Below are 56,360 nucleotides of genomic sequence, written 5' to 3'. Positions count from 1 at the left end.
CCGGTTCGTTCGCGTGTTAACGCTGGTCGTCCCGGACTTCTGGCCGAGGAACTGAGGCAGGGTGGAGATCAGGCACTGCACGATGCAGCGATCCCTGCCGGCATCGGCCCGAGGTCCCCGACCCAGCCCTCGGGCGTCACGTTGACGTGCTCGCGCAGCGGCCTGACGACCTCTGGTGTACCCGACGACCGTTCGCGGAAGCCGTCCGCACCGATCTTGTCCGCCATGTCGGCCACAACCAAGGCGAGATTCGAGCCAGAACGGCCAGCAGATGTTTCATGATCGACAGGACACGCCCTACACACCAACACCAGCCTCGCGCCCGACTCGGTGAGCTCCCGGGTGAACCTCAGGTCACGGCCGGCGGTCGGGTCGAACCGGTCGGCGAGTTCCGCCAGCACCTCGGACCGGTGCTGCTCATGCTTGGCGGCCGTCTCGTCGGATTGGGCCGATGGTCGCAACGCCCAGCAGAAGCGCCGCGACACCCGCTGCTCGTCGCGTTCGACCGCGTACATCAACGCCGGCCGCCGCCCTCGCCCGTCGCGGGCGTCCATGTCGGCACCCGCCAGCAGGAGCACGTAGCCCACCACACCGAGCGCCTGCCTCGCTGAACCTCAGTCCCGCGGTCCCGGGTCGAGCATCCAGTGCCCCGTCGTGGTCCAGCCGAGCAGCCGTCGGCCGGTGCCGGCCCTGCCGTCCGCGTCGAACTTTCCACCGCTGATCACGTGCGCGAGTCCGGTCACGGCCGGCGCTATCCGGGCCCGCACGTGGTCTGGCTGGGTGGCCAGCCGCTGCTCGGCGTATTCCGGGAAGGCCGTCTGCTCCTCCCAGGTGGACAGCGACAGGAAGAACAGCATTTGCCGCCACGCGTACGCGGTGTTCTTGACGGTGCCCAGCGGCCGGGGGTTGTGGTGGATGCGCGCCGTCAGCCGCAGCACGGTGTCCATGCACTGCTTCGCGAGGTCCGTCGAGGGCAGGTCGATGCCGAGCTCGGCGATCGTGGCCAGGTTGTGCGTGGTCAGGATCTGCGCCTGTTCGACGATGATCCCGTTGGCCGCGACGTTGAACCACGACCGCTTGCCGCGGGCGCCGGCCCGGTCGCGGCACAGCTGATCGAAGGCGTCCGAGGTCCGGGTACGCCGAAGCATCCGCCTGCTGGTGTCGTCGATCGCGGCGATGGCCGGGTAGTCGATGTCGTAGTACCGCGCGTACAGGCTGTCCGCGAGCGGCCGGCCAGCGAGTGTGGCCGCCTGGAGGAACTTCGCCGAGAACGTGCCCATGAAGATGTCGGCCGCGAGTTCCTCGACCCACGGCAGCTGCAGGCTCGCCTGCTTCGACAGCGTCGACAGTTCGCCGACGAGCGGGTTGGGCAGCACCGTGGCCGGGAACCCGCGGACCGCGGCGGTTGCCAGCCGGACCAGAGTGCGACGCGCCTGGTCGCGAGTGTCGCTGGTATCGATCCGCGCGGACGCGACCGCCTGGACCCAGGGCAGCTCGACCAGGCGTACCTGGTGCTCCAGGTTCAGCAGCAACAGCGAGCGGCGATTGCGGAACGCACGGTACGTGGCGTCCATCAAGATGCGCAGCGCCAGGTCCGGGTACGCCGAAGCCGCGGTCGCCGCCGCCAGCCGCGGGGTAAGCCGCGCCAGCTCCTCCGCCGAGGCGATGACGCCGCGGTCGATCAGCTGCTCAGGGGTTCCGGCGGCGGCGCGGGTGACGACGCGGGCGACGGGGCGGGGCGTCGGCCAGCCCGCCACCACACCCGCCGGGTGAGCTTCGTCAGCGTCGACTGGGCGCAGCACGTGGTCGACGTCGCTGATACCGATGTCCTGCGGCAGGCCGGCCAACCGGGCCGCGACCAGCTGCGCGAGCTGATGGTGGCGGGGTCGCGCCGCCTGGCGGGCCTGCTGCCGGCGTATGGCGGTGTGCTCGAGGCCGCCCGGCTGTCCGCGCTTGCGCAGCATCCCAGCGACCACGCTTTGGACCAGGCCACGCTCGCGCGGCGTCAGCTCTGCTCCGGCCACGCGTCGCTCCAGCCCGGTTCGCAGTACGCCGATGCTGCCCTTCTGGTTGCGATGCTTGCTGCAGAGGGTGTGCTCGGCGGTGAGCTGCTGGTAGCGGGCCAGCAGCTGTACGGCTCGCGGCAGCCAGCCGTCCGGCGTCACCGCGCCGATCCGGCCGCCGTTGCGGGTCTCGCACCACAACGTCAGCAACTCGTCGGCGAACGGATTCCACACCGTCAGCGCCTCGCGCATCGTCTCGATCTGCGCATCCGGCTGCCGCTGCTCCAGGATCTGGCGCACATCGCCCGCCGTCTGCCGATACACGACGTCCGGGTCGCCGGCGCGCTGATCGCTCGGAGCCGGGGTGAACCGCAGCCGGTCGGCGAACGGTGCGATCTCCTCCAGCACACCCAGGGCGGCGTCGCGCTCGCCAGCTCGCAGCAGCCACGCCACCACCGGCAGCGCCGTCTCCTCCGCGTACTCCACCCGGTAGCGGCCGCTGTCGAGCAGCTCGCCCAGCTCCACCAATCCCGCGTCGGTCAACCAGGACCAAAACAGCGCCCGGCGGTCGGCCGGCAGGCCCAGCCGCTGCGCCCGGTCGGTCTCGTCCGGGCGCAGCGGACCGCCCGCCGCCGGCTCCCCAGTCGCGAACCCGCCGTGGACCACCTCCGGCGTCACCCACACCGGCAGACCCCTCACCGGGGTACGCGAACCGATGTCCAGCCCTCCCCCGGCCACCCCGTCCACGACCTGCTGCCAGCGGCGTACCCGCAGCTCCGCCCGCTGACGGGTGGCCGCGTCCTCATGCGTCCCGGCGCTCGTCAGGGCACGCGCCAGCTGGCCCAAGGGGAAGCCTGCGCCGATGCGGATGTCGTTGTCGCTCACGCCAGCGTGGCGGGCCCCGCCCCCGCGCCCTCCGGGATGCAAGCCCGGTGCTCTCCTCACTGAGCTACACGCTGATGCCGCGACACTCTACGCAGGTCACCGCCGCATACGCAGCCGAGATCCGAAGCAGCGATGACCGACTGCCGCGATCCAGCCCTCGCCAATGCTGATAGCCGCGGCGGAAGCTGTCGCCCCCGTCTGCGACGATCCGCTGACGATCGTCGCGGAGGTGAGCTGATGGGCGTCGACTACTTCTGGAAACGCGTGCTAGGCGAAACGATCGGCGGCGCTACGCCGAAGGACCTGGCCGACCTCGTGCCCGACTGGTTCGACGGCAACTTCGCCAGGCAGCAAGAGGCCCGGCTTCTGGTCGGCGCCGAAGACACCGGAGCGCTCATCGATGCTCTTCTCGGCATGGGTGCCACCGGCACCGACTGGGAGGCCGCAGCCAGAGCGTTCAGCGGCTCGCCAGCGAACTGGGATGACTACTGGATGGTCGGCACGCTCAACACGGATACGGTCGGTCTGGTGGCCGAGTTCCTGACCGCCGTTCCCGTCGATACGTGGGCCGCCCGGCATCGCACCGATCTCGCCGACTATGCAGGAAAGCTCGGCTACCATCGCCCGTTCGACGACGATTGGGCCGAGCAGGTCGTCAGCGACATCCGCGAGCTCACCGGACTGTTCCAGGCCGCGGCGGCCGCCCGCGAGACCATCATCCTGAAGATCGTGGCGTGACTGCTCCCTGGTGAAGCCGTCGACCTGAGGGTCAGCTGTGACGGCCCACGTTTCTCGGCGACCGGACGGGCTAACCCCCCGGACCCCGTCCTGCCTCTGGTCAGGGTGGAACTGCCGAAACGTGGTGGCGCTACCCAGCGCTGTCCAGCATCCTGGTCGCCGTGCTCCTCGCGCAACGTGTCCGGGTCCGCTGGGGTGCCCACGCCCGCGGGGCGACGCACGCTGTGCGACGTCGGTCGGTCGCGGAGGCGTATGAACTTCCGCCGCTACCGGCGGGCGAGACGCTCGTCGTGCACGATGTTCTGGCTGACGAGGCTGACGGCTACCGGCCTGCGTCGTCCGTCGGTTCGGGTGTTCAGGCGGTGCAGGCGGTCGGGCTACATGTCGACCTCACCGCAGACGGCGTGGTGATTGAGCGTCTCCCCGCCGGGGCCGCGTACCCGGCTTGGCACACGTCCTACCGGATGTTCACGCTCCGACCTGGTCAGTACGGCCGCTACCGGGCCAATTTCCGATTCACCGGTTGCGCCTGCGCCGCCCGCTGGTACTACGAGGCCTGGACGGTGCACGTCGCGTCCGCGTCACCTCGACCGGACCTGTTCCTCAGCGCCGTCGCTGACCGTGACGTTGATCAGCGTGTGCATCTGTACGGCGGTCCGGCCCGCCGAACGGCAAGACAACGGCCAGCATGATGCGGTCACAGCTGATCAGTTGGCCGGACCGCGCAGGTTCTCGCCGTCAGGCGCTCCGATGACAAGCGATCCGCCGGGGCGCAGGACCGAGCAACCAGCAGGCGCGCTCGCCGAGGAGGAGAGCCTGTGGGAGTTGCGCTCCGGCTTGGCGCGTAGCCCTGCCCTGCCCGCCTCCCTTGTTGAACAGCTGACTGCGCTGGGCGACGCCTCGGTGTGGCTTGAGCTGGCCGACCGAGACGATCTCAGCGGAGACCAGATCCGCCTCCTGGCTCGCCGCGGTGACGCCCAGGTGGTGATTCGTCTGCTGTCGCGCGGGCTGTTGCCGCCGGACGAGGTTGACCGCTTCGACCCACCGGTCGTGATCGCTTTGGCGGACATCGCTGCGATCCCCGAGGACTGGGCATGGCGGCTCGCCGCCAGCCCAGACCCGGCCATCCGTGGAGCTCTCGCCGCGACCACGCATCTGCCAGCCGACGTTGTTGCCGCCCTCGCCGACGACCCGGACCTGGAGGTGGTCGCCGAGGCCGCCAGATCGCCGAGGATCAGCGACACCTTGGCGGAGCGGCTCGCAACCCATCCGCATCTGAGCGTGCGCCGAGCACTGGCCTGCAACGAACACGCACCGAGTCACCTCCTCGTCGCGCTGGCCGAACGCCGCACGCCGCCCGCAACACTGTGCCCAGCATGCGACGGCTCCGGCCATTGGCTGGCAGAGCATTGGAGCTGCGACGGCAAGCACCAGGACGCACTGCACGACCTGGACTACGCGCTCACACTCAATCCACGCACGCCCGCCGAGACCGTCAGCCGCTTCACCGCGCATCCGTCGATACACGTGCGCTGGCGGCTTGCCGTCCGAACCGACCTGCCGCAGGACGCCTACTGGGCCCTCGCGCAGGATCCGACTCCCGGCATCCGCAGCGACGTAGCCGCGAACCCGGCCATCGACGAAGCGCTCATCCGGGCCATGGCCGGCGACACCACCTATGACGTACGCCGGCGCCTCGCTCACAACCCAGCCGTGCCCCTCGATGTCCTCGCCGAGCTGGCCGCATCGGCGAAGATCGGCCCCACCCTGCTGCCGCGCATCGCGGCAGCCACACCCGCCGAGATCAGCGAACTCGCTGCTTCGACGGTCCCGGCCGTGCGGATGCTCCTCGCCGCGCGACACGACCTTCCCAGCCAGATCATCGATCAGCTCGCCGACGACCACGACGCCAAAGTGCTCACATCCCTCGCTACGAACCCAGCCTTGAGCGAAGCCCAGCTACGGACGATGGTCGCGGCGCACGGTCCACGGGTCGCCGCGAAAGTCGCCGGCAACCCGTCCTGTCCGCCCGACCTGCTGATACAGCTTGCCCAGCAGACCCCACCGGTGCAGAAGGCGCTCCGCCGCATCGCTGAACACCCGAACGCTCCAGCCGAGGCCCTACTTGCCTGCCTGGCCGACGAGCAGGCACGCCGGATCGCCGCGAGCCACCCCGCACTGCCCGCACAGACGATCATCCAGTTGCTCACCGACGCCAACACCAGCGTTGCCGCTGCTGCAGCAACCAATCCGTCGCTCCCCGAAGCAGTAATGCACGACCTCGCGGCGTCAGATGACGGATCTACTGCACCGTGTTAGGCCTACGCGTCGGCGTACGTGTGCTGCCGTAAGCGCCAGGGCTCACCCGGGTTGGGCCGCCAGGCCCCGGTGCCTGGTGGCATCGCGGCCAGTTCAACGATCGTGCCGTCCGCCGCGACCAGATGCTCCATGCAGACCAGGACGGCGTTGCCGTTCGGATCGTTCACATCGTCGGAAACCAGCCAGTCACCCTCTGCATCATGGACTACTGATCTGGCCGACTCGGTGCCTTCGAGCACGGTGCGCTGGACTATCACCCCGAGGTGCTCCGGGAACCGGTTGCCCGGGTACGGCCAGGCCACGCCACGGACGACTTCATGCGTCATCCGGCCAGCATGCCAGACCGCACCTCCCGCACTCGCCCATCAGGGGATCTTGGAGCCTGATCCGGCTCGTGGAAGACTCTGGGTGTGTCGTGCGGCGTTCCCCGAACCGTCAAGGCGATCGGCACCGCCGAACTCATCCGACTGGACGCCGAGGCGATTGCGTACGGGTTCAACCGCAACCACGGCGCCGGCTGGCTCGCCGATTACGCCGCCCTTGAGGCAGTGCACTACCTACGCCCCGTGTTCGTGCCCCGGGCGGCGGCCTGAGTTTTCCCCGCACTGGCGGTGCATGCTGCTGCTGACGATGCGAGACGGCCAGGAAGTCTTCTCGCTGCTGGATGTCTGGCCCGCCTCGTTCGACCACCTGCCCGAGACCCTGGATACGGCCACCAAGCGCGCGATTGCCCACCGACTGGACTACGGAGAGCTGCCGACCTCCGCGCAATGGACAAACCTCAACACCTGACATGCCCGTACGCAGGCACACCAGCAGATCCGCCGGCCGGGGTCAGTCACGGACCATCGTGAGGCGGGGAGTTCACTCGTCCGCCGGGGCGGGTACGCGCCAGCCAAGTGGTGAGCATCCGGCTGGTGTCCTCGCCGAGTGCCGCCGCCGCTCGTGCCGCCAACGCGACGAGCTCGCCGTGCTGCGCGACGGTGACCGGCAGCTCGGGTGGTGGAGTGCGGCGCCAGGTGGTTCGTGCGGCGTCCCGGGCGAGGCGGGTCACGTCGGCCTTGCCGCGTTCGGCCAGGCGAGGGTCTGGGTCGAGGGTGAGCATCAGGGCGGCGCGCAACTGAACGTCAACGCCGTGGCCACACAGGAGGCGGTAGCCGGCCCGACGCAACTCCACCCGACCTTCCCCGAGCAGCTGCCACGGAAGGCGCGGCGGCAGGGCACCGGTGAAGGGCCGCAGCGCGGTGGTCACCTCCCGGACCACCGCCGGCGACGGATCTCGCAGCAGCGGAAGCACCTCCTGCGCGACTACCGCCTCGAGCAGTCGCAGGCCTCGTACCGCCTGGGCACGGACCCTAGATTGCGGGTGGCTCAGCAGCGGCTGCAGCAGCGGGGCATCCGCTGCCGAGCCGGTCTCGGCAAGCCCAACGATCGCACCCAGCGCCGGCTCTCCGGCGCTGACCGCAGTCCGGTAATGCTCTCGGGCGTCGATGCCGAGCCGGCGGGCCGCGTCCCGGGCCACCGCCCGGACCAGCGGCGCGTCATCATCCAGGTACGCGGCAACGTCGCTGTCCTGACCGACCCGGACCAGGCCGGTCAACGCCACCACCCGCAGCTCAGCACGAACCGACCGGGCCAGGCGACCCAGAACGTCATGCCGGCGGGTCCAGGCCGCCTCACGGCAGGCCGCCTCAGCCGCTCGGACCCGAATGCCCACATCCGAGTCAGTCTCGGCGCAGGTCACGTAGTCGGGCAGACGCAGCCAGCCCTGAGCCAGGACGATGTCGAACACGAACCGCCGCTGCCGGCGGCCAGTCGAACCCAGCAGCCCACGCCACACCTCGGCCGGTGCCGACAGCAACGCCGCCCGTATCTGGGTGACGGCGAAGCCACCTCGCAGCCGCGCGTCGAGGCGCAACGACATCGGCAGCACCGCCGGCAGGTAGCCGCCCGGATCGTCGGCGAGCAACAACGCCAGCCCGGCCCGCGCCCGATCCCGTACCGGCTTGACCCAATCACCGGTACGCAGCACCAGGAACGGCATCACCTCCGGGCACGGCCGACCGACCATCGCCGCGACCGCGCGTTCCCGGATCCGCCCGTCGCCGTGCATGCTCGCCAGCGCCATCGCCACAGGCCCCGACGTCGTGATCGAGAAACGCCCCCCGACCCGCCGCAACGCGGGCTCCTGGTACGGGCCGTACCACGGTCCCTGCCGCGCGTGCCCATCGAGCCGGGCCACCAACCCCGGAACACCAGCCATCATCGCCAACGCCGACCGCGCCACCACCTCCTCGCCGGCAGCGTCGACCTCAAGCAGGACGTCGACCAGACGATTCAGTGCCTCCCACCGGCCCCCGGAAGCGTCATCGACCGCGATCCGCACCGCCCCGAGAGGCGCGCACTCCCCCACCACCGGCGGCTGACCCCGGCTGCCCCGTCTCCCCCAGATCACCCCGCCATCCTGCCCGAGACAACAAGGCAGACCGCATTCGATTTCCTGGTGTTGGCCGCCCTCGCCGAAGCCGTCGCCGTCGTCGCGTAGGGCCGGCCCCCCCGAAGGCCACACCGAACTGATCGCCGCGATCACCGGCGAGCCCACCATGCGCCAGCCATGGCTACGGCCTCTGGTAACCGAACTACGCCGGCCAACCCATCACCCGCCCGGAACTGACCAGTCGAACCAGCGCGCGACCGCCAGCCCGCGCCCACATCGTCGAACCGATGCGACAGGCGGCACGAGCTGCGACCTCACGACGGCGGGTGGACCGGCTACGCCGCCGTTATCAGCGTCAGTGCCGCTGTGACGACGACAGGCAGCCGGCCGTCGTCGGTGGAAATATCGGCGGCGAGCGTATCGACCGGTCGGGCAAACTGGCCGCCGTGCATGCACGTACCGTCGCCGAGCTGTCCGACCTCGTCGCCTCCCGCGCGAGGGTGAAGTTCCTGCACTTCTGGGGCCACAAACCGCAGCCGGACGGCAGCATCGGCGCCGGCTGCCTGAGCCAGTGGTGGCACGCCCCATTCACCGTCGGCGGGCGCGAATTCGCTACCGCCGAGCACTACATGATGTGGTCCAAAGCGACGCTGTTCGGCGACACCGACATCGCCGATCAGATCCTGACCGCATCGCACCCGCACCGGGCCAAGACGCTGGGACGGCAGGTCCGCGGCTTCGATCAGGCCGTGTGGGAGGCTCGGCGGTACGCGATCGTGGTCACCGGCAGCATCGCCAAGTTCGGGCAACATGCCGACCTGCGGTCGTACCTGCTCGGCACCGGCGACCGGATCCTCGTGGAAGCCAGCCCGGTGGACCGGATCTGGGGAATCGGGCTCGCCGCTGACGATCCACAGGCCGGCGATCCGGCACAGTGGCAGGGCCAAAACCTGCTCGGCCTCGCGCTCATGGACGCCCGCGATCAGCTACGCCAGGACAGCCAGTGATCGACACGCCAGCTGTGCGGAATGCCCGTGACAGGGCTCTACTCACGTCGTGGATCGATGGAAAGACGCCGAGGGTCCGACGGCGTGGTCGCAGTGTGGAGGCTGGGCTCGTGACCCACACCAGGTCGTAGGGGCGGGGGCTGCCGATGAGATGGTGCACGGCGGCGAAGATCGCGTCGGGGATGTGGTAGTCGATCACGGCCGGGTGCTGGGGCAGCCGGCGGCACGCAGGGCGACGGCCGGCCGAACGTGCCGGTGGTGAACGGGCAGCTCGGGTGGCACGGGTCGCCGGGGCCTACGGACGCACTCGTTGTTGTGGCCGAACTAGGCGCGCGGGATGGGTGCCGCGGACGGCCTCGTACTCGCGGACCAGGCCGGCGAGCAGGTCGCGGACGGTTGGCGGCCTGCCCGGTGGCCGTGCGGCAATCCGCCACGTACGGCCCCGGCACCCCGGAGGCCAATTCAATTATGTCTCGTACGGGTCCCAGTGAGCGGCGTAGCGCAGCAGCGAGCGGGCCAAATCGGGGTGGGCCGCCGCCCACCGGGTGTCGAAGAGGAACCACTGGTCGAACCCGAAGAAGCCGTCGATGTACCGGGCGACCTGCGCGATGTGCGGATCGAGCCGGATCAGCGACTCGGTGGGCCGCTCCGCAGGCAGCAGTTCCAGCATCTCCCGGTGGACCGCGTCATGCGCGGGCGCTCGGTCGAGGCTGGCGGCTGATGGGGCGTATCCGGGCAGCTGGGCGTAGCGCTCCAGCGCCAGGCCGACGTCGTTCTCTCCGGGGGCGACGAGGGCCCGCAGCAGCCGGGCGTCATGCGGCCAGTGGTGGGCGTCGGGGCCGTCGACGCCGCGCAGGTGGGCGGCGAGGTCCGGCAGGGTCAGGCCGGGAAAAACGATGGCACCGGTTAGATCCAGGTTCCGATAGGTATCGGGCGATTCCCAGCACAAGCGGACCGAGAAGACGGACTCCGGCCCGGGCGGAGCCAGCCGGACGGTACGGACCGGAACGCCATGGCTGAAGACCACGGCGGGCGCGGCCGTGCTGGCCGGCAGGGGCCAAGTTTCGTGCAGCAGAAATGCAAGCCGGTCAGGCGACGCAGCGGCGGCCTCATCGTCGACGAAGTAGTAGGCCAGGTCCACCTCGTCGTCATCGGTACGCACTCTCAGGGCGTGCTCACCGAGCCGAATGAAGCCGCCCTCGTCGTCACCCTCCACCCACAGGTATTCGTTCAGCAACCCGCGCAGTTCGTCAACGGACTCCGGCCGAGGCAGGTTCCGCTTCCGGACCTCCTCGAAGATCGACTCCAAGCCGTACACGTTGCCGCCCAACTCGCTGTCGATCCATACGTCCGGGTTGTCGTGCTCCCAGCCGCGGCGGAACCAGTCGAGCACGGTCGCGTCGGGCACGGTGACCACCCGCTTACTGAACGGAGAATCCTCCCGCCAACGGCACACGAAGTACATGCGGCTGACTCTAGGCAGGCGGTCCGACAGGATGTGCCACGGCGACACGCAACGGCTGGCCCGCAGCACGGCGGGCAGCCGCTTCGCCCGACCGAGCCGGAGCGCAACGGCGCCCGCACTGGCTACCGAGTGCGCCGCACGTCCGCCGGCACCTCCGCAAGGGCTGGTCCGTCACGCGCAAGGCCTCCGTAACTGCCCCCGTGGCGCCGGAGCCATCTCGCTCAACGACCTGGAGTACGACTAGCCAGCCGGCTTCGCCCGATTCGAAATTCAAGCTCGCAGCCCTGGCAGCAGCCCCGGCACGGGCTCGCTGACGATCCCGGGCGTCTTGACCCGAGACCGCCCTCAGCGGAACCACCGGGAGACGGAGCGGACGCCGCCTCGCCGTCCTGTTCGGCGTCGGCGACCGCATCGCGAGGTACTACGCCGGCTGCTGCTCACCGACGGCCCGGCTCCAGATGCCGCCCCTTAAACAGCCGGCACGCCGCAACCAGCAGGAAGTACGTCGCCGACCTGGCAGATCATGGACACTCCTTATCGGCGCTTCCACAGGGTTGCATCCATCACTCATGATGGATGTCGTGCCCAAACGACACCTGACCGCCTGTGCGCTCTTTCTGATGATCGTTGTCTCGCTAATAATGATCTTTAGTGGGAGCCTCAATGGTGCTGCGGCCTGGGCGAACATCATCGCCTTGCCGGTAGCGATCATCGGCGTGATCTTGACGATTCGAAGCGCTGGCGGTTCGGTGCCCTCGCCTGGCGATCGGGATCGGGACATCCCGAGCGGCCCAGCGAAGCCGGGCAGAGATAGTCCAGTCGTCAACCAGGTTGGGTTCAGTGGGGGACGTCAGGCCAATGTCGCGGGCAACTACTTCGAGCGAGGCCGTGATGATCGCGAGGGCAGGTGAGCGTGGTAGACCGGCAAACTGGCTTTGGTGGCGAACGTCAGGCCAACGTCAAGGGGTCCTACTACGAGGGGAACGTCGATAAAAGTACCCACACGCACCACCATCGCCACTATGGAACCAGGACTAATGCCGACCTCAGCGAAGATGAGGCAACAGAGTCTGGCCCGGGAAATGGCGCGGCAGCAGCCGCAGGCGGTGGTGGACTCGGCGTAGTCGTCGTTCTTGCTGTCCTGGGCTACTTCATCTTTGGGGGAGATGAGCCGTTCCCAGCGACATCAGACCCCTGGCCGGCTGAAGTGAAGCAGGAGGCCGTGGTTGCGGCTGTCAATGACTGGCTCGACAAATGTGCGAAGTCAGCCTCTGCAACTCCGGCCAATTGCCCGCAATCCATCGTCGAGACCTCGAACGTCTCCAAAATTCATTGGGCCTTCTACGGCACTCCCCTTGAAGCTGCGGTTATTCGCTACACCGAGGCGGAGAGCCGCTTCGATATGCTGGGGACCGTTGTGGTGTCGGCGGACTACACCGTCTCAAAGGAGCCGCGCCGCGTCGTGACGCCAGCGAAGTACTGGGCCAAGGTGAAGTGGGTCGATGGCAAGCTTGACGTCCAGGAGATCAAGGAGCACTCGGCCATAGGTGACCCCGATGTAACAAAACAGGATCCCAAGTTGCCATGGGAGCCGGTCGCGGCGAAGCTGAACGACGCTTTCACGCGATGCGTGCGCGGCGCCAAGTCGGCCATGCCGGCCGGATGCCCGGAGTGGAGTCCGCCGTCGGGCGCCGAGAAGATCAAGTGGTCCTTCACAGGTGATCCACTTCTGACCGCTCGCGCCACCTTCGATCCGAAGTTCGGGATTTACCGCGTGAAGGGCACCTACGAGTTAGCCGTGCGCTACACATGGCTCGGAACCGCGAAGACCGACACTCGGAATCCCACCTATGAAGCTTGGATCGCTGCAACAGCGGCAGGGCCAGTTGTACTTCAGATCAAGGACACGACCACGGTCTAGGTCTGATCGTAATTTACGCGGTTGGCCGACTATCTCGTCGATGCCTGGCCCGGGCCATGCGACGGCGCGCAAATCCGCGCACTGTCACACCAGCTGATGCTTTATCGCGAGCCAGCCTCGCAGTCGCTCAGCGAGGGCGAGGTCCTCCACCGCTTCCAGATACCAGGCCGCGGCGTTGATCAGATTCTTCGCCTGCCGAGAAGCGCGCAGCTCGTCGATGGTCAGGCTTCGAAGGTCGCGGTCGTGACCGAGCAGCCGGATGATGTCCGGGTCGGTGGGAAGGGCTGCCAGGCACTCGCTGACGACGTCGTCAGCCGTCGGCAGGCCGATCACCCAACCGACTTCCCGCACCATCGACCCCACGAACGCCGCCACTTGAACGGCCGTTTCTGCCGCGCCGAACACGCCACGCGAGACCGCCTGTCGCATCAGCCACAGTCGCCGAGCCGCCCACTCCGCACGTCGATCCGACTGACTGCGGATCCGTACGTCGATCAGCTGATACAGGTGCAGCCACCAGTTAGCGTCGACGGCGCAGGCCTGCAGGCGCTGCAACCATGTCGGCCACATCGCCAGCTCCAAATGCAACAGGTGGGCAAGACCATCGGTGGTTGACCGGCGATCATTCTCATCACCTTCGAGGTTGATGATCCCGCGCCACTCGGGCTGGATCGACCATACATCTCCTGGTTCATGAGGCTCATCAGGCGAGGCCATGGCCAGAACCACTACGCTGATCCCTGTCTCGGCGCACCAGAACCGCCGGTAGTCGGGCAGGTCCGCGTCGGTCGTGATCTCCTCGAAGGAGAGCCCCAGCCCTTCGACGCCCATGCGCAGCCGCTCAAAGGAAACGCGGGACGCGAACTGGTACCGCTCGCCGAGCCGAGCGGGTACGTCGCGCCCGTAGGCAAGCCGGTACACCTCGACTTGGAACCCGGTCAGCGTCCACCTGTCGGCCGCCGTGGACCAGTCCCAGTAGAACTCGACCAGCCCGTAGTCTCGACGTAAGGCATTACCGTCACGATCGTCGACGTAATTCTCGCCGAGTCGCGCAGCGACAGTGCCCAGGTCGTCGCCCGAGCCGATGCCAGCGACCGCGCCGCCTGCCACCACGTCGACGAAAAAGCCCAGGCCAGCCACCGCGCAGGGGATCCCGGAGGTCATGGCTGGTGACTCCACGTCGCCTTGATCAGGCCAGTGACGAAAATCCCGCCGTCGTCAGACAGCGTCACCACATCCAGATACACCCCGAGATTGTCCCGGCGCAGCCGATGTGCCGCGCGGTAGTTGTAGCGCAACCTGTCCCGCCAAATGCTCACGAGCGCTTCGCCGACCGCCGGAGCCTTACCGCGGTTGACGGTGCAGGATGCAATGAGCAAGCAGTCCGAGTCACAGGTCCGGTGGATCACGACACGCTCGAACAGCCCCGCCATGAAGAGGTAGGCATCGAAGTCGATGCTCATCCCATCCAGGTTTACACCGTCACTGGGGCTGCCAGCAGCCATCATCTGCCGCTTGGCCTCGTCGAACAGTTCCTCGCTCACGTCGCCACCTGCTGGCCGTCGCGACGAATGACCTGGCCAAGGAGCTCATGCAGCTCGACTTCGACCAGATCCAGCAGCTCGCCGCCGAACACGCACAGCGACAACTCCCACGGGTGGCCAAAGGTGCCGAACCGGAAGTCCTCCGCGAGATAGATGAAGTAGTCGCCGTCAGGGTACGGCGACAGCGGCCAGCCGGGCTTGCCCGGCGGATCGATGTTCTCGGGCCCGATGAGGCTGGGCCAGACCCGGTAGGAGGGGTGCTGCCAGTCCAGGCACAGGATCGAACCCGTGCCCACCAGCGCCGTGAACCCGGTGTGCACGGCCTCGGTCATGCGGTCCAGCCGGGTGTAGCCAGGATCGTCATCGAGGCCGATCAGACTCCAGGTGACCGATGGAGTCGGTTCGGTGATCGCCGGGAAGCTGCGCATGCTGGGGCGGAAGTCGAACGTTGCGTAGAAGCGATCCCAGGCCGCCACCCTATCGCCGGTCAACTCGCGGTACGCCTTGGTCGCCATCGTTGCTCTCACTCGAATCACGCGCGGTAGTAGTCGGCGTACAAGGCCGCTTGAGTCTCCACCGAGAAATCGGAGAAGCCGCCTGCAGCCTCACTGCGACGGATGTGGTCCAGAGCTCGTGCGGCCTCGTCGAAGCCCTCCCTGAGCAGGTATGCCTTGGTCTCGGTCAGCCCGCCACCGCACAGTAGCTGGACGTCGATCGAACAGGACGCGTCCCAGCTCGACGACTTCGGCCGCCAGATCGTCAGGACGTCGCTCATCACGCCGGCGTTGAACAGCTGGACGCAGCAAAGCTTCATCACCTCCGTGTCGCCGTAGCCCTGGCTCTGCCGCTCGAGCTCGCTTTGGGTCGTGAGCAAGTCGCGGATCTGATCGAGGTGTTCTGCGGCTGAAAACAGGCCGTAGCGGTGCAGGCCCTCATCCTCGTCCACTGATACCGGGTCCGTTCAGCTGCCGGGCCGGAACTCGTGGACGACCTCGACCAGCCCGACGATGTGCTGGTTGAACTCGTTGAGTTCCTCGGCCGGTACCCACAGCTCGAGGATGTCGCGCCCGCCCACTTGCTGAACCGGGTAGCGGGAGGCCAACTCACGGTCGGCCTCGAACCGGGTGACGAAGCCGACCCCGGAGGCGGGCACGTTCCAGTCCCGAGCGATCATGATCGCGTACTGCTCGTTGAGGACGGGGTAGAAGATCGGCTGGTCGGGCAGGCGCGGCGGCCACGCCTTCCACCCGGAGGCGCGCACCAGGTCGAGTTCCTTGGGGCCGGTTGGCCGCCACAAGGTCATCGTGTCGGTCACGCTGTCTCCTTCCCTGGCCGAGGCAGGTTACCGGCAGGCTCCGAGCAGTAGCCAGCGGTTTCTCTCGGATCACGGGCACGCCAGTGAAGCGAGGTCTGCGGCGCCGGCGGTCCGGAGTACGTCGCGTCAGCCTGGCGGCGCGGGCGCACCGGATCGTCGCCGCCCGTACCGGGCTGGGCGCCGCCAACGATCGCGCCGGCGGTGTCGACGTCACAGCTGGCGATGGACTACTCGGCCGGTACGTCAAGCGCTTCCGGGAGGGGCCGTGTAGGTCAGGCACTGTGCCACGTCAACGGGAGGCGTTCCATGCCGTCGGCAGTTCCCCGCCGCACGCGGCGCAGGTGAAGTCGTCGTCCTTGACGATGGTGAGCTGGCAGCAGGCCGAGCAGCGGCGGAACTCGAATGCCGTGGTGAACCCGCCGGGATGCAGCAGACCCGCCCTCTCGCACGCGGCGGCCACGACCGGCCACGAGGACGGCTCTGGGCAATACCCGGTCGACTGGTTGCTCACCTCGGTGACCGTCCAGCCAGTGTCCTGCCGGGCGAAGGTGATCTCGCCGGCGCTGAGCACGGGTCGGCCGCCCGAGCAGGCGACGCGCTCGCTGCACCTGGGCGCGAGTCGCAACCCGCCGGCGACATCGACGACGAACGTGTGCGGCTCGGCGCGCTCGGCCGGGCTCAGTGTGGCCAGCCACTCGGCCAGATCGCCGGCCGAATCGATCCGGCGGCCACCGTCCTCGCCCGACGCGGCGGCAAGCACATCGGCCGGACCGATGTAACGGTACGGGCGCTGGTGACCCATCGCGACCTGTGCCACAGCCACGAGTCTCACCTCTCGGACCGAGCCGTGCCAGCCGTTTCTACAGGTCGCCGGGTGCGCCCGTGGCGGCGAACACCTCGACCGTGTCACGTAGCCGGTCGAGAAAGCCGGTCAGATTCGTTGCCACCACGTCGAATCGCGGGTCATCGCTGCGGTAGACACTGGCAACGGTCTCGCCGGCAGGAAGCCGGTACACCGGCGAGCCGGTCACCGCCTCCACCGCGAACAGGGTGCCGCCGCCGTCACTGGCGAACACGACCACGTCCGCGGTGAAGCGCCCCCGGATAGACGTCACCTCCCTGTGCAGGATCAGGCCGGGATCATGGAGGAAGTAGCCGTTGCCGACGTCCGACAGGCTCACTTCGCGCACCTGCCGATACCACGCGAGCAGATCGTCGGGCGGGCGCATGCCCGCCAGGGAGGCAAGCTCCGCCTCCCCCGCTGGGCCGCCGATCGTGTGCCGGCCCGGCGGATAACCAAACCGGACTTCGAAGCCCGGCAGCAGCCGGTCCAGGCACGCGGTGATGTCCTCGCGCCAGCGCCGGATGTACGCCACTTCCATTGGGCTATCAGATCCGTCCATCATCGGCCGACGCCCCGGCGCCTTCTGCGCTGTCTCTGCCGGCCTCGATCATCCGATGTCCCACCTGGCCAAGTGCACGCCGCAGTGCAGGCACCGGAACAAGTACGCCGTCGGCTCACCGGTCCGGTCCATCCGCCGCAGCATCTGGTCGGCCTGATCTGCCGGCCACCCAAGCCGGTGCAGATCGTCCCGGATCATCGTCAGCGCATCAGGGTGGGTGCGCAGCTCCTCGTATCCCGCGGCGCCGAGAAACGCGGCACCGTCGCCGCAGTGATACAGCCAGCTCGGCTGCTGCCAGGAGTCGAACCCCGGCGTGCGTTGCGTGACCTCCTCGACGACGGCGAACGGAACGCCTGGTGGCACGTCGGTCGCGTCGGTGAACATGCACGGGAAGTCGGCGACGCCCGTCAACGTCCGCGCCGCCTCACCCGAGGCGATGCAGTGCAGGCACAGAACGTCGACCTGGCGGCCGTAGATCGGACCGGCGTACTGCCAGCCGCGCGCAACCCCGCACAGCACGCACACCTCGACCGTGGGGACGGCCGACCCGGTCGCGACCGGATCGGGATGGTAACGGAAGAACCGCGGCTGTGTCACTCGACCACTCCTGTCAGACCCGGGACATGAGGTAACCGCTGGGCGAGTAGTCGATTTTCCAATCGGCGTAGACCCCGAGGGCGCCGTCCGCGGTGCAGCGCAACGCCACCGACACCCACCGCACCTCACCGTCTTCGCGCAGCGCGAACCCCACCGCAACGTCGAACCGCTCACCGCCGCACAGGCAGGCGGCGTCACCGGGATCGGCGTCCTCGGCGACGTCGAGGCCATCGATTCGCCCGTCAGCTGGCGGTGCCGAGCGGCGGTGGCGATCCGCAGCCGGACTATTGGCAGGTGGACCTGACGTTGGTCTTCGACGATGCAGCCGGGCTGGCCGTTCTGGAAAGCGGCCACCAGTCGGACACCGGATTCTTCTTCCGGCCCATCGGCCCGCAGCGTGACGCCGCGGTCGCCGAGGCCGGGCGGTACCCGCAGTTGCACGCCGCCCTGACCGCGAGACCCGCCCACAGCGAGCTGTCCTTCGACCGCGTCTGCTGACCATTCCGACCCGCACTGCCCTCACCCTCATCTTCCTGCGTGCCGAAGTGCGAGCATGCGCGTCGATCGTCCCAGCGGCCCTTGCCGCAGATCCGTTCGGCCTTGTCGACTGAGAATCCGCGCCGCCAGAGGTATAGCCCTGGCACGCCTCAGCGGCCGAGCTGCCGGTTGAGCTCTTCAAGCACATCGATAATCTCCAGTCGGCTGGCGCCGGCCGGCATGACGCGCGTGGTGCCGTAGGCGAGCTCGACCAAAGCCGATCGCACGGCGGCGAGCTCGTCGGCGGTGACGTCCAGTTGATGCCAGGATGCGTTGGTCGCGGGGGCGACCTCTTCCCCCAGCCGCGCGGCAACCGCCCGTGCCGTGTCGGCGTCCGCGCCCGTCCGAGTCTCCCACTCGTCGTCGCCGAGGTCGTCCAGAGCGATGTCGAGGACGCTCGCCAACAAGTGAAGCATCTGGGGATCGCCGGCGAGTCGGACGCCGGTCGGGACGGCCCGGACGACGGTGCGAACAATCGGCACGTCGTCCAGGCCGGCGTGGCGCTCGCCCAGCATGAACTGGACGTTCTGGCGCTGCCAGCCACGGGCCAGTTGCAGCGCGGTCATCCCGTCGATACTGACGGCGTCGATGGCGGCGCCGGCCAGCAGCAGGGCCGCGATGACCCGTTGCTCGTCGCGTTCGACCGCGTGCATCAACGCCGTCCGCCCTCGCCCGTCGCGGGCGTCCACGTCGGCGCCCGCCTGCAGGAGCACGTCCACCGCGCCGTGATCGCCGCGCCGGGCCGCCACGACGATCGCCGGCGTGCCGTCGGAACGCCGTTGGTTGGCGTCCGCACCGCACGTGAGGAGAAGGCGCAGCACCGCTGGTGCGACGGGTTGCATGACTGCGGTGATGAGCGGTGCTTCCTCGCTCGGGCCGGGGGTCGCCCCTGCCTCCATCAGGACCCGTAGTGTCGCAAGAGCTGCCGGAGTCGGGCGGAACGAGGTGTAGGACACGGCCTCGGTCAGCACGCTCGACCTGCTGGCGGGCTCCGCCGCCAGCGCCCCGCGGGCGACGAGGGACTGCACCACCTCCGCATGCGCCTCGAGTACGGCGGCGCGCAGCGGCGAGGCGGTGTAGGGATCGGCGGGGCCGATGCGGGCGCCGGCGTCCACCAGCAGGCTCACGATCCCGAGCCGGCCGCTGCGCGCGGCCTCGGCCAGCACCGACCCTCGGAACCGACCTAGCGTGGCGTTGGGGTCCGCGCCGCCGGCCAGCGCCTGTCCGACGGCCACCTCGTCACCGGCCTGCACCGCCTCGACCAGACGCTGATCGGCTAAATGGTTCATCGATCGTCTCCATCCGTCAGGTCAGTGAATGCTCGCAACTGCAGCCGCGCTGCCACGTTGCCGGTGAACCAGGAGTAGCAGTCGCTGTCCGGGTCGAAGTCAGCGCGAACCATGTCACACCAGTCCTGCCGATCCAGCACCGCGAGGTACTTCCGCACCAGGTGGTCTCGCTGCTCGGTGGTGCATCCGGATCGTTCCGGGGCCTTGTCTGCCAGGTGGTCGGCGATGACAGCCGCGTCGACGTACCTGCTCACGGTCGGCGCCTGCCGACCGAGGTGAGCCACATGCGCGGCAAGCACGGCCGATGCCGGCGGGTAGTGCTGCAGGGTCATGCCCATGCCACCGCAGTCAGCCATGATCTTCAGTAGTCGCCCGGTGTGATCGATCAGGTCATCGTCGACGTCGGTGCCGACGATCGCTTCGTGCAGGTGGGCTGCGGTGGCGACTTGGCCGGCGAAGTAGCCGTTGAGATAGTCGCCGTCGCAGGCATGGCGCAGCAGCCACCGGCGGGAGGCGTAGACACCGCGTCCGCAGAGCGCCTCGATGACATAGACCCGTCCCCAACCGGCAGCCCGCTGAGCCAGCCACAACAACGCTTCTTCGCCGCCGCGGCGGCGTCGCAGCGCCTCGGCCGCCAACGGCCCGAACCGGTCCGACAGCAGGCCGATGGTCTGAATCAGCGGAATGTCTTCCTCCGCCCAATCAGCGGCGAGCAGCGCCAGCCCGACTGTCGCGGAGCATCGATCAGTGCTGTGCCGCACCAACCAGCGGCCGGTCTGCCGCACCCGCTGCCGGTCCGCGCGCAGCGCCGCGGCAGCGATGTGCTCGTTGTGATGGATCGGGACGTCGACGTCATGGAACGCGTCGGCGAGTTCGCTCGGTGGCGCATCGGCCTTGCCGAAGTGCATGTCGAGGATGGCAGCAACGTCAGCGCCCTCGAGCCGCCGGTCCCTCCGGGTCTGCGGTCTATGCCGCCGACGGTGAAGTTCGTCGTCCGGATACGGCTCGCCGTCACGCAAGAGAGGAGAGTCCGGATCTTGCTGATGCAGGCGCAGAGCGTGTTCGAACAGGGAGATCTGGGGTCCGAGCGATCCAGGCTCGGTCGTCACGCTCACCGGCGGACGGAGGACTCGATTCTCTCGATCATGGCCGGGGATGATGCCAGCCCGAACCCGCCAAGGCAAGTAGCGCACGCGGCGTCAAGCACTTCCGACCCTCTGGTTGACGGCCGAGAGAAGTGCGGACATGCCGGCACCGCTGAAGACGGCCACCTGGCAGCACCTTGGCGAGGACGTGAAGAGACGTGCTGGGGCGTCGGGTTGAATGACATGGTGATCACAATGCGGGCGGTCATCGAGGTTCCAGCGTTCGACGCCGGACCGCCGCGACCATGGCCGGTGGCCCCGATGGCGCCCGGCTCGTGGTTGGCGCTCAACGCCGGATGCACCGATGAGCAGGTCGGGCTGTTCGTGGCCGCCCTCGCTGATCGGATCGATGTTCCACCTCCTGGCGGACTGGATGAGGTCGTGGACGCGTTGCTGGCCCAGGAGCTGCTCATCATCGCCGGTGGCCTGCAGGTGTGTGACACCAGCACCGGCATGGCGGTTGCGCCGGGCTGCTGCGCCGGGCTGGAGGACTGGCGGGACTGGACTCAGGCCATCACCGGCGGTTCGCCGTGGCTGGGCCATGACCCGGGCCCGGAGGTCGAGGTGCTCGGCGACGACCTTCGGGTGTGGCAGGACGGCGGCCCGAGCCGGCATCGGGGCCGCTGGGCCGGGCTCCATGTCGACATTCCCCATAGTGCGCTGCCTGAGCTGCTGATGCGTACGCAGCGGGACCTGGTCGGTTTCCTCGCCGCCCTCACCGCGTGGGCCGAGCGGGCCGATTTGGGGCGACGAGGAATCAACTTGGTGGAGGCGATCGACAAGAACTTCACCATCACGGCGCCACTGGACGTGGCGGTCGGCTAGCCCTTGACGTCATCGGCGCCGCGTGGCCGGGTGACCTCGACGATCGTCGCGATTCCGGCGACCGGTCTGCCCTCGTGCATGGTGATGACATCGCCGGGACGCAGCTGCATCCAGGGGCGCCGGGTCCAGGGGCGCGAGTCGGATCCGACCTGTCGTAGCGGGCGCCAGGGCGGGCGCGCTCTCGACCCAGATGAGCGCGATGCGGACGTCCGGCTCGCCGGGTGCCGTGAGCTGGCCAAGATCCCAGAACGGCCGGAGCTTGCCCTCAGATGAGCTGCTCATTTTCCGCAGAACCGGGCTGGCTCCGCTGGCGGCCGGCCCATGGCCATGCGCAGACGGCAACATCCATAGCAACCCGGTCATGTCCGACTAAACGGCATCACGCAACCAGGGACGACCTACCAAGCCATCGACTTCGTGAGCCGTACATGTCGGCGAGCGCGGCTACTATCCGGCGCGTGATCCAGGATCTGGTACAGGCAGCGGCATCCGGCGACTACGACGCGCTGGGCCGGCTCGAGAAGGTCGCCGCGGCTGACCCCGAGGCATTGGCCGGGTACCTACACCAGATGCTGGACCTGGGCCTGCTCTGGCCACCATCGCTCTACCGGGCCGCCGCTGACGACGTGGTGCACCGCGTCATCGACCAAATTGACAGTGGCCAGCAGCCGGCGCACCTCAACCACCTGCTCCTCATCCTGGCGCACACGCGTGATCCGCTCGCCGCGGCCGCGCTGCGACGGTGGCAGCAGACGCCTCCGCCCGGCATGGAGCAGCTACATGTAGGTCCGCTGAAGTACGCGGAGCAAGGCGGCTCGACACTGCTGCCCGACGGCACCCGCCGCGAACTCTGCGCGCCCATCGCATTCCAGCTCGCCATGACGCCCGCCCCGCAAGCAGCGGACGGCCCTGCCTGCCCGTGGTGTGACTCGCCGCTGTGGACAATCATCGATCTCACGACAGACGAGCCCCGGGCCGCCGAAGTGCTCGCCCATACCGGCTGGCAGGGGCGGCTGAGGATCACCACCTGCTTCCTATGCGCCTGCTACACGACCCTGTACAGCAAGGACACCCCCGACGGCGACTCGACCTGGGCACCGCACAACGCGCCGCCAAGCTACCTGCAGCGCTCGACCGAAGACCCGCCGCCCCTGATGGCCACCATCGGCGAGCGGCGTGCCACCCCGTACCAGGCCAGCGCATGGGACAGAGGCGGCTCCACGCTCGGCGGCCACCCGCAGTGGATCCAGGACGCCGAACACGCCGACTGCGCCACCTGCGGACAGCCGATGGACTACATCGGGCTCGTCGGCGGCGCAGACCTCGACGATCTCGGCGAGGGCGCCTACTACCTCCAACTCCACGCGCCATGCGGCCTCGCCGCGGTGTGCTACCAGCAGAGCTGAACCTCGCCGAATCCGCCACCGGCAGGTGTGGAACCCGCGCAACCCACCCATCGCGACAGCACCGACCCGAGGCCGGCATCAGCCGATCACGCGAGGCCGCTGGAATCCCGCCACCGGGCTCCCTCCGCAATCGCGAGAGGGTGCGGTTGCCCGGTCATGGCGGCCAGGGCGGCGGCCACGGCGTACAGGTCAGCCTTGATGTACGTGGTGGTGGCGGGCCCGGTGGAGTCGGTGTGCCCGGCGTAGGCGCGGGCGACGCCGTAGCCGAAGTGGCGCTCGACCCAGGTCAGGGTGGTGTGGCGCAGCCAGTGGGCGGAGACGCCCTGGGCGGCCGCCCACGGCAACTGCTCGCCGATGCGTTTCCACAGGTGGTCGTAGCGGCGGCTGGTGATCGCCCGCCCGTTGCGGTAGCGCAGCAGAAGGTCGGTGGGCAGGACCGCGCCCCGGGTGCGGGCGTGTTCGTCGAGGTGGGCCGCGAGGTCGAGGGTGATCGGTTGCCAGCGCAGGTTGGCACCCTTCTCGATCAGCCGCACGAGCCCGCGGCAGGTGTCCACGTCGGCCAGCCGGAGCCCGAGCGCGCCACCGCGGCGGCAGGCGGTCTCCGTGTGCAGCCGCAGCAGCAGCGCGTCCAGGAGGACGTCGTTGCCGCTGGTGCGGGCAGCACGGTTGATCTCCTCCAGCTCGTCGGGCTCAGGGCGCGGCGGGTGCTCGGGAGTCGGCGGGGCTTGATCACCCGGTGGGCGGGGCTGGCTGCGGCGTCGATGAGCCCGTCGGCGATGGCCCGGTTGTAGATGGCGCGGGCGGCGGCGATGACATGTTCGCCGGCGCGGCGGCCGCTGCGGCTGTTACGCCGCGACCGGGCGGTCGCGGATCTGTCGTTGCATCGCCTCGATGTCGCTGGCGGCGATGGCGTCCAAGGGCGGTCGCCCCAGGCGGCGGCCATGCGGTTCCAGTAGGTCCCGTAGGTGCGGCGGGCACCTGGCCCCGCTGCCGCGACGACGTGAGGCAGGTACTCAGCGAGGGTTGGCAGGCTCGGACCGGGTTCGGCCCGGAGATCGGCGAGGGTGACGCCGAGGTGGGCCAGCAATTGCCGGGCGGCGGCGATGCGGGCGGGATCAGCCGACATGACGGTGCCCGATCACCTGGGCGTGCAGGTCGGCCAGCAGCCGCGCGACGGTACTGGCCGGGTGGATCACCAGCAGGTCATGGGCGACCAGGGCGGCGAGCAGCAGCGGCTGCCCGGGCACGATCGCACACATCTGGCGCGCGCTGGCCGGTAGTGGAAGCTCCCCTCGGCTGCCCACTACGTGCTGCCCCGCCCGCGCCGACGCGATCACCAGCATCTGGTCCTGTGCGTTGATGGCGATGCGGTGGCCCGGGTCCCAGCGCAGCGCGCGCAGCAGGCCGCGTTCGGTCACCCGGCCGGAACGGTCCGGACGAGCCATACCGATCAGGACCTGGTCCGGTGAGGCGTCTGCTGGCTGGCGTGGTGCGGGCAGCGCCGGCATCGGCGCCGGGAGGGGTCGTGGTCTGTCGGAAAGCGGGACCGGAATGAGCGCGCCGATGAGCTGCTCACGGTCACGGCGGCGAGTTAGTGTCATGGCCGGTCCAACCGGCAACACCCCGCCGCGCGCCGGCGCCCACGTACGGCTAGCCGACGCTCACGAATGATGGGTAAGCGCAGGTACGCCGGCGCATCGATGCGAAACCGGGTCCGGTTCCTCTTCGGTGGAACTCCACCAAGATTGGTGTCCGAGGGGCAACACGAACCATTACCCAACGGGTCGCCGCCCTATCAACACAGCTACCCATCGGGCCCGGGACGTACACGCTGCCCTAACAGCAGGCGGTGTAGGCGCGGTCGCGGGCTCCGAGCAGGACGAGCAGGCCGGACACGGCGAGGCCTGCGACTATGTGTCGTGTGGGATCGCGAAGGTCTCGATGTAGTCGAGAGCGGCTTCCAGGGCGTCCCTGAGCGGGGAGATGTCCCGGGCGACTTGTGCGAGGAGCATGCCGCCCTGGAACGCGGCGAGGAGCAGGCTCGCGAGCTGCTCGGGGTCGGCCTCGTTGCTCAGACGGCCCTGCCGCTGCAGGCGGAGGAGCGTGTCGCGGAAGATCTCTCGCCACTGGGCGAACGCATCCGCAAGCTCATCGTGAACGTCGAGGTCGGTCTTGATGATCTCGCTGGCGAGCGACCCGAGGCTGCAGCCTTCGTGGTAGGAGCGTTCATACCCGATATAGAACGCTGCCCACTTCCGAAACCCCTCGAGGCTCTCGAAGCCGTCGAACTGTTCGCTGCGATGGAGCCCGAGGACGCGTTCAGCCTGCCATTCGATCACCGCCAGGACGAGGCTCTCCTTGGTCGGGAAGTAGTGGTTGATCTGCGACCCGCTGACGCCGGCGGCGCGCCGGAGCTTGTCGTTGTTCGTGGCGTGGACGCCCTCGGCGTAGATGAGCGCGGCGGCGTGCTCCAGTATCCGGGCACGCGTCGCCTGCCCCTTCTCGGTGAGCTGGCGAGGCTCTGGCGCTGCCGTCGTGGACTTCACGATTCACATCTTATCAAAAGTGGGCTTGACAGCCCAGTCTTGTGTAGTGTTGCAACTAGGAAGTGGGCTACGCAGCCCAAAACTTGACCCAGGTCGGTTACCGACCACCACCCACATGGACTGGAGTGGATTTCCGATGCCACGCCTGAACGTCCTTCCTGCCGATGAGCCCTCCGCCGACGTGCGGAGCACGCTCGACCAGGTCGGCGCGCAGTTCGGCTTCGTACCGAATATGTTCACCATGCTCGCGTCGAACCCGACGGTCCTCGACCTCGTCATGACGGTGCAGACGAAGGCGAGCAGGCTCCTGGACGCGAGGACGCGCCACACGATCGCGCTGGCCGTGTCCGAAGCCGATGGCCGCGACTACTGCCTGGCACTGCACACGGCCGGGTCCCTGAAGGGCGGCATGTCCGTGGAGGACATCGAGCTGGCGCGGGCGGGAAGCTCGGTCGATCCGAAGCGGGCTGCGGTGGCTCGCTTCGCCCAGCGGGTGATCGAGACGCGCGGACGAGTCAGTGATACCGACCTCGCGGCCGTCCAGGGGGCCGGGTACACCGATCCGGAGATCTTGGCGATCGTCACGCTGGTCGTCCGGGCACTGCTGACCAACTACCTCAACAACGTCAACCTGACCGACGTCGACATCCCGGCCCCCGACCTGGCATGAGCGCTTACCAAACTCGCGAGAACAGCGACCTGACCGGTCGAACCCTCGCCCTGATCAAACGCACCGGAAAGGAACGACATGTCCGGCTCTGAGCTATATGAGAAGTTCATGGCACTGCACACCCGAGAAGGGGGCCTCGTCATGCCGAACGCCTGGGATGGCGTGTCGGCATTGATCCTGGCAGATGCCGGCTTCGAGGCCATCGGAACGTCGTCGGCGGCCCTGGCGGCCGCGCTCGGCCGCATCGACGGACGCCACAGCATCACCCGCGACGAGCATCTCGACCACGCACAGCTGCTCGGCCGGCTCACGGGGTTGCCCGTCAACGGTGACTTCGAGGACGGCTACGGCGTCACCGCCGGGGACGTCGCCGTGACTGTGGACAGTGCCGTCGCGCACGCGCTGGCCGGCATCGGGATCGAGGACACCACCGGGAATCCCGATGACCCGATCCGCGACTTCGACGACGCGGTAGGCCGGGTTCGCAGTGCGGTCGTCGCGGCGAAGCGACGTATCGTCGTCACCGCTCGCACCGACAACTTCATCCAGGGGCGGCCTGACCTCGATGACACCATCCGACGGCTGACGGCCTTCGCCGAGGTCGGCGCCGACGTGCTCTACGCGCCGTTCCCGCCCGACCTCGAGTCCCTGGTCGCGATCGTCACCGCCGTCGCGCCGACACCCGTGAACGTTCTCATCTCACCGGCGGGCCAGGTGCTGACCGTCTCTGAACTGCAGAAGGCCGGGGTCAAGCGCATCAGCCTGGGCCCTGCGCTCTACACGCATGCGATGGGTGCTCTCGAACAGGCGGCCGCGGCGCTCAAGGCCGGCGACATCGCCTCGGCCACGACAGGCATCAGCTTCGACCGGGTGGGCGAACTCCTCGGCCGCAAACCCTAGCCGTATCCGACTTTCACCATCTACAACCCCTCAACTCATCACCACAGAAAGCACGATGACATGGATCTCGACAAGCTCATGAGCAAGCACCTCAGCCGGCATTTCGACGGCAGCACGACGATCCCGGACGAGACTCTTCAGCAGCTGCTGAAGTTCCTGCGCTCGGCTCCCACGTCGACGAACATCCAGCCGAATCACTTCTACGTCGTGTCCACTCAGGAGGGCAAGGAGCGGCTGGCGGCCAACCTCGGCGAGCGGTTCCAGGACAACGCCGAGAAGATCCTCACGCCTCGCACACCATCATCCTCACCACTCGGGCCGATGTGACCGAGCACCACCTCGAAGCGGTGTTCGCCAAGGAGCTGGCCGACGGCCGGTTCGCAGATGAGGCCAAGCAGGAGCGGTGGGAATCGATGACCCGCGACTTCGTGAGCCTGCGCCAATACAGCTACAAGGACACCTACCATTGGATGGAGAAGCAGACCTACATGGTGATGGGTCTGACGATGATGGCAGCCGCCGAGCTCGGCGTCGAGGCCATGCCGCTCGAAGGCTTCGACCCGATCAGCGTGGACAAGGCCTTCAACATCCGCCCGACCGGACACACCACCACCGTGCTGCTCGCGCTCGGCTACCCCGACGAGGCGAAGCAGTACAAGACTCCGGTCTCGCGGTTCGAGCCCGAGCGTCTGTTCACCTTCGCCTGAGCGGCCCGGCCCGGGCGAACCGATCGCTAGAGGAGTTGATCAGCTATGGACGGACAGGAACTCCAGAAGGTCGCGAACGAGTACGCGACAGAGCTGCCGGACGTGACGTTCGAGCAGCGTGTCAGCCCGAATTGGGAGCTGTACAAGGTGGGCGGCAAGGTCTTCATGCTCATGACCGACATGCCGGGACACCCCGTTGTGATCCTGAAGGCCGATCCGGACGAGGCCGTTGGGCTGCGCGAGCAGTACGCAGAGATCACGACCGGCTACCACATGGACAAGAAGCACTGGATCACGGCAGCAGGTGGGCCCAGCCTCGACGAGAACCTGGTAAAGGAACTCGTCACCGACTCCTACCGGCTCGTGGTCGACAAACTCCCGAAATCCAAGCGGCCCGTGGACCCGGGCACGAACCCGGCCGCCTGAAACCCGAAACACGCGCGAACAGAATCAACACAGAAGGACAAATCATGATCGGACTCGGTGTTCGAGCCGCCAACGGCGCTCTGGAGATCCTCGACCTTCCGAACCCCCGTCAGCCTGACGCGGGCGAACTCGTCCTGGCGGTGGTCGCGGCAGGGATCGGGCCGTGGGACGCCCTGCTTCACACCGGCGGATGGGACGTCGGCCTCGTTCCGCCCGCAGCTCTGGGCGTCGAAGCCGTCGGCCGCGTCATCGCGACCGGCCCGGACGAGACCGAATTCCGCACGGGAGACCTCGTGCTGGTCCACGAGGCGCCCCTGCCAGGCGGCAGTGGCACCTGGGCAGAGCGCGTCCTGGTCCGTTCCGCGCACGTCGCACGACTGCCCGAGAACCTGGCTCCGGAGATTGCGGCGGCACTCCCGGTCGCCGGGCTCACCGCCCAGCAGGCCCTCGACGAGCTCCACGTCGACGCCACCACCCGCCTGCTCGTCGTCGGAGCCTCCGGCCCCACCGCGTCACTGGCCGTGCAACTCGCCCACCTCCGGGGCGCCGAGATCGTCGCCGGTGCAGGGCCGGCCCGCGCCGATCAGCTCCGCGCCCTCGGCGCCAGCGAGGTCATCGACACCCACGCTGACGGTTGGGCGCAGAAGAGCGATCGCCGATTCGACGCCGTCCTCATCGCCGCGACAGGCACCGCCGAGGACGCGATCGGACTCCTCACCGACGGAGGCCGCCTCACCTCCATCACCTCGGACGCACCCGACCCGATTCGCGGAATCACCACCTCGAACCTCTACGTGCAGCCCGACGGACGTGCACTCGGCGAACTCGCGGCACTCGCCGCCTCCGGCGAACTGAGACTTGACGTCCAGACGACACCAATCAAGGACGGCGCCGCGATCGCGGACCAGGTCGCGGGCGGCCGCTCTGGTGGGGTCAAGTACGTCCTCGAGTTCTGACGTCCGCGGTGGAAGGACGTTGCAGATTGTCCGAAATGATGGTGTTCGTCCGTCATGTGGGGCCAGCACCTTCGTGACACAACGCGGTGAGAGAACTGCGGTAGCCGCCGAGGGTGAATCTCAACACTCTCGGTGGCTACCGCCCTTCTCCCTGCCCCTAACCATCGACGGCGACCGCATCACCGGGCTACACATGCTGGTCGACCTGGAACGTCTCGACGGAATCGTGCATATAGTCCCGATCGGCGACTCCAAGGCGCCGCAACCGGCGTTGGGCCTGGGCCAGCATCACCGGCGATGGATCGACCCCGCACACCCGCGCGGCCGGATTCGCGCGCGAGGAGCAGCTGGAGCAGCTGGCCCGGACCGAATCCGATCTCGCAGCTACGAGCACCGGGTTTCGGTGTCAGCAGTCCGAGTAGCTCTCGGTGGGCGGCGTCGTCGCGGCCCATCACCCAACCGGCCAGCCGCCCGAGCGATCCGGACGGGATCCGGAACGGGTTCAGCGTGCCGCGTGGAAGGTCGTCGGCCATGAGCTCCACCTTGCCTCAACCTGGGTTGAGGTCAAATGGCCGGATGCTCACAGTCGGTCAAGTCGCCACTCGGCTGGGACTTTGGGTTTCCTCGGTGCACTTCTACGAGCGGCGTGGCCTCCTGCCCCCGGTGCCGAGGTTCGCCGGGCAGCGTCGCTCCTTGTCCGGGGGTCGTTAGCTCGGAGTACCGTCCGTCTGCGCACGTCCTGATGCGCCGCCGTCCGGTGCGATTGCTGTCAGCGTTGCTGTCGACAGCTTTCCCGCCGGCCATGCCGTGGCCCCGGGGGGCTTTGCCAGGTTCTACTTGAAGTAATGCCACCCGCAGCCATCTCTAACTCGGGCTTCTGAGTCGAACCCGACGTCGACACGCTCAGCATCCCGCCAGCCCTCGCGATCGAAACAAGCGACGACCGCCTCGCGCATACGTTTGATCTCTGCCAGCAGTTCCGCGTCGTACTGGCAGTCGGCGCGGTCCTTGCTCGGGAAGTACCAGGCGGGCAACTGGGACGGGGAACCAGCGAGCAAGACCCAGACGACGAGGTGCTTACGGTCGAGGTCGACCGCTCCATACCAGAACACGGAAGAGAAAAGCCCGGTAACGCCACGAGCAAGCTCCCGCCGCGCTCGCTTCACAGCGCGGTCGCACTGCCTCTTCGGCGTAGAGGCGAGGAGAGACACAGCCACATGGTCGCAGAGGTCGAACAACAGCGCAGGGCGGCAACAGCAACTCCCGATGTCCTCGTCAAGAGTAGGTGCGGACAACCTGGCGGCACCGCCGCGGTCGAGTCGATCGGCACACGGTTTAGGAAACCGATGCTCTATCCCCTGAGCTACGAGGGCGCGAGTGCCCAGCCTACCTGCCAGCGGATACCCATGAGAGCCCAGGAGTGCCCTCCCGTGCCCACCGGTGTGGGCTGCCGTTGCGCCGACCGGCGGAGCACACATGGAGCATGCGATCGTCGACCGGCCGGGTTCCGTGCCCATCACAGCCCAGCGCTGCCCAAAACTGCCCGGCAGTACCCACGACTCACCGAGCAGATTCCGAACAGAGCGACAGGGATCAACATGCCCGCGGGCCCGCCGCTAGCGTGCCGTCGCGCAGGCTCCCCAGCTGGCAGCCGGAGTTCCCGCCCTCGTCCACTCGTCGGCCGCCTCGCTGGCGACGCGCCTTTACAAGCGGGCGCCCTCGTAGAGGAGGCCGTTGACAATGAGTTTGCGCAACTCGCCGGCCCGCTATTTTCGGAGCTGCGCCACCGGGACGTCCACCTGCAGGTGCTGCGGTACTGCGAGGAGTAGCTGCTCGCCGGGCACTGTTCCACGGCGAGTTGGCCGTTGAGCAACGCGAGCAGTTCGGAGAAGACCAACGCCGAGTGGGACTTGCCGGCCACGGTTCCGGGTGCGGCGCTGAGCAGCCCGGTGCGCAGCCGGTCGACGAGCACGGCGGGGTCGACCCGGCCCGTGTAGCGGTGACGCTTGCAGAAGCGGGCCATCCTTGCCTCACCGACCGCGGCTGCAGCTTGCGGAGTCGGGTAGTCGTTGATGAACGCCAAGGTGATGGCCCGGTCGATCGAGGAGAACAGCCTGGCCGGCGCGGGATGGTAGGCGTCCAGGATTGCCCGTAGTTGCGACTCGGTGGCCTGCTGGGTCTCCAGCAGCCGATCGCGGTCGCCGGTCAATGCTCGGATCTCGGCCAGCACCGGGGTGGCAACCGGCAACGCCCGCCAGTGGCCATCAACTGCTCATCCGTGACCGCACCCACCGGCCCCGCGGCCGGCTCCTGCCCAGAGGTGGCCTCGGTCGTGATCTGGCGCTTCTCCCTTGATCGGTCGATCAGCCGTTATTTACAGTGTCACGCTATTGCGCATCCTGAATGCTGTGGCCCGTGCCCAGCCAGGCTGGGTAGCGTCCCGACCGCCTGCGTCGGCGTTTCGGTCTGCCTCTGTGTGCCATCCGATGATTGGTTGTTGCGGAGCGCGGTGAGACGATGTATCCCCTCGGCGGAGCCGCCAGTATCTGAGGGAGACGTGTCACCGGTGAAGAGCAGTGATCTTGCAGAGGTTCGGAAGAGGCTGTGGAGAGCGGCTGACGAGTTGAGGGCTAACTCGACGCTGTCGCCGAGCGAAGCTCGGGGACCGATTCTCGGGCTGATCTTCCTCGCCTACGCCGAGCACCGCTTCGAGGCTGTGCGACCTGAGCTGGAGGCCAAGGCGACCCTGCGCCGACCGGTCACACCGGATGACTACCGGGCGAAGTCGGTGTTGTTCGTCTCCGAGGAGGCACGTCTCTCGTTCCTGGTACGCCTCCCCGAGGATGAGGACCTGGGCGAGGCCCTCGACACGGCCATGCGCCAGATGGAGGCCCACAACCCCGAGCTCAACGGTGTGCTCCCGCGCGGCTACCAGCGGCTGCAGAAGTCAACGCTGACTGAGATGCTCCGGCTTTTCGCACCGCTCCCGAGGACCTTGTCCGGCGACGCCTTCGGGCTGATCTACGAGGACTTCCTGTCGAACTTCGCCATGGCTGAGGGTCGGCTGGGTGGCGAGTTCTTCACGCCGTACTCGATCGTTCGACTGATCGTGGAGGTCATCGAACCGTTCCACGGCAAGGTCTACGATCCAGCCTGCGGTTCTGGCGGCATGTTCGTGCAGTGCGCCAAGTTCGTGGAGCGGCATCAGGAATCGGCGACTCGGGAGCTGTCGATCTACGGCCAGGAGCAGAAGGAGGCAACCGTCCCGCTCGCCAAGATGAACCTCGCCCTCCACGGCCTGTCTGGCGACATCCGACTCGCCAACAGCTACTACGAGGACCTCCACCACGCCGTAGACAAGTTTGACTTCGTCATGGCCAACCCGCCGTTCAACGTCAACGGCGTCGACAAGGCGAAGCTCGCCGGCGATCGCCGCTTTCCTTACGGTCCGCCCAAGACCGACAACGGCAACTACCTGTGGATCCAGCAGTTTTACACCGCACTGAACGACAGCGGCCGAGCCGGGTTTGTCATGGCTAACTCAGCCGGCGATGCTGGTCACTCGGAGGGTGAGATCCGACGCCAACTCATCGAGTCAGGCTCGGTTGACGTAATGGTGGCCATCGGGACGAACTTCTTCTACACCGTCACCCTCCCGGTGACGTTGTGGTTCCTAGACAAGGCCAAGGCGGGCACCGAACGCGAAGACACTGTGCTGTTCATCGACGCTCGCCACATCTATCGCCAGATCGATCGCGCCCACCGCGACTTCGTGCCCGAGCAGATTGAACTGCTCGCGAACATCGTCCGCCTCTACCGAGGCGAGGACATCGAGACCATCGACGGTAGCGGCGCCCTCGTCAAGAAACATTTCCCGGACGGTGCCTACGCCGACGTACCTGGCCTCTGCAAGGCCGCGACCAGAGCGGAGATCCAGGCCCAGGGTTGGAGCCTCAATCCCGGCCGCTACACGGGCAACTCCGCCGCCGAGGACGACGACGAGGACTTTACCGAGAAGCTTGAGGAGCTCTTCGAGGAGTTCACGCGGCTCAGCGACGAGGCCGTCGAACTCCGTGCCAAGGTCGACGCTGCCATCACAGGGATCCTCAGCGCATGACCGGTTGGCGGGAGGTGACTCTCCAGGATCTATGTACACGGGTCACGGTCGGCCACGTTGGCAAGATGGCTGACGAGTACGTAGCGGACGGAGTACCGTTCCTTCGCTCCCAAAACGTCAAGCCTTTCGAGATCAGTTCTGAGGGGCTTCTGCACATCTCGCGCACGTTCCATCAGAAGCTCGTTAAGTCGAAGCTCCGTACGGGCGATGTTGTAGTCGTTCGGACGGGCTACCCGGGTACAGCTGCGGTTATCCCAGAACAATTCGACGGCTCCAACTGCGCAGACCTCGTCGTGATCACTCCATCCGCTGACCTCAACCCTCACATGCTGGCGGCGGTGTTCAACTCGACTTGGGGCCGAGCGGCCGTCGGCGGCCAACTCGTCGGCTCGGCCCAGCAACATTTCAACGTGGGCTCTGCCAAGGCGCTTCGCGTGCGCTTGCCCGATAGACCTACACAGGACCGAATCGCTTCGGTGCTTTGCGCCCTGCATGATCTGATTGATAACAATCGACGGCGGGCAGAGGTGTTGGACGAGATAGTACGGGCGATCTACCGGGAGTGGTTCGTCCACTTCCGGTACCCCGGCCACGACGGCGTCACCTTCATCGAGTCCCCCCTCGGTCTCATCCCCGAAGGCTGGAACGTAGGCAGCGTTGGAGACCTGATCCGCCTACAGAGAGGGTTTGACCTTCCTGCGCGTGAACGAGTACCTGGCACCGTTCCGGTGGTCGGTGCATCTGGGTTCCAAGGGCACCACGGCCTGGCGAAGGTTGCGGGCCCGGGTGTCACCACTGGTCGTAGTGGCACCATCGGAGCGGTCACCTACGTGCCTGAAGATTTCTGGCCCTTGAACACGGCGCTGTGGGTCAAAGAATTCCGTGACTCGACGCCTCTCTTCGCCTACATGCTGCTTCAGTCTCTAGACCTCAAGCAGGCAGCCTCAGGTGCCGCGGTCCCTACGCTCAATCGCAACCATGTCCATGCCCTCGCAGCACTCAAGCCACCGGCTGGCCTCATCGACGAATGGGACTCGGCAGCTCGGCCCATGTTCGAACTCGCGACAGCACTTCGACGCAGCAACCGGGCCCTAGTCGCGACTCGCGACTCTCTCGTGCCGAAGTTGCTGACTGGGCGGATCGACATAACGTCGCTGGATCTCGATACGCTGGTCGACATGGCGGTGGCGTGATGCCTAAGGGGTACCGCGATGCCTAAGGGGTACTCGGAGGACGGGCTGGTCGAGCAACCGACGCTGGCATTGCTGGCCGAGCTGGACTGGACGGTCCTCAACGCGTGGAGCGAGACGTTCGGCCCCACGGGGACGCTCGGCCGGGACTCGATGCACGACGTGCTGCTGGTCCACCGGCTCCGTGGCGCCCTCCGCGTGCTGAACCCTGAGGTTCCCGAGCCGGTGCTGGAGGAGGCGCTGGCGGCGCTGGCCCGTGATCGCTCCGTGATGGACCGCGTTCGGGCCAACCGCGAGGTCCACGCGCTACTGAAGGATGGGTACCGGGCCGAGTGGCTTGATGATCGTGGCGAGACCCGATTCGCCACGATCCGCTTCGTCGACTTTGGCGACTCGACCAAGAACGACTGGTTGGCAGCTTCGCAGGTGTGGTTCGCCGGTGACCTGCACCGGCGTCGAACTGATGTGGTGCTGTTCGTCAACGGCATCCCGCTGGTGTTGGCCGAGTTCAAGGAACCGAACCGACCGGCCAAGGCCGCCTTCGACGAGAACATCACCGACTATCGCGACACTATCCCCGCTCTGTTCGTGCCCAATGGATTCGTGCTCTGTTCCAATGGGTCAGAAGCCAAGATTGGGTCCACCTACGCGCCGTGGGAGTTCTTCGGAGACTGGAAGGTCGTTGACGCAGAGGGCACGAGGGGCATTGTGGCTCTCGAAACCGCAGTCCGTGGTACCTGCACCCACAGCCGTCTGCTGGACCTGATCGAGAACTTCGTCGCCTACATCGAGCGGCCAGGCGGCCTGATCAAGGTGGTGGCCCGCAACCACCAGTTCCTTGGGGTCAACGCGGCCGTCGAGAACCTGCGCCGTGTCCGGGCCGCCGGGGAGAAGCGGCTCGGGGTGTTTTGGCACACCCAGGGGTCCGGCAAGAGCCTGTCGATGCTGTGGTTTACCCAGAAGGTGTTGCGCCACATCCAGGGCGCGTGGACGTTCGTGATGGTCACCGACCGAACCGAGCTCGACGTACAGCTCCACGGCGAGTTTGCCGATGCTGGGGCCATCCCTGCCGGAGCCCCAGTCCATGCTTCCTCGGCCGTGCACCTGCGTGAGCTGCTCGCCGCCGATCATCGGTACGTGTTCACGCTGATCCACAAGTTCCGTCTCGACGCCAAAGCCGGCGAGACCACCATGCCGGTCCTGTCGGATCGCTCCGACGTCATCGTGATCACCGACGAGGCCCACCGCAGCCAGTACGACACGCTGGCGTTGAACATGCGCCGAGCGCTGCCGAACGCGGCATTCATGGGGTTCACCGGCACACCGCTAATGGAGGGCGAGGAACTCACGCGCCAGCAGTTCGGCGACTACGTGAGCATCTACAACTTTCGCGACGCCATCGAGGACGGCGCCACGGTCCCCCTCTACTACGAAAACCGCATCCCCGAGCTTCAGATCATCAATGAGGACTTCGCCGACGAGCTCGTCGACCTGTTGGAGGAAGCCGAACTCGACGAAAACGCCGAGGGGCAGCTCGCCCGTAGGTTCGGCCGCGAGTACACCCTGCTCACTCGCCCCGAACGTCTCCGCACCGTCGCCTGGGACCTCGTCCGGCACTTCGTGGGCCGGGGGTTCACCGGCAAGGCCATGTACGTCGGACTCGACAAGGCCGCAGCGGTCCGCATGTACGACTATGTCGAGAAAGCCTGGGCCGAGCACCTGGCTGAGTTGCGGGCGCAGCACGATGCGCTGCCTGAGCTGGAGCGGCCCTGGTTGGCCAGCCGGATCGAGCTGATGGAATCCACCGACATGGCGGTGGTGGTCTCGCAGTCCCAGAACGAGATCGCGCAGCTCGACAAGCTCGGCCTCGACATCAGGCCCCACCGGGCAAGGATGAACAAGGAGAACCTGGCCGAGAAGTTCAAGGCGGCCGACGACCGGTTGCGCCTGGTTTTCGTCTGTGCCATGTGGATGACTGGTTTCGATGCTCCCAGCGTGTCGACCATCTATCTCGATCGCCCGATGCGCAACCACACACTCATGCAGACCATCGCCCGCGCCAACCGGGTGTTTGCCGAGAAGGACAACGGGCTGATCGTCGACTACATCGGCGTCTTCCGGAACCTGGAGAAGGCACTCGCCATCTACGGCGCCGCCAATGAGGAGGACGGAGTCGACCGCCCGATCCGGGACGTCGATGCGCTTGTCGATGCACTCGGCGAAGCCATCGACGCGGTGATCAAGCTGTGCGCGTCCAACGGCGTCGACCTTCCCGCGCTGCGGGACGCCTCGGGTTTCACCCACATCGCGCTGCGTGATGCGGCCGTCGAGGCACTGCTCGTGGACGAGGACACGCGTACGGGGTTCCTCGCCGCCGCCCGGCAGGCCCGCAAGATCTTCAAGGCCCTGCTGCCAGACCCGGCCGCCGCCGTCCATCAGCGCACCGTGGCAGCCATCCGGGTGCTCGCCGAACGCATCGCGGACGTATCCCGGCCGCCGCAGGCCGACCTCGACCAGATCGCCGACGCCGTGGACGCCCTGCTCGACCGTTCCGTGGGGGCAGAGGAGTACGTCATCCGCGCCGCCGCCGAAGGCACCGAACCCGATGCGCTTATCGACCTGTCTCAGATCGACTTCGACGCGCTCGCCGCCAGCTTCGCCGGCCGCAAGCGAGCCGAGACCGATCGCCTCGCAGCGCTGCTCAAGCAGCGGGCTAATGCCGCTGCGACCCGGAATCCAACCCGCTACGACCTGGTCGAGCGCATCGAAGAGCTTATCGCCGAGTACAACGCCGGCAGCCTCAACATCGACGAATACCTGAAGAGGCTGATCGAACTCTCCGAGACCCTCAACGACGAGGAACAACGGGTCGTCGTCGAAGGGCTCAGCGAGGAGGAACTGGCGATCTTCGACCTGCTCACCAAGCCCGAGCCGGTTCTCACCGACGCAGAGCGGGAGAGTGTGAAGGCCGGCGCCAAGCACCTCCTCGCCCACCTGCACGACAAGCTCGTGCTCGACTGGCGCCGAAAGGCGGCAACAACGGCCGAGGTGCGTACCACCATCCTCGACGTGCTCGACGCCGAACTGCCCGCCGACCCGTATCCGCCCGAAGTGTTCGACGCCAAGGTCCAGGCGGTGTTCGATCACATCGCGACCGCGTACGGCGATGACGGCTCCAGCGTCTACGAGGGCCGTCACCGCCAGCCCGTGAACGCTGAGGCGGGAGCGGCCACGCTGCTCAAGGTTCCCACCAGCACGTCCGCGCTGACCGACCAAGTCGTGGAGCGGCTTCGCCACGACCCGCAGTTCGTGTCGCTGCTCGCGGATAAGCTCGGCCTCAGCGGCAAGCCCGAGCTGCGCAGCGTCGAGCAGCTCATCGAGAACGATGAGAGCTACGCCGTCGAGTTCAAGCCCACCGCCCGCTGGGATTTGCGGGAGAACCGGCCCAGCAAGGGAATAGAGGACGACATCGTCAAGACCGTGGCCGGGCTCCTCAACTCCGAAGGTGGAACACTTTTTATCGGTGTCGGGCCGGACGGCGAAGTCGTCGGCCTCGGTCATGACTATGCCCTGGTGCAGCCTCCGAACGGAGACGGCTTCGTCAACTGGCTGACAACCCACCTCATCGACGCCCTCGGCCACACCGCGGTCACCTTCATCCGGACGAGGATTAACCTCTACGCGGGTCAGGGGATTTGCCGGGTCGATGTCGCGGCATCCTCAACCCCCGTTCAGGCGAGGACCAGCAAGGCCGACTACTTCTTCGTCCGGATGAACAACTCCACCCGATCGCTCCTTGGAGCCGAAATCGACACCTACAAGCACACCCGCTGGCCCGCAGCGGCTGGCTCGTCAGTGATGCCAGGCTGACAGTCCGAACCCAAACCGGATGGCCCCTTACGGCAGATGCCGGCTTGGCCACCGCCATCGACTCCCTGTCGGACAAGCGTCGCCCCTGATTGTGCCACCGAGGCCGGAATGCCCGTTCGCAGCCGGAGGTTCGGGCCAGGCAGGCTGTAGTGGTGACTGTTCTACCTGGCCCACCACGGAGCAAGCTCAGCGAGGTGGGCACGTACGGCATCAGTGAAGGCGGTCTCCAGCGGCGCCAGCGACGAAAGGTCGAGGACTGTCGGCGGGATGTTCATAGCCAAATCTTCGGTGATCGGCGTCGCTTGCCATGCTTCGCGCATCGCACCCCCGGCGGCCCTGCGCAGTTCGCGCACGAGGGCGACGTACGCCTCGCCCACGCTGCTGGACTCGGCAGCGGTCCAGGCGGTGAAGTAGCTCAGTTTGCTTTGGATTTCCCGAGCGGTTTCCGACAGCCGGATACGCTCGGCGGCCGCGTCGTCATGGCGGCGCCGGCGGATCGCGTACGGCATCTCCTTGTACGCCGCGTATGCCTGGAACGCGCTTGCGAACAGATCACGTTGCCGGGCGCGTTCTTCCTCGCGGCTTTTGCGCCGCGCGGTCCACACCGTGATGCAGGCGGTCAGGACGGCCGCGAACACCGCTCCGGACAGTACGCCAGCCACCGCCAAGCTTGAGACCGCCTGCGGCTGCGGGGCCCGGGCGGGCGACACTGTGCCGACCGTCGCCACGATGGTCGGGCTGCTCGGCAGCGGGACCGGGGGAGCGGCGCTGGAGACGGCCGGCATGGGGCCGGCCGGTGCCGTCGGCGTTGGCGTAGGGGGCACACGTTCTCCTAACTGTCGTGGGGCGCTTCGTCGCCAACCCACTCGCCGGTGCGCCGCCACCATTCTTCCCGAACCAGATGCGCGACGACATGCCCGAGCAGCGCCGCAGGGCCGTCGCCGCGCAGCCACCGCTGCTCCGGGCCGTCGAACGGCAACCACATGCACAGCTCCCCGCCGTCATAGCGGTGCGGCGACTCACTGGGTCCGTTGACGAAGACCCTGGGGATCTCGGGCGAGCCCGCCGAGAACACGATGGTCGCCTGCCTCGGTTCGACACCCGGCGGGATCACGGTGCACTGCACCGCGTACCCGCCCCGGAACCGCCGCGGTGGGCGGACTGCCCGGACCGGCACGCCGGTGGCGGCGAGCTCGGCGGCGAACCGTAGCCGCGGAGCCGGCCTGGCGAACCAGGCCGGCTCCCGCCAGGGCCTCCGGTTCACCGCGGCGACCGGCCGCCGTACGCGCGGGTCGGGACTACCAGCGCCGCCGGCCCGGCGAGGCCCAGCGCCGTGGTGGGCACCGGTCGGCGCTGACGCAGCAGGTCGGCCGCGGCGGCCAGTCCTGTGTCGTTCGGGTCGTCGATGTACTTCCAGAACACCTTGTGCAGCGCCGCCTGCACCGCCACCTCGTCGGTGTCGTGCGCGAGGGCGTCGGCGACCGCGTCGGCGGCCTTGCGCAGCCGGGTCGCCACCACCGTGCGGTCGAGCAGCAACTTCAACGGGGCGGACACCCCGGCGGGGTCGGGAGTGGCGTACCCGCGGCTGATCCGGATGGCCGTGCGGTCGAGCACCGTGTGCAGGGCGGTCGGCACGCCCATGCCGGTGTCGACGAACTCCCACGCGAGCGCGGACAGGTGGAACGACGACATGCCCGGGTTGCTGTACTGCTTGTTCCAGGCCTTGAGGAGCCGGATCACGATGCGGCGGGTCTTGCGCAGCGAGGCCGGGCCGGCATTGAACAGCTCGACATGACGCTCGGGGTGCGAGGCCTCCCAGCGGTCCTTCTCCAGGTTCGGGATCCACAAGCCGTCACCGTCCCGGCGGGTCAGCGCCACGACCAAGTCGACCGTCGGGTCCTGGCCATCGACCGGGGCGTTGAATGACAGCTTCGGCCCTCGCTTCGAGGTGCCGCAGCGTGCGTGCGGGTACGTCTTGCGGACTTCCGGGCCTAGCAGCGCACACAGCTGCTCTGCCACCTTTGTTGGGGTTTCACCACCGCCCTCCGGACCGAGGTTGGGGTAGCAGCGGCGGTCGAGGACCAGCCCGCCGTCGCCGTCCGTGACCGGGTGGTTCATGGTGTGGTGTGCCAGTGACCCGCTGGCGTAGGTCCGGCGCGAGCCGGGCAGGCCCATGGCGAGGTCGCGGACCAGCTGCAGCCGGGCGCGGGCCTCCTTCAGCGGGACGTCGCTGGCGTCGATCTGGAGACGGACGGTGGACAGGAAATCGGCGGTGTGCCCCATATGGTGGCCCCCATTCCGGCGCTGCGTCGCGGCGCAGTGCGTCGTCGGCAGCACCCCGGCCGGGGTGCTGGAGGACCGTCCGTGGCCCTCATCCACTTCTGACGACGCATCCCGGGATCCGTCCAACCTGCCCACGAGGCGCAGGTCAGAGGCACTCCCGGCAGACCATCCCGCCGGCGGGGAACATCGCCAGCCCGTACGTCAACATGCACCGCTCGCAGCGCCGCTCCCGTCGTGACGTGCACGTGCAGTGTCCGGAGGGACAGCGCGGCTCACCGCAAATGCCGCAGCGGTCGGTCACCTCGAAGGAGTTGCCGCACACCTCGCACTCGGCCTCGGTCGGCTGACGCGGGGACGGCACGGCTGGCCGGGATGGGGAGAACGTCCGCCACGGGGCGTGGTCCGTCACCAGGACCGCGACCAGGTAGCCGTCGCACCACGCGGCCTGCCCGTAGAGCGGGTCGCTGTTGTGCCCGGAGCGGTAGCGGATCGTGGTGCTGTCGGCGGTGAACGCTACCCCGTCGGCGCGCCACGGGTCGCGCAATGCGGCGGCGACCAGCGCCGTCTGGGACTGGTCGCTGCCGCGAGCCGGCGGGTAGATGCCCTTCGCCGTGGCGAACGACACGGCGCCGTCGGCGTCGTAGAGCACGACCGCACCGAAGCTGGCAAGGTGTTCGGCCGCCCGGACGATGCACGCGGCTCGGGACGCGCTGGACTTGCGGTAGAGCGCGACGATGTCGCCGGCCGTGGGCGTTTGGTCGCCGAAGCAGCCGGACACCAGCGCGTCGGGCAGCAGCACCCGGGCGGCGAACAGGTCGCAGGCGTCGTCCTCGAACCGGTCGTCGGCGGCCGACAGGATCCCGGTGCCGAGATCTGTGTCGGTGTTCTGGAGATGGTGGCCGAGTTCGTGCAGCGCGGTGAACTGACGGCGGCCCGGTGAGGCCGACACGGCCACGCATAGCGTCGATGGCCGGGTTTCGTCGTCGTAGCTGCCCGCCACCGAGCACCCCCCGGCGGTCGGCGGGGTCTCATCGACCAGCCGCACCTGCACGTCCGGCCAGGTCTGCAGGTCGGCGAGCGCATCGACGCGCAGCCGGTCAAGTACGCCGGGCCGGCGCTGTTCCACCAGGTCCAGCATGGCCGTGACCTGCGTCTTCACGGCGGCCGATGTTGCCCTACTCGCCATGCTCGGCTCCGCTTGTCTCGGTTTCGGAGGCTGCGAGCCACTGGCCGATCCGTCTGCGCCAGTCCGGGGCGGCGCCGCCAGTCTGACGAAACGCCATCGCGAACGTTCCAGTCCCGGCTCGAAGCCGTGCGACGGCCTCTGAAACGCCCAGCCGACGGGCGATCGACCGCCACGCTGTCCGCCATCGCGGCTGCTCCAACTCCACCGCCAGGTCCGCAGGCAGCCCGCCCGTCGTCGCCATGATCTCGTCGGCGGCGTAGCCAAGCAGCTGAGCCAGGGCCTCGGCCTGCTGCGGCGTCACCGGCTGCTTACCCTGCACAATCTTCATCACGGTGGGCTGTGGGAGACCGAGGGCGGCGATCACGGCAGGTAGTCCCACACGAGCGGCAGCCGACTTGAGGTTCACGGCCTGCGCTGCTTGCACGGGGACCAGCGGCGCGGCTGCCAGCACCTCAAGATCGTCCGACAGGCTGGCACGGACCGTGATACTGCTGTCGAAAGGATCGACAGGCGGCCGTCCTCGACGGGTACCTGTAGGGGGTGTGCGGACCGTGCCGGCTGAAGTGTCGGCGCACCAGGCGGTGATGTCGACGGACCAGTTGTCGATGGCGCGGCTAAGCGTCCCGGTCGGAATCGAGGTAGTCAGCCCTGCCCATGCTGTGACCTCGACCGGAAGCGTTGTGCAGTCCGGGCTAACGAGGAGACTTTTCTCATCTTCCCCGGTCGGCTCGACCGACACCGGCACGACTTGCCAGTGCCGCCCCTCTGCAGCGAGGAGTAGTACCAGCTGCGAGACGTTGTCCCATTCGGCCTGCCACACCTGTCCGGTCGCTGGTTCGACCTCACAGGGATCGCCGAGCCGGTCACGCAGAGCCGCAGTGGTCAGTGTGCGGGGGACCTGTAGCGAGCCCGCGAGGCGGCGCAGGCGGTCAGGCAGCTCGGCCGTCACCATGGACCTCCTCCGGCGCTGGGGCATGCTCTACCAGGAACTGACGGCGCACCAGCCAGATTGTCCAACCTGCCTTGGCCAAACAAGCAGGCGGCGCTGTCGTGCCCCTGTAAGGCACCGATTAGCCGATACACAGCGCCAGCACCTCCCGCCCGACCTGTTCGGGGTCGTCACAGGCGCCAATGAGCTCCTGGATCAGGACCTTCAACTTCTTACTCTTGGTGTAGGCGGTGCTGCGCCCGCAGCCCAGATACGCCTGGACGGCCGAAACGTCGACGAGCAGGGGAAGCAGCTGCCGCTCCTCGGTCGTGAGCTGGGCGACAATGCTGGCTGCGAGGTCGATCTGCTCGAAAGCCTCAAGCTGAACCTGCCACGCTAGGTCCGGAGGCGGCTCGGTGGCGTGAACTGGGTTGCGCTCCTCATCGATCGCACGGGACTCCGGGTCCAGCGTCGCAGGGAAGCGCTGCACGATCACCCCTACGAGCTGATGCAGCTCGACACTCCGACCACCGGCGGCTTCAAGCGCCTCCCGCAATACGGCGGTCAAATCAGCAGCGTGGGCGATCGGAGGCCGCCGAGTCGGATCACTCCAGCGCACCGCTCGGGCAGGCACCCGGTAGGCAGCGGAGACTAGATCCTCGATGCGCCCGCCCCAGGGCGGCCCGACGGTGTTTGCCAAGCGCCACCGCCCCGCGCCCGGCTCGCCTTCAGCAACCATCTCGAACGTCGGGTCCTCGGCCAAGTGCTCTCGGAGTCGGCGCAGCACCGATCCGACGTCGGTCTTGCGGACCTGGTCGATTAGCCAGTGGTATACGATCTTGGACAGCAGCGGCTGCATGGACTCGTCGTCGGTTGCCCCTGTCAGGATCGCCGTGACCGTACGCTCCCAGCGTTGCTCGGCAAAGTCCTGCACGAAGTCAGTAACAAGATCGTCATTCATCCGCCGACTACCGTGCAGGATCGGAAGGCGTTTCAACTGTGTCCGCATGACCTTGGTCAGCAGTTCGAGGAAGTCGCTGCCGACCTGGCCATCACGCAGGCTCGCCAGGATGGAAACCCCGATCTCCCCTCATCGCTAGCCTTCGGTCGCTCGACGTCCTATAGCTCAGACCGTCTCGGTGACCACGATTACCGCATCAGCGGCATGTTTCCAGGGGGACACGCCGTTGTACGACTTCAGGCGGCAAGAAGACAGACACTTGCATGTAATGGTGTCGGTCCTCATGGGCTGAAGATCCAGAATTGTCGTTCCGGGCGCGCCAGGTCCAGTGCTGCTCCTGCCGAATTCTCGGGGACGCTGTGCCCTGTTCGCGCCATGGTCCGGCGGTGCCGGTGCCCAGCAGGCGATGGACCATGCGCAGGGGGCCCCGGCTCCGACTCGAACTCCCACCACAGCACCGTGCCCGTCTCGGTGCCGCCGGCGCGGCCGCCGCCAGGGCGGGGTGGCGCTTTACTGCGGGCATCCGGACGGGCAGATCACTCGCAGCGGTCCTCGGCGCCTCGGCCGTACGGCTCACAGCAGTCAGGGCGGTGCCAGTACACGCGCAGGTCGCGTCCGTGCCGGCGGTCGTACTCGCGCGTGATCTCGTACAGGCAGGCCTGCCAGACGACGGCCTCCCCGCCGCCGGGCACCACTTGGCCGTCACCGGGTCCGCCGCGTAGCAGCACGTCCACAGCCACGACCGTACGCAACCCACCTGCGCCGGGACGTGGCGTATGAATCTTCGACCCAAGCGGTACCCAGAGGAACCGATCTCAACGGCTGGTGTCACAGGTGGGTGAGTGGTGGTCGAGGGCGGTGTGGCGGGCGGCCGGCGCATGACGGTATGGACGGCGGCGGCGAGGGCGCGGCGGGGCTGCTCGCGTCACGTCGAGCAGGTCACTAGTGCGAGGTGCGGTCATCGCAGCCACCCCAGGAACCGGCGATGGAGTAGACCAGCGGGAGCCCAGCCCATGTCCTGGCTCGCAGCGACCATGCAGGAGCCCATGTACAGGGCGAGGGAGATGGGAGCGCGCTCGAACTCGGCTCGCAGCTCGTGGCGTCGTGTGCGGCAGGGCCATGGGGCACCGCACCCGGCGCAGGTCCAGATCGGCATAACCGGTCCGTGCGTGGTCATGACGCCTCATCGGGCCAGTGCCCTCGTCTGAGCGGAACCCGGTGTCTCGACCGGCAGGGCAGTCCACCGCCGCACCGGCGAACTGACCTGACCTTCCTCCGTGACCACACCGGCCGGTGTCTACGTTCCATGGCCAGGGTGTAGGAGACGATCTGATCAGCCGACATGATCTCTGACTGCCGCCGGCGAGTCTCCTGGAAGAAGGCCACGTCGCGCTCCTCCTGCTGGTGATTTCACGCTTCCGGCTACTGACAGCGCTTTTGGGGCCGCGCTTGGCTGGCCGTTCGCGCGCGGGCGTCGACCGGCGCGGAATCGCCCGACGGATATGGGCGCAGATATCCCTGTTCGCGCATCGCGATCTGCTTGGCTGACTGTGTGCCTCGCGGCCGGGTGCATCCCGGGCAGTTTAGGGATGCTCCGCAGGTGCGGCACCATTGCAGCGAGCGCTTGAACGTGAGCAGCCCGGCGAGGAATCCGAGCACAAGGGCTGCGCTGATGGCCGCGATCGAGGTCAGGTTCATGGCGCGCCTTTCAGGACGCCGGTGTCGGCATCGTTGAGTCGGTCCAACGCTGGGCGGGCGCAGCTGTGCCACCCGCAGACGGCGGGCGAGGTAGTGGTGTGGTATCGACGGACGTTCGGTGTGCCCGCGGGGCCGGTTGCGGCGCCTCTGCTGGACTGAAACCGCTCGGCAGGGCGTGGGTGGACAGCGGGTCACCGATGATGCGCAGCATCAGGCGGTTGCCGGTGAACCGGGTTCTGCCGTGGAGCCAGCGGTCGTTGAGCAGGATGTACCCGTGGCCCTCACGTAGGTCAACTGGAATGGCCTGCTGCTGAACAAGCGTGCGAAGCCGATCGATAGATGGCATGAGCATGGGCGCGAAGCGAGCAAGCTCGTCGAGGCGCAGCCGGAGGGTTATCCGGCCCTCGGTCGTCTGTTCAAAGATCGCGCCGAGGTTGCCGGATCCTCCGCCGAAGTACGCGGATCGGGGCTTGGACAGCGCCGCGAGCATGGCGGGTTCGGTGCGGGCGATCCCGTCGTAGAGGTCGCGTCCGTCCACGAGATGACTGCGTCCACCGGTCTGCGCCGGCCGAAGACATGCCAGCATCAGGACGCGCGGTGGCCGGCATACGGCCGCTCCTTCGGTGTGGGGCCAGAGCTCGCGGTCGGTGAAGCCCGTGAGGCTGGTTTTTCCGCCGTTGGACGCTGCCCGCTGGGCGATGGGGGTGACCCCGTCGGAGTCGCTGTCGCGGTGCGTGCGGATTCTGATCAATGACCGGGCCGCACAGAGCAGATCGTTCCGCTCGGCTCCGCCTTGGAAGAGTGTGATGCCGTGCGTGGTGAGGCCGCTCAGGATGCGAGCCGTGCTGTCCGGGTCGCGTAGGTCCACGTGGGGCAGGTCGTCAACGTCGCGCATCTGGTCACCTCTGGTGGATCGCGTTGTCGGCGTTCACCATGGCTGCACCTACCGGATGGATCAAGTGACGGATTGTCAATGCCGAGCCGCAGGATGTTGGGCCATGACCGTGCTACGTTCCGGACGGCCCAGGTCCTGCAACAGTGGAGGGAAACCGGCCGATGAGCTACCAGCCGCACCTGTTCCCTGTCTCCGTCAAGGGCGTCGTGGTCCGCGACGGCCGCGTGCTGTTGCTACGCAACGAGCGCGACGAGTGGGAGCTGCCGGGCGGGAAGCTCGATCTCGGCGAGGAACCGGCAGAGTGCGTGGCCCGGGAGATCGTTGAGGAGGTCGGCTGGGAGGTGACCTCCGGCCCGCTGCTGGACACTTGGCAGTACCACATCCTCGACGGCGTCGATGTCCTGATCATCACGTACGGCTGCCACGTGAGCACCGACGCCGAGCCGGTCGTCAGCCACGAGCACAAGGAAGTCGGCCTGTTCACCGAGGCCGAGGCCGCGGCGCTGCGCATGCCGGACGGGTACAAGAGGTCCATCGCGACCTGGTACGCCAAGCTCAGTACCCGAGTCACGTAGGCGGTCGACGATGCGGTGCGGCGGTTGCGGGGCGAAGGTCGGCCGCTGGAGCACGTCGCCGCTGTGCCCGGCTTGCCATGCCATCGCCGGTGCCGCCCTGCCAGTCCCTGGCCAGCGCCGTGGCGGCTCGGCCTTGTGGTTGTGGACCAGTGACACCGCACAGGCGGCGTTGGCCGGCGGCGATCTCGCGGTCATCATTCGCGCCTACCGGGTCGCGACTGGTGTGAGCCAGCGGCGTCTAGCGGAGTTGCTCGGCTACGACGCGACCTACATCTCGATGATCGAAACGGGGCGGCGGGAGATCAGCGATGTGGCGGCCCGGCTTCGGATCGCCCGCCACCTCGGCCTGCCTGCGCACACGCTCGGGGTAAGCGACCCCGACGACGCCGAGTTCACCGCCATGCTCCAGTTCGGCGAGTCGACCATCCGCCTCGCCGCGATCGCACGACAGTCCGGACACGGCGCCGACGCCGTCAACGAGCTCTGGCCGCTGGTCACGCGTCTCGAGAGCCGGGTCGCCGACGGGCACGTCGAGCGGGACGTGATGCTCCTGCTTGCCCGTGCCCGCGCCGAGCTCGGCGTCTCACTCGGCTACGTCCTGCCCGAGGAGCGACTTGTCAGTGCCGCCCGATGGACCGGCCGGGCGGTGTGGCTGGCCGAACACCTCAACGACCAGGACCTGCTCGCCTTCACCCTCCGAGTACACGGCAACGAGCTACGCAAGGTCGAACGGTACAACGCCGCCGTTGCCCGACTCCGCCGCTCAGTGGAACTTGCGCCTGATCCCGACCGAGGTGCCGCCCTGGTACAGCTCGCCCGAGCCGCCGGCGAACTCGGCGACCTCGCCCTGTTCGATCACGCCATCACCAGCGCGCGGCGACTGGTCGACGCCAAACCCGGCACAGGACTCACCAGCCTCCACGCCCTCCACGAAGTGCACCTGCGCGGGCTGGTCCACACACACCGACCCGACCTGGCCACCGACCTGCTCGATCGCCGCCGCATGTCCACCACCGCCATACCACCGCAATGGCAGGCGATCCTCCACGTCACCACCGGCGAAGTCCTCCTGGCCCGCGCCGACACATCCCAAGCCGAAACGGCGTTCCAGGCTGCCATCACCATCGCTGAGGAGCACCGCCTACCACACCAGATCCAGCGCACCTTCCGGGCCTGCACATCGCATCTCCCCGCTGTCGGAGAGCTCGCGCGCCAGGCGCTGGAAAGGCTCCGCATCCCCGAGACCAAGCCGGCCGGCAGCCAGGCCCCATAATCCGCATTGCGTTGGGCGCCGCGGCGATTTGCTGGTGAGCCGCCGACGGTGGTCAGCACGCCATCCAGGAGCAGCGCGGACAAGCCGTGTGCTGTGGCGGAGTAGACACCAGGTCGGCCGCACCTGGTTCGTTGACCCAACCGACCTCGGGTCCACTGCTGCGAGCCCGATCCGCTCGCCCGTACCAACAGGGCAAATCCCCGCCGTCGCGATCTAGGCAGACGCGCTATGGCCCCGCCAGAGCTCCTCCACGAGCGACCACACCTCGGTCATCCATGCAATCACTGCTGACCTCGGCCCATTATGGCCATCTACGCTTGGTTGACCCTGCGGGGCCAGCGGATGCCAATCGCCGTGCAGGTCCCCCTCATGAGGAACACCGAGCGACGAAGCCGGGTGGCGCGGGCGGCCACGGCAGCGGCGAAGTCGGCGAGGTCGAGGTCCGTCACGCCGGTGATGCTAGGGCCAGCACCGGCGTTGGGCTGATAGGGGCCTTGAGAAACACACACGGCACTGGTCACCCGCCTACCGCCTCGTTAGGGAACGTGTATGGCGCAATCAATGCCGCGGCGGCCGGTGCCCTGGGCCGCAGCCAGTCGCACCACTCCGACCGGTTACCGGGCCAAGTCCACCGAATCGACGTGCGCCACCAGCGCCAATCAACTCTTGGCCGAGGTTTGTCAGGCATTTTCCTTGTCGGGCAGGAGCTTGGAGCCTGTCAGGTACATGCGGAGGGCGGTGGCAGCCGCCACGGAGCTGACAAACTGCCAGTCCTTGGCCCTGTCGGGCCCGCCCAAGTCCGCGATACCCCGCAGGACCAACCACGGGACCCCTTCCTCGATGCATCCGGTCGCGAAGCCCGCGCCCTCCATCTCGGCGGCTCCGGTTCTTCGCGCCGGGCCGACGCGAGCCGCCCGGACTCGCATACTGCCGTCCTCGATGAGGTCGTCGGCGGCGATCACGGTCTTACGCAGAAGCCGCGGACGGTACTCCGCAGGGTCGAAGGTCTCCGGTATGCGGAGTGACGGTATCTGGGCGACCGCTCCGGCGATGTGCTCGGCGATCATCGGGTGCCAGCCTTGGCGCTCCGGAGAGAAGGTCGTCATCTCACGCCGTATCGACACGTCCGGCGTGAAGCTCGGCAGCTCGTGTTCATCTCCGTCCACGGTCACAATCTTCCGCCCATAGTCGATGACCTTGTCGGCGAACACCACATCACCGAGGCCGGCCTCTCTGTTCTGCCCTGCCGCCATACCGAGCAGGCAACACATCCGGACGGAGTACACCGAGAGAACGGTGTGCAGGAAGGCCGCCATCTGGGAGTTGCCGGCGTCTCCACACGTGGTCAACATTCCCTTCAGCGGCCGCCTCCCCGGGCGCTCCACCTGAACTTCGTAGAACGGCGCGCCTCGCCAGTCGTGGTCGGATTCGCGCATCAGGTCGACACCGAACGCCACCTTTGCGGCATCGAACTCTACGGGCTTGACGGTGACGACGGCGAAGTCGACCGCTCCTCGCAGGACCGAAAGCTCATCGAGGAGCCCGAAGATTTCGTGCTGCTCGGACGCACCGCCCACTCTTCGCGCACCGACGGTGGCGGCTGCATGCAGAAGGACACGCCGCCGGAAGCGTGGATCCATCCGACTCACCGACCATACGAGATCATCAAGCATGATCGACAGCACGTCGTCATCCCCTTCGTCCCGCAGCAGAGAGAGCAGAGCGAGAACGTCTTTCTCATTCGGGTTGCGACTCACCGCCGCACCGCCGATATCGATTCCGCCCACGTCCTCGGGCCGGGCACTACCGACGAGACTTCCAACTTTTCGCGTGGCTGCCATGAGTAAAGTGAGTGCCAGCTCCGTTTGTCTTGCGGAGCGAAGTCCACGAGCACACAGACCGCCGTCACGGAAAGGCCCTTCCCCTTTGCGATGGTTTCCATCGCTCGCATGGTGTGGCCATCGCGGACGAAGTCATCGACCAGAACGACCTCCCTGCGCGCCACCGACGCGAGTTCCTGACACCAGGGAAGAGCGTCGTCGAAAACGTCCGTCGCAGGCGTGCCGCTTGCAACGCTCTCGATCGTGTCGCGAGGAATGCGGACGACTCTGGCCCCACTCCAGAGCGACAGGAGTTGGGAGACCTTGCCGGAACCCCGTTCACCCTCGGGACAGACCAGCAACATGTCCTGCCCCACGGTTCTGCTCCGCTTTTGGATCGACATCCACAGCTTGTAAGCCAGCCAGTTGCCATAGAGTTCAAGCATCCGGGGTAGGTTGGGAACGACAGGTAATCCGCCCCTGCGCGGTTCGGGCACGTTGTCCTCTGGCTTTGTCCCGCACAGCCGCACTAGATCCCAGAACTCCCCCGTCGTGAGTGAATCGGTCAGCTCGGCATACCGCTTGGTCTCTCCGAAGACGGCAAGCCGGCAGGATCGTTCGGATTCCATTAGTTGCCGCACCGAGAGGAAGTAGTCGACCGTGTACGTCCTGCCGCCAGGACCCGCGATCCGACGGCTGCCATGCCGGGGCTCGCCTCCGTCCGCGCAGAGAACGGCGAGGATCGTCAACTGGTGAGGACCAAGTCGCTCCTCCAGAGTCCCGATCTTTCGTATCAGTGACTCGCCTCCGTGCAGGAGGGGAACCACGAGCAGTACCGAGCGACGCTGGAAGGCACTCACGTCGCGACTCGGGTCACTCCACTCGTCCACGGAGAGGATCGGTAGGTCGTCAGCCCGGATGCAGGTGCCACGCAGCGGCTCGGTCAGCCAACTTGAGGCCGATTCATGGTATGCGATGAGATCTGGGCGCCGGGCTGAATCGCCCACACCGATGTAGGCGTCGAGGAGTTCGCCGAGTTCGTCTGCAGCCTTCTGCGCGTCGAAGTAGTGACGGAGCACTCGGGTCTCCCCATCGAAGGCGTGCGGACGGAACCAGCCGAGCCGAGTAATCAGCTTCCGCTCGAAGCGGTCGATCGGGGCCGTTCGCAGCAACGCCAACGCAGACTGATAGTCGTCGTCGTCGATTTCGATCCACGACGATCGACCGTCGTCCGAAAGCAGAACGACCTTGCCCGACTCCAGGTACGACCCGAGCACCCGGCGCAGATCGTCGGAGTTCATCTGCTGGACTGGCAGCAACACTACAAGCCGGCGCGAGTTCCATGTGCCCGAAGCGAAGGTGGTCACGATCGCGGAGCAGATGTGGCCGACGGCCTTTGGCCGCAAGAACAACTCGGTGTTGATCTTCCTCGTACTGACCGACAGGTCCAGAATGCCGAGGTGCACGTCCGACGGAACGTCTTCGAGCGCTTGGAAGAGAGGCGCGTAGACGGATGCTTCGTCGGTGAGCGCGCTGGTCGCCTCCACCGTACGAAAGGGGCTGGTACTGGCCGTATAGGTCACACCACCGCCCATGACAAGGGCCGCGACCCGCTCGTAGAACGTCAGGCCCTGTTGACTGGGGTCCTCCCCGGAGCCGAGACCGAATCGGACCAAGCCGAAGCTACCGCGTGGCATGTCCGAGGCGCGCTTCCACGCGTCGTGTTCCGCTTCGTTCCTGAAAGGGAATCGTCAGGACGAGCAGGCTGCCAGGGAACGGGTGAATCTTGGACCATCGAAGAACGGGGAGCTCTCTTGCCTCATGCTCCTCCGCCCCGGCTCGCGGCGCGTCGAGCACCATTCGCAGACCACTCTGGTAGAGGTCGATACGTCCCCGGAAGGTGAGCGTCACTGCCTCGGCGAGCACGGTGAGCGGGGCCTCAACCGCCTCTCCGGAGGTTTCATAGCGAATTTCAGGCATTGGGGCGCCCCTCGTGTCAGTCGCCATAGCCAGCATCTCCGACGCCAATGCCGCCAACGAGGCATGCGTCCTTTCGGCCTGTGTTTCCCACCAAACCGAGATCTGGAGGCATGGCCCGAACTGGCTCCGGAGTCCGTAATGCGCGGCGACGAGCGCGGCACGTACACCATTCGACGTGGACGCCGCCATCAGGGCCTCGAGCACGATGGAACGAGCGACCTTTCCGCCGGAGTCCGCTAGATCCCGGTCCAATGCGGAGAGGACGTGCTTGGAGAGCCAGCGATGGGCGTACTGGACAGCTTCCACGTGCCGGCTTCGCTCGCCTAGTGTTAGCGTTTCCAACGGGAACTGGTTCGGCGGCAAGGTGGGCCGGACACTTGTCAGTGCCGACATGACGGAGGGCGTCGGTGACGCGAGCCGGAACAAGCTGTCGGGGGCAAGGACCTCGGAGAGGGGCTTCCCGAGAGCCTCCGCTAGTGCACCGGGAAAGCTGAAGCTGCGCAGGAAGTCCATCTGCTGAGTAGCGGCCGGTAGTCGCACAGACGTCCGCAGGTGGCCGTGCCGGCCCCGCTCGCGCAGCCGTGCCAGCAGGTAGACGAGACCGGCGGCGTCAATGAATCGAGACCTGGACAGGTCCAATCGGCAGTGAGACTCCGTGCTCCATGCCAGACCCTCGCAGTCCCACACTTGCTGCAAGTGGTCCACTGTCGCGTCGCCGGCGACCGCCACCACGTGGCTCCAGTTCGATGCCTCCTGCTGCACCTCGACTCTGCGGTGCAATGCAGTCAGAATCGTCCGGATCAATCCGCTTTCGATCACGGGTGTCATCACTCGGGCGGCCCCGAGAGCAAGTCTATCCATCCCTGGTGCGTGGTACGCGGTCAGAGGGCCCGCCGGCTTGCCGTTCATCGATCTACCACCCCACGGCATGACTCGAGATCGGAACTCGTCCACGTCGGCGACACTACACACGCGCACCGTTCCAAGGGGAGCGTGACACGGGTAACGTAGCAGCGTCGTCACGGCATGTGAAGCGCCTGGGACAGGTACGGTCCGCTCTACTTGCGACAGTGACCGGAAGGCTGACGGGCCTTAGCAAGTCACCCCCTAGCACCCCGCCCATTAGGGTGGCGGCAGGGATGCAACGCATAGCAGGTGCTCAATGACCCCGGCGGCGAGGAGATCGACTGTGAGCGCAGAAATCACGTCCGGTGCGCTACTCGTGGCCGAGTACGACCGGCTGAAAGAGGAACAAAAGACGCGAATCGGATTCCGCGACAACCTGCTCTACGCCACACTGGGCTCGATGGCCGCCGTGGTAGCGGCCGCATTGCAGAATCCCGGTCGGCCCTACCTGCTGCTTCTGCTGCCCCCCGTGTCTGTCGTGCTGGGTTGGACATACCTAGTGAACGACGAGAAGGTCTCGGCGATCAGCCACTACATCAGGGACACGCTCATTCCCGCACTCGAGTCGATGACCGCGACGACCGCGCCTGTCTTCGGATGGGAGTTCGCCCACCGCGCGGATCCACGCCGCAGAACTCGGAAGCTCCTCCAACTGATTGTCGATCTCATAGCGTTCTTCCTGGCACCGGTCGCCGCGATCATCGTCGTTTGGACGTCCGCCAAGGCATCGGCCTGGTCCGTGGCGATCTCCGCGGTCGAGGTCGTCGCGGTGACCGTGCTCGGCGCGCAGATGATCGCCTATGCAGAGCTTCGTCCACGTGGTCGTATGTGCGACTCTGGCGCTCCCAGGGACCGACCTAGGAACTCGACCGCCGAAGAGGTCACCGAGCGGAAAGCTCTGGTCAACCATCCCCGGTGAGATCGGAGTTCCGGAGAGTAGAACCCCGACGATGCCTTGAGGATGAAGCGCAGCGACCAAGGAGCGTCAGGCCCACGGTGACAGCGTCACGGGGGTGACGGCGAGTACGAGGCCAGCGAAGGCCCTCGCCCGGCTCGCTACAAATGGGTCCGCATCTCGCTACTGGCTATCAATCGGTTAATCGACCAGCTCTGCTGCACATCGGTTGGCAGCACGTGGTGGGTGACGACGACCGTCTGAAAGCCCGTCGTGCGCTCGGCGAGCAGCTGGAACATCCGGTGGGCGTGGATTGGATGGAAAGAGTCCATGAACTCGTCGATGAGCAGCCTCCCCGGCCACGCGGCGCAGCGTCGCCACGACCAGGTCCATCGCGTCGACGTCCGCGCCGGCGACCGTGAGCCGCTGCTCGGGGGACTGCCGTGGGGCGGGGATGAACCGCTCCGGCTGGCCGGCCGCGCCCTGCCACGCCTGATGGCCAGTCAGCATCGTCCCGTCGGCGGACAGCAGAACCGCGCTCGGCAACGCTGGCTCACCGTCGAACATCAGCGGCGCCCACGTGCCGTCAGGCCACGCCACTACCGCGGTGGTGCTGGCGCTGCCGCAGTCGATCGCCAGCCGCGCCTCCCCCGCTCGCATAGAGATGAGTCAAACACGAGGATCACCTTCACGTCACCCATGAATCACTCACCGCAAGGAGCATCGGCGCGTTATCCACAGGGCTGCGGAGGTTGTCCACAGCCTGTGTTCCGGCCCTGGCGCGCGACGGGCTGGGCGGCGAAGCCCGGGCAGGTCGGCGAGGCACCGCTCGGCTCCCGGCCACGGCCGCGTGAGGTGGAGCAGCGCCGGCCGCAGGGTGCACCGGCGGCCGGTCACTCCAACCGAGGGTTCACTCGCGGGACCAGCAATGTACGCGCTGCTGATCGCGTTAGTAAGATGCGAATGGCGATGCAAGCGATGTATCGAGCGCCGTCCCAGTACGTCACGGCGCCGCATACGTTGGTGCCTGATCGCACCCACCGCTGCGCCCCCCAGGTCTCGCCTTCGGAATTGTCCTTTGAGAAGTAAAGCCGTCGCCCCAGGCCTCGACCTTGCTGATGGCGTCGCGGCCGAGCCCGGCCCGGTACGCGTTCACCCAGCCCACCCATTGAGTGCGGTTGTCGAAGTTCTTCGAACCAGTAGTGGCTCGTATGCGGGCGCCGCGCCCGTAACCGGAGGTTCCCGTCCAGTTGCAGCCGGATACCCACTGGTCGGCGTATGCGGGACGGGCTCCCACACCATTCTTGCTTTCAGGCACCGCGAGGGCACCAAGCGCAACCGGCGACGGCGAGCGACACCGCCGACCGAGTTTCACCCACCTGTGGGTGGCCCCGCCAGGGGCCATGGGTTTCTTGGTTGGCATCGGCGTTCCAGATAGTAGGACACGGGTCCGCCCGCCGTCTTGATCAGATCAGAACATCACACTGCCGCACCACAACCCTCCACTGGCCAGACGCCCTCTCACTCATTTAGAACCGTCCAGCGCGGTCACGCCGGGCCGTAGCGACGCATTCCGTCGGCGTCGGTGGCCTTCAGCCGCCCCTGCGCCACAAGGAGGTCGAGGTGGGCGGCCGTCTCGGCGACGGCGAGCATCTGGTTGAACAGGTCCAGGTCGCCGAAGGACCGCTCGCGCCTGGTCCAGGTCAGCCGACCCGCCACCTCGTATGCGGTCATTCCGTCCTGCACGACCCCGCAAGCATGGTCCAGCCGCTCGGCGTGATGGTGCAGGAGCTCGTCGACACGCGCATGGACGCTCGGGCCGACCGGGCCGTGCGCCGGCAGCAGCCGCTGGTCAGGCAGCGACCGGACCAGGCGCAACGAATCCAGATAGTCCCCCAGCGGCAGCACCGCGGGCACCGACTCGAAGCCGATGGACGGCGTGATTTGGGGCAGAACGTGGTCGCCAGCGAACATCAGCTGTGCATCGTGATCGATGAAGACGACGTGCCCACGGGTATGCCCAGGGGTTGCCACTACCCGAAGTGTCCTGGTCGGTAACGCCACGTCGGTCCCACCGGCCAGCCAGTCATCCGGCCCCGTCCAGTCCGCCGGATCGTGCGGCACCAGTTCGGCCCGCGCGCGGAGCGCTTCGACGATCTCGCCCGCGCCGTGTCGAACCAGCGCCTGCCAGTGTTCGGTCATCGGTCGGTGGCTGGGAGTGGACAGCGCGAGGATGGCTGGCCGCTCGCCCTCGCCGAGGCTCACCGTCGTGCCGAACTCTCGCCGTACCGCCACCGCCATCGCATAATGGTCCCGGTGCACGTGCGTCACGAGAAAGCGCTGCACGTCCTCTACACCCGCGTCCAAGGCTGCCAGCGCTGCATCCAGCGCCTGTCTGGCCTCGGTGATGGCCCAGCCGGAATCGATCAGCACAAGACCGCCGTCGGCCGTCAGGGCGTACACGTTTACCGATCGCAGACCGTCGTGCGGTAAGGGCAAGGGAATGCGGTAGACCCCGGCGGCCACCTCGAACACGCCCGGGCGCGTCCAGTCTGACGTCACGTCATCGGTCTCGACCTGCATTGCTGCTGCGCCTGCCATCCGTCGTCCTCCGCCCAGAGCATGATCGATACGACTGTGTCACTTGCGCTTGCGGATCTCCTCGGCGGCCTGCGGGACGACCTTGAACAGGTCGCCGACCACGCCGAAGTCGGCCAGCTCGAAGATCGGCGCCTCGGCGTC

The 56,360-nt window shown here is 67.4% G+C and carries 57 protein-coding genes, 1 tRNA gene and 1 pseudogene; 24 read left to right on the top strand and 35 right to left on the bottom strand.

Going from position 1 to position 56,360, the window contains the following annotated elements:
- Positions 1-68: 68 nt before the first annotated feature.
- From ACFYOS_RS28575 to ACFYOS_RS28565, 3 genes are all read right to left on the bottom strand, one after another.
- The gene (locus ACFYOS_RS28575; RefSeq protein ID WP_387148164.1) at positions 69-578 is read right to left on the bottom strand and encodes a hypothetical protein; all 510 of its coding nucleotides are present in this window, start codon (positions 576-578) and stop codon (positions 69-71) included.
- A 36-nt stretch (positions 579-614) separates the two neighbouring features.
- Positions 615-2,888 carry a hypothetical protein gene (locus tag ACFYOS_RS28570; RefSeq protein ID WP_387148161.1) on the bottom strand — a complete coding sequence of 758 codons (2,274 nt, stop codon included), beginning with the start codon at positions 2,886-2,888 and terminating at the stop codon, positions 615-617.
- Position 2,889: 1 nt separating this feature from the next.
- Positions 2,890-2,962 (bottom strand) — tRNA-Ala (locus ACFYOS_RS28565).
- A gap of 163 nt (positions 2,963-3,125) precedes the next feature.
- On the opposite strand from ACFYOS_RS28565, the gene ACFYOS_RS28560 reads away from it, so the two are divergent.
- From ACFYOS_RS28560 to ACFYOS_RS28550, 3 genes are all read left to right on the top strand, one after another.
- A complete protein-coding gene (locus tag ACFYOS_RS28560) occupies positions 3,126-3,626 on the top strand; it encodes a hypothetical protein (RefSeq protein ID WP_387148158.1) in 501 nt (166 codons plus the stop codon).
- 161 nt (positions 3,627-3,787) lie between these two features.
- Positions 3,788-4,318, top strand: coding sequence for a hypothetical protein (locus tag ACFYOS_RS28555; RefSeq protein WP_387148151.1), 531 nt, complete (start codon positions 3,788-3,790; stop codon positions 4,316-4,318).
- A gap of 58 nt (positions 4,319-4,376) precedes the next feature.
- Complete coding sequence (locus ACFYOS_RS28550) at positions 4,377-5,945, top strand: hypothetical protein (protein ID WP_387148148.1); 1,569 nt, start codon at positions 4,377-4,379, stop codon at positions 5,943-5,945.
- A gap of 2 nt (positions 5,946-5,947) precedes the next feature.
- Here ACFYOS_RS28550 and ACFYOS_RS28545 read toward each other — a convergent pair whose 3' ends face one another.
- Positions 5,948-6,271, bottom strand: coding sequence for a hypothetical protein (locus ACFYOS_RS28545; RefSeq protein ID WP_387148145.1), 324 nt, complete (start codon positions 6,269-6,271; stop codon positions 5,948-5,950).
- Positions 6,272-6,355: 84 nt separating this feature from the next.
- On the opposite strand from ACFYOS_RS28545, the gene ACFYOS_RS28540 reads away from it, so the two are divergent.
- A complete protein-coding gene (locus ACFYOS_RS28540) occupies positions 6,356-6,538 on the top strand; it encodes a hypothetical protein (RefSeq protein ID WP_387148142.1) in 183 nt (60 codons plus the stop codon).
- Positions 6,539-6,560: 22 nt separating this feature from the next.
- Positions 6,561-6,737, top strand: a complete 177-nt coding sequence (locus ACFYOS_RS28535) for a hypothetical protein (RefSeq protein ID WP_387148140.1) — start codon at positions 6,561-6,563, stop codon at positions 6,735-6,737.
- Positions 6,738-6,783: 46 nt separating this feature from the next.
- Here the strand turns inward: ACFYOS_RS28535 and ACFYOS_RS28530 are convergent, their stop codons facing one another.
- Positions 6,784-8,535 carry a HEAT repeat domain-containing protein gene (locus tag ACFYOS_RS28530; RefSeq protein ID WP_387148137.1) on the bottom strand — a complete coding sequence of 584 codons (1,752 nt, stop codon included), beginning with the start codon at positions 8,533-8,535 and terminating at the stop codon, positions 6,784-6,786.
- A gap of 293 nt (positions 8,536-8,828) precedes the next feature.
- On the opposite strand from ACFYOS_RS28530, the gene ACFYOS_RS28525 reads away from it, so the two are divergent.
- The gene (locus ACFYOS_RS28525; protein ID WP_387148203.1) at positions 8,829-9,389 is read left to right on the top strand and encodes an NADAR family protein; all 561 of its coding nucleotides are present in this window, start codon (positions 8,829-8,831) and stop codon (positions 9,387-9,389) included.
- 466 nt (positions 9,390-9,855) lie between these two features.
- On the opposite strand, the gene ACFYOS_RS28520 is transcribed toward ACFYOS_RS28525, so the two are convergent.
- On the bottom strand, positions 9,856-10,854 hold the full coding sequence (locus ACFYOS_RS28520) for a hypothetical protein (RefSeq protein ID WP_387148134.1): 999 nt from the start codon (positions 10,852-10,854) through the stop codon (positions 9,856-9,858).
- 569 nt (positions 10,855-11,423) lie between these two features.
- On the opposite strand from ACFYOS_RS28520, the gene ACFYOS_RS28515 reads away from it, so the two are divergent.
- Positions 11,424-11,765 carry a hypothetical protein gene (locus ACFYOS_RS28515; protein ID WP_387148131.1) on the top strand — a complete coding sequence of 114 codons (342 nt, stop codon included), beginning with the start codon at positions 11,424-11,426 and terminating at the stop codon, positions 11,763-11,765.
- Entirely contained in the window at positions 11,762-12,775 is a 1,014-nt protein-coding gene (locus ACFYOS_RS28510) for a hypothetical protein (protein ID WP_387148128.1), read from the top strand. Before ACFYOS_RS28515 ends, ACFYOS_RS28510 begins: the two co-directional genes overlap by 4 nt.
- 84 nt (positions 12,776-12,859) lie before the next feature.
- On the opposite strand, the gene ACFYOS_RS28505 is transcribed toward ACFYOS_RS28510, so the two are convergent.
- From ACFYOS_RS28505 to ACFYOS_RS28470, 8 genes are all read right to left on the bottom strand, one after another.
- On the bottom strand, positions 12,860-13,939 hold the full coding sequence (locus ACFYOS_RS28505) for a hypothetical protein (RefSeq protein WP_387148125.1): 1,080 nt from the start codon (positions 13,937-13,939) through the stop codon (positions 12,860-12,862).
- Positions 13,936-14,319 (bottom strand): hypothetical protein, encoded by a 384-nt coding sequence (locus ACFYOS_RS28500; RefSeq protein WP_387148122.1) that lies wholly within the window; start codon positions 14,317-14,319, stop codon positions 13,936-13,938. The genes ACFYOS_RS28505 and ACFYOS_RS28500 overlap by 4 nt, the downstream gene beginning before the upstream one ends.
- Positions 14,316-14,834, bottom strand: coding sequence for a DUF2716 domain-containing protein (locus ACFYOS_RS28495; protein ID WP_387148120.1), 519 nt, complete (start codon positions 14,832-14,834; stop codon positions 14,316-14,318). The genes ACFYOS_RS28500 and ACFYOS_RS28495 overlap by 4 nt, the downstream gene beginning before the upstream one ends.
- A gap of 17 nt (positions 14,835-14,851) precedes the next feature.
- Complete coding sequence (locus ACFYOS_RS28490; RefSeq protein ID WP_387148117.1) at positions 14,852-15,265, bottom strand: hypothetical protein; 414 nt, start codon at positions 15,263-15,265, stop codon at positions 14,852-14,854.
- A 15-nt stretch (positions 15,266-15,280) separates the two neighbouring features.
- A complete protein-coding gene (locus ACFYOS_RS28485; RefSeq protein WP_387148201.1) occupies positions 15,281-15,622 on the bottom strand; it encodes an ADP-ribosylation/crystallin J1 in 342 nt (113 codons plus the stop codon).
- A gap of 301 nt (positions 15,623-15,923) precedes the next feature.
- A complete protein-coding gene (locus tag ACFYOS_RS28480) occupies positions 15,924-16,457 on the bottom strand; it encodes a hypothetical protein (RefSeq protein WP_387148114.1) in 534 nt (177 codons plus the stop codon).
- A gap of 37 nt (positions 16,458-16,494) precedes the next feature.
- A complete protein-coding gene (locus ACFYOS_RS28475; protein ID WP_387148111.1) occupies positions 16,495-17,016 on the bottom strand; it encodes a hypothetical protein in 522 nt (173 codons plus the stop codon).
- Positions 17,017-17,085: 69 nt separating this feature from the next.
- Positions 17,086-17,634, bottom strand: a complete 549-nt coding sequence (locus ACFYOS_RS28470) for a CbrC family protein (protein WP_387148109.1) — start codon at positions 17,632-17,634, stop codon at positions 17,086-17,088.
- 294 nt (positions 17,635-17,928) lie between these two features.
- On the opposite strand from ACFYOS_RS28470, the gene ACFYOS_RS28465 reads away from it, so the two are divergent.
- Positions 17,929-18,132: a hypothetical protein gene (locus ACFYOS_RS28465; RefSeq protein WP_387148106.1), complete on the top strand. Its 204-nt coding sequence runs from the start codon at positions 17,929-17,931 to the stop codon at positions 18,130-18,132.
- 149 nt (positions 18,133-18,281) lie between these two features.
- Here ACFYOS_RS28465 and ACFYOS_RS28460 read toward each other — a convergent pair whose 3' ends face one another.
- Positions 18,282-19,460, bottom strand: coding sequence for an ankyrin repeat domain-containing protein (locus tag ACFYOS_RS28460; protein ID WP_387148104.1), 1,179 nt, complete (start codon positions 19,458-19,460; stop codon positions 18,282-18,284).
- Complete coding sequence (locus ACFYOS_RS28455) at positions 19,457-20,368, bottom strand: hypothetical protein (RefSeq protein ID WP_387148102.1); 912 nt, start codon at positions 20,366-20,368, stop codon at positions 19,457-19,459. The genes ACFYOS_RS28460 and ACFYOS_RS28455 overlap by 4 nt, the downstream gene beginning before the upstream one ends.
- 72 nt (positions 20,369-20,440) lie before the next feature.
- Here ACFYOS_RS28455 and ACFYOS_RS28450 point away from each other — a divergent pair, with 72 nt between their 5' ends.
- Positions 20,441-21,430, top strand: a complete 990-nt coding sequence (locus ACFYOS_RS28450; RefSeq protein ID WP_387148099.1) for a hypothetical protein — start codon at positions 20,441-20,443, stop codon at positions 21,428-21,430.
- A 458-nt stretch (positions 21,431-21,888) separates the two neighbouring features.
- Positions 21,889-22,836 (top strand): hypothetical protein, encoded by a 948-nt coding sequence (locus tag ACFYOS_RS28445; protein WP_387148096.1) that lies wholly within the window; start codon positions 21,889-21,891, stop codon positions 22,834-22,836.
- Between the two features lie 86 nt (positions 22,837-22,922).
- Here ACFYOS_RS28445 and ACFYOS_RS28440 read toward each other — a convergent pair whose 3' ends face one another.
- The 3 genes from ACFYOS_RS28440 to ACFYOS_RS28430 all read right to left on the bottom strand — a co-directional run bounded on the left by ACFYOS_RS28440 (position 22,923) and on the right by ACFYOS_RS28430 (position 25,382).
- Positions 22,923-23,468 carry a tyrosine-type recombinase/integrase gene (locus tag ACFYOS_RS28440; RefSeq protein ID WP_387148199.1) on the bottom strand — a complete coding sequence of 182 codons (546 nt, stop codon included), beginning with the start codon at positions 23,466-23,468 and terminating at the stop codon, positions 22,923-22,925.
- Positions 23,469-23,951: 483 nt separating this feature from the next.
- Positions 23,952-24,254: a hypothetical protein gene (locus ACFYOS_RS28435; protein WP_387148093.1), complete on the bottom strand. Its 303-nt coding sequence runs from the start codon at positions 24,252-24,254 to the stop codon at positions 23,952-23,954.
- Positions 24,255-24,746: 492 nt separating this feature from the next.
- On the bottom strand, positions 24,747-25,382 hold the full coding sequence (locus tag ACFYOS_RS28430; protein ID WP_387148091.1) for a TetR/AcrR family transcriptional regulator: 636 nt from the start codon (positions 25,380-25,382) through the stop codon (positions 24,747-24,749).
- A gap of 136 nt (positions 25,383-25,518) precedes the next feature.
- Here ACFYOS_RS28430 and ACFYOS_RS28425 point away from each other — a divergent pair, with 136 nt between their 5' ends.
- The 7 genes from ACFYOS_RS28425 to ACFYOS_RS28395 all read left to right on the top strand — a co-directional run bounded on the left by ACFYOS_RS28425 (position 25,519) and on the right by ACFYOS_RS28395 (position 29,752).
- On the top strand, positions 25,519-26,052 hold the full coding sequence (locus ACFYOS_RS28425; protein ID WP_387148088.1) for a carboxymuconolactone decarboxylase family protein: 534 nt from the start codon (positions 25,519-25,521) through the stop codon (positions 26,050-26,052).
- 108 nt (positions 26,053-26,160) lie between these two features.
- Positions 26,161-26,952 carry an isocitrate lyase/phosphoenolpyruvate mutase family protein gene (locus tag ACFYOS_RS28420; RefSeq protein ID WP_387148085.1) on the top strand — a complete coding sequence of 264 codons (792 nt, stop codon included), beginning with the start codon at positions 26,161-26,163 and terminating at the stop codon, positions 26,950-26,952.
- 60 nt (positions 26,953-27,012) lie between these two features.
- Positions 27,013-27,279: a nitroreductase family protein gene (locus tag ACFYOS_RS28415; RefSeq protein WP_387148082.1), complete on the top strand. Its 267-nt coding sequence runs from the start codon at positions 27,013-27,015 to the stop codon at positions 27,277-27,279.
- Positions 27,276-27,659 (top strand): nitroreductase family protein, encoded by a 384-nt coding sequence (locus ACFYOS_RS28410; protein ID WP_387148079.1) that lies wholly within the window; start codon positions 27,276-27,278, stop codon positions 27,657-27,659. The genes ACFYOS_RS28415 and ACFYOS_RS28410 overlap by 4 nt, the downstream gene beginning before the upstream one ends.
- A 45-nt stretch (positions 27,660-27,704) precedes the next feature.
- Positions 27,705-28,085 carry an MmcQ/YjbR family DNA-binding protein gene (locus ACFYOS_RS28405; RefSeq protein WP_387148076.1) on the top strand — a complete coding sequence of 127 codons (381 nt, stop codon included), beginning with the start codon at positions 27,705-27,707 and terminating at the stop codon, positions 28,083-28,085.
- Between the two features lie 44 nt (positions 28,086-28,129).
- Positions 28,130-29,041, top strand: coding sequence for an NADP-dependent oxidoreductase (locus ACFYOS_RS28400; protein WP_387148074.1), 912 nt, complete (start codon positions 28,130-28,132; stop codon positions 29,039-29,041).
- A 297-nt stretch (positions 29,042-29,338) separates the two neighbouring features.
- Positions 29,339-29,752, top strand: coding sequence for a MerR family DNA-binding transcriptional regulator (locus tag ACFYOS_RS28395; protein ID WP_387148071.1), 414 nt, complete (start codon positions 29,339-29,341; stop codon positions 29,750-29,752).
- Positions 29,753-29,874: 122 nt separating this feature from the next.
- Here ACFYOS_RS28395 and ACFYOS_RS28390 read toward each other — a convergent pair whose 3' ends face one another.
- The gene (locus ACFYOS_RS28390; RefSeq protein ID WP_387148068.1) at positions 29,875-30,252 is read right to left on the bottom strand and encodes a hypothetical protein; all 378 of its coding nucleotides are present in this window, start codon (positions 30,250-30,252) and stop codon (positions 29,875-29,877) included.
- A gap of 1,355 nt (positions 30,253-31,607) precedes the next feature.
- Between ACFYOS_RS28390 and ACFYOS_RS28385 the strand changes: the two genes are divergently transcribed.
- The 3 genes from ACFYOS_RS28385 (at position 31,608) to ACFYOS_RS28375 (ending at position 38,218) form a co-directional block, all read left to right on the top strand.
- A complete protein-coding gene (locus ACFYOS_RS28385; RefSeq protein WP_387148065.1) occupies positions 31,608-33,158 on the top strand; it encodes an N-6 DNA methylase in 1,551 nt (516 codons plus the stop codon).
- A gap of 65 nt (positions 33,159-33,223) precedes the next feature.
- Positions 33,224-34,351 carry a restriction endonuclease subunit S gene (locus ACFYOS_RS28380; protein ID WP_387148062.1) on the top strand — a complete coding sequence of 376 codons (1,128 nt, stop codon included), beginning with the start codon at positions 33,224-33,226 and terminating at the stop codon, positions 34,349-34,351.
- Positions 34,352-34,369: 18 nt separating this feature from the next.
- A complete protein-coding gene (locus ACFYOS_RS28375) occupies positions 34,370-38,218 on the top strand; it encodes an HsdR family type I site-specific deoxyribonuclease (protein WP_387148059.1) in 3,849 nt (1,282 codons plus the stop codon).
- Positions 38,219-38,379: 161 nt separating this feature from the next.
- Here the strand turns inward: ACFYOS_RS28375 and ACFYOS_RS28370 are convergent, their stop codons facing one another.
- The 8 genes from ACFYOS_RS28370 to ACFYOS_RS28335 form a co-directional block, all read right to left on the bottom strand.
- Positions 38,380-38,856 carry a hypothetical protein gene (locus ACFYOS_RS28370; RefSeq protein ID WP_387148056.1) on the bottom strand — a complete coding sequence of 159 codons (477 nt, stop codon included), beginning with the start codon at positions 38,854-38,856 and terminating at the stop codon, positions 38,380-38,382.
- A 194-nt stretch (positions 38,857-39,050) separates the two neighbouring features.
- Positions 39,051-39,482, bottom strand: coding sequence for a hypothetical protein (locus tag ACFYOS_RS28365; protein ID WP_387148053.1), 432 nt, complete (start codon positions 39,480-39,482; stop codon positions 39,051-39,053).
- Complete coding sequence (locus ACFYOS_RS28360; RefSeq protein ID WP_387148050.1) at positions 39,479-40,501, bottom strand: hypothetical protein; 1,023 nt, start codon at positions 40,499-40,501, stop codon at positions 39,479-39,481. The genes ACFYOS_RS28365 and ACFYOS_RS28360 overlap by 4 nt, the downstream gene beginning before the upstream one ends.
- Before the next feature lie 145 nt (positions 40,502-40,646).
- Positions 40,647-41,660, bottom strand: coding sequence for an ImmA/IrrE family metallo-endopeptidase (locus tag ACFYOS_RS28355; RefSeq protein ID WP_387148047.1), 1,014 nt, complete (start codon positions 41,658-41,660; stop codon positions 40,647-40,649).
- A 16-nt stretch (positions 41,661-41,676) separates the two neighbouring features.
- Entirely contained in the window at positions 41,677-42,639 is a 963-nt protein-coding gene (locus ACFYOS_RS28350) for a hypothetical protein (RefSeq protein WP_387148045.1), read from the bottom strand.
- Between the two features lie 118 nt (positions 42,640-42,757).
- Positions 42,758-43,576 carry a hypothetical protein gene (locus tag ACFYOS_RS28345; protein ID WP_387148042.1) on the bottom strand — a complete coding sequence of 273 codons (819 nt, stop codon included), beginning with the start codon at positions 43,574-43,576 and terminating at the stop codon, positions 42,758-42,760.
- A gap of 536 nt (positions 43,577-44,112) precedes the next feature.
- Complete coding sequence (locus tag ACFYOS_RS28340) at positions 44,113-44,310, bottom strand: hypothetical protein (RefSeq protein WP_387148197.1); 198 nt, start codon at positions 44,308-44,310, stop codon at positions 44,113-44,115.
- 974 nt (positions 44,311-45,284) lie between these two features.
- A complete protein-coding gene (locus ACFYOS_RS28335) occupies positions 45,285-46,169 on the bottom strand; it encodes a TauD/TfdA family dioxygenase (RefSeq protein ID WP_387148039.1) in 885 nt (294 codons plus the stop codon).
- 161 nt (positions 46,170-46,330) lie between these two features.
- Here ACFYOS_RS28335 and ACFYOS_RS28330 point away from each other — a divergent pair, with 161 nt between their 5' ends.
- Both ACFYOS_RS28330 and ACFYOS_RS28325 read left to right on the top strand, forming a co-directional pair.
- Positions 46,331-46,744 (top strand): NUDIX domain-containing protein, encoded by a 414-nt coding sequence (locus tag ACFYOS_RS28330; RefSeq protein WP_387148037.1) that lies wholly within the window; start codon positions 46,331-46,333, stop codon positions 46,742-46,744.
- A 10-nt stretch (positions 46,745-46,754) separates the two neighbouring features.
- Positions 46,755-48,017 (top strand): helix-turn-helix domain-containing protein, encoded by a 1,263-nt coding sequence (locus ACFYOS_RS28325; protein WP_387148035.1) that lies wholly within the window; start codon positions 46,755-46,757, stop codon positions 48,015-48,017.
- 311 nt (positions 48,018-48,328) lie between these two features.
- Here ACFYOS_RS28325 and ACFYOS_RS28320 read toward each other — a convergent pair whose 3' ends face one another.
- The 4 genes from ACFYOS_RS28320 to ACFYOS_RS28305 form a co-directional block, all read right to left on the bottom strand.
- Complete coding sequence (locus ACFYOS_RS28320) at positions 48,329-48,466, bottom strand: hypothetical protein (RefSeq protein WP_387148032.1); 138 nt, start codon at positions 48,464-48,466, stop codon at positions 48,329-48,331.
- Positions 48,467-48,697: 231 nt separating this feature from the next.
- Positions 48,698-49,804, bottom strand: coding sequence for a hypothetical protein (locus ACFYOS_RS28315; RefSeq protein WP_387148029.1), 1,107 nt, complete (start codon positions 49,802-49,804; stop codon positions 48,698-48,700).
- Entirely contained in the window at positions 49,771-51,384 is a 1,614-nt protein-coding gene (locus ACFYOS_RS28310) for a phosphoribosyltransferase (protein ID WP_387148026.1), read from the bottom strand. Before ACFYOS_RS28310 ends, ACFYOS_RS28315 begins: the two co-directional genes overlap by 34 nt.
- Before the next feature lie 136 nt (positions 51,385-51,520).
- Positions 51,521-52,636: a hypothetical protein gene (locus tag ACFYOS_RS28305; protein WP_387148022.1), complete on the bottom strand. Its 1,116-nt coding sequence runs from the start codon at positions 52,634-52,636 to the stop codon at positions 51,521-51,523.
- Positions 52,637-53,006: 370 nt separating this feature from the next.
- On the opposite strand from ACFYOS_RS28305, the gene ACFYOS_RS28300 reads away from it, so the two are divergent.
- The gene (locus ACFYOS_RS28300; RefSeq protein WP_387148019.1) at positions 53,007-53,642 is read left to right on the top strand and encodes a hypothetical protein; all 636 of its coding nucleotides are present in this window, start codon (positions 53,007-53,009) and stop codon (positions 53,640-53,642) included.
- A 137-nt stretch (positions 53,643-53,779) separates the two neighbouring features.
- Here ACFYOS_RS28300 and ACFYOS_RS28295 read toward each other — a convergent pair whose 3' ends face one another.
- From ACFYOS_RS28295 to ACFYOS_RS28285, 3 genes and pseudogenes are all read right to left on the bottom strand, one after another.
- Complete coding sequence (locus tag ACFYOS_RS28295; RefSeq protein WP_387148016.1) at positions 53,780-53,917, bottom strand: hypothetical protein; 138 nt, start codon at positions 53,915-53,917, stop codon at positions 53,780-53,782.
- Between the two features lie 1,249 nt (positions 53,918-55,166).
- Positions 55,167-56,201, bottom strand: a complete 1,035-nt coding sequence (locus tag ACFYOS_RS28290; protein WP_387148013.1) for an MBL fold metallo-hydrolase — start codon at positions 56,199-56,201, stop codon at positions 55,167-55,169.
- A gap of 57 nt (positions 56,202-56,258) precedes the next feature.
- A pseudogene (locus ACFYOS_RS28285) lies at positions 56,259-56,360 on the bottom strand (electron transfer flavoprotein subunit alpha/FixB family protein); the annotation flags it as partial.

This window comes from Micromonospora sp. NPDC005806 (assembly GCF_042871425.1).
Lineage (GTDB): Bacteria > Actinomycetota > Actinomycetes > Mycobacteriales > Micromonosporaceae > Micromonospora.
The sequence above is the reverse complement of the archived record's forward strand: the minus strand, read 5'-3'. Positions and strand labels throughout refer to the sequence as shown.

Coding starts and splice junctions, on each gene's coding strand:
- ACFYOS_RS28560 (WP_387148158.1), top strand. CDS start 3,126: ATGGGCGTCGACTACTTCTGGAAACGCGTGCTAGGCGAAACGATCGGC.
- ACFYOS_RS28550 (WP_387148148.1), top strand. CDS start 4,377: ATGACAAGCGATCCGCCGGGGCGCAGGACCGAGCAACCAGCAGGCGCG.
- ACFYOS_RS28545 (WP_387148145.1), bottom strand. CDS start 6,271: ATGACGCATGAAGTCGTCCGTGGCGTGGCCTGGCCGTACCCGGGCAAC.
- ACFYOS_RS28535 (WP_387148140.1), top strand. CDS start 6,561: ATGCTGCTGCTGACGATGCGAGACGGCCAGGAAGTCTTCTCGCTGCTG.
- ACFYOS_RS28520 (WP_387148134.1), bottom strand. CDS start 10,854: ATGTACTTCGTGTGCCGTTGGCGGGAGGATTCTCCGTTCAGTAAGCGG.
- ACFYOS_RS28515 (WP_387148131.1), top strand. CDS start 11,424: ATGATGGATGTCGTGCCCAAACGACACCTGACCGCCTGTGCGCTCTTT.
- ACFYOS_RS28505 (WP_387148125.1), bottom strand. CDS start 13,939: ATGACCTCCGGGATCCCCTGCGCGGTGGCTGGCCTGGGCTTTTTCGTC.
- ACFYOS_RS28495 (WP_387148120.1), bottom strand. CDS start 14,834: ATGGCGACCAAGGCGTACCGCGAGTTGACCGGCGATAGGGTGGCGGCC.
- ACFYOS_RS28485 (WP_387148201.1), bottom strand. CDS start 15,622: ATGACCTTGTGGCGGCCAACCGGCCCCAAGGAACTCGACCTGGTGCGC.
- ACFYOS_RS28475 (WP_387148111.1), bottom strand. CDS start 17,016: ATGGAAGTGGCGTACATCCGGCGCTGGCGCGAGGACATCACCGCGTGC.
- ACFYOS_RS28460 (WP_387148104.1), bottom strand. CDS start 19,460: ATGAACCATTTAGCCGATCAGCGTCTGGTCGAGGCGGTGCAGGCCGGT.
- ACFYOS_RS28455 (WP_387148102.1), bottom strand. CDS start 20,368: ATGCACTTCGGCAAGGCCGATGCGCCACCGAGCGAACTCGCCGACGCG.
- ACFYOS_RS28425 (WP_387148088.1), top strand. CDS start 25,519: ATGCCACGCCTGAACGTCCTTCCTGCCGATGAGCCCTCCGCCGACGTG.
- ACFYOS_RS28420 (WP_387148085.1), top strand. CDS start 26,161: ATGGCACTGCACACCCGAGAAGGGGGCCTCGTCATGCCGAACGCCTGG.
- ACFYOS_RS28415 (WP_387148082.1), top strand. CDS start 27,013: ATGGATCTCGACAAGCTCATGAGCAAGCACCTCAGCCGGCATTTCGAC.
- ACFYOS_RS28405 (WP_387148076.1), top strand. CDS start 27,705: ATGGACGGACAGGAACTCCAGAAGGTCGCGAACGAGTACGCGACAGAG.
- ACFYOS_RS28400 (WP_387148074.1), top strand. CDS start 28,130: ATGATCGGACTCGGTGTTCGAGCCGCCAACGGCGCTCTGGAGATCCTC.
- ACFYOS_RS28395 (WP_387148071.1), top strand. CDS start 29,339: ATGGATCGACCCCGCACACCCGCGCGGCCGGATTCGCGCGCGAGGAGC.
- ACFYOS_RS28380 (WP_387148062.1), top strand. CDS start 33,224: ATGGCTGACGAGTACGTAGCGGACGGAGTACCGTTCCTTCGCTCCCAA.
- ACFYOS_RS28375 (WP_387148059.1), top strand. CDS start 34,370: ATGCCTAAGGGGTACTCGGAGGACGGGCTGGTCGAGCAACCGACGCTG.
- ACFYOS_RS28360 (WP_387148050.1), bottom strand. CDS start 40,501: ATGGGGCACACCGCCGATTTCCTGTCCACCGTCCGTCTCCAGATCGAC.
- ACFYOS_RS28350 (WP_387148045.1), bottom strand. CDS start 42,639: ATGGTGACGGCCGAGCTGCCTGACCGCCTGCGCCGCCTCGCGGGCTCG.
- ACFYOS_RS28345 (WP_387148042.1), bottom strand. CDS start 43,576: ATGAATGACGATCTTGTTACTGACTTCGTGCAGGACTTTGCCGAGCAA.
- ACFYOS_RS28335 (WP_387148039.1), bottom strand. CDS start 46,169: ATGCGCGACGTTGACGACCTGCCCCACGTGGACCTACGCGACCCGGAC.
- ACFYOS_RS28330 (WP_387148037.1), top strand. CDS start 46,331: ATGAGCTACCAGCCGCACCTGTTCCCTGTCTCCGTCAAGGGCGTCGTG.
- ACFYOS_RS28325 (WP_387148035.1), top strand. CDS start 46,755: ATGCGGTGCGGCGGTTGCGGGGCGAAGGTCGGCCGCTGGAGCACGTCG.
- ACFYOS_RS28295 (WP_387148016.1), bottom strand. CDS start 53,917: ATGTTCCAGCTGCTCGCCGAGCGCACGACGGGCTTTCAGACGGTCGTC.
- ACFYOS_RS28290 (WP_387148013.1), bottom strand. CDS start 56,201: ATGCAGGTCGAGACCGATGACGTGACGTCAGACTGGACGCGCCCGGGC.